This is a genomic window from Alkalihalobacillus sp. BA299 (assembly GCF_017745675.1).
Taxonomy (GTDB): Bacteria; Bacillota; Bacilli; order Bacillales; family Bacillaceae_F; genus Alkalihalobacterium.
In genome coordinates, this window is record NZ_JAFLJM010000023.1 from 1 (window position 1) to 57,671 (window position 57,671).

The following is a 57,671-nucleotide window of genomic DNA, read 5'->3' on the forward strand; positions in this document are numbered from 1 at the left end:
TCCGCCGCTAACCTCATAAGAGCAAGCTCTTAATTGGTCCGCTCGACTTGCATGTATTAGGCACGCCGCCAGCGTTCGTCCTGAGCCAGGATCAAACTCTCCATAAAAGTGTTTGATTAAGCTCATTTGTCACCTTAGTGACAACTTCATATTAAATGAAGTTTAATTGAAGAGATATCATGTATCTCTTTATTTCGCTTGGCTTTTTGTTCAGTTTTCAAAGAACTCTTTAATCGTTGTCTTCGTTAACGACAAGAATTTAATTATATCACCTAGTCAACAATTAGTCAACAACTTTTTTAAAGCATCACATGTTGTTATTTTCATCACTTCTCGAAAGCGACAGGTAATAATATATCATATTCATTCGAACTAGGCAATAGATTTTTTAAAAATATAATTAAATAAAAATTAATGTTTCTTCAAATCGCTTTTGGCGATAAAAAGTAATATATCAGATATAAGTACATTAAGCAATACTTTTTAAAAAAATATTATCAATTATCCACCTCTACTCTATTTATCTTCTATATAATAGTAACTTAATTATTAAAAAGAATGTTACGCTTAATTTTGTTGTAATAAAAGAACTCTTTTATAGCAAAATATAAACAAGTAATAGTATGATTAGTAGCGGGGAATTAAAGATCCGTTTTACAGAATGATAATAGTTCGGTATTATTTTTAATGTTGTCATGATTTTGGTGAACAAAGAAAGGATGTAAGAAGTAATGACAAAACAACAAATCGGTGTTTTAGGTGTCGGTGTTATGGGGAAAAGCTTAGCTTTAAACTTTGAAAGTAAAGGGTATTCTGTCTCCATTTTTGATATTTCGCCTGAAACGGTAAAAAACATCACTGCTGAACATGAAGATAAAAAGATAGTTGGAACATACAGTATTGAAGAATTTGTTCAGTCGCTCGAGGTACCACGTAAGATTTTATTAATGGTTCAAGCTGGGGCAGTAACAGATAAAGCCATAGAATCGCTTTTACCTCACCTGTCGGAAAAAGATATCTTAATCGATGGTGGAAATACATATTTTGTTGATACGATACGACGTAATCAATACCTTGCCGAAAAAGGCATCCATTTTATCGGAGCTGGCGTATCCGGCGGTGAAGAAGGAGCATTAAAAGGTCCTGCAATTATGCCTGGTGGTCAAAAAGAAGCATATGATTTAGTCCAATCGATGTTAGAAGGCATATCTGCTAAAGTAGATGGTGACCCTTGTTGTACATATATTGGACCAAATGGTGCAGGTCATTACGTCAAGATGGTTCATAACGGGATTGAATATGGTGACATGCAATTAATATGTGAAGCCTATTTCTTAATGAAACAAGGCTTGAACTTAAGTAATGAAGAATTGCATGAAATCTTTGCAGAATGGAATAAGGGTGAACTCGATAGTTATTTAATTGAAATTACTGCTGATATCTTTACAAAAAAAGATCCAGAAACAGGAGAAGCAATCGTTGATTTAATTTTAGATACGGCTGGTCAAAAAGGCACAGGTAAGTGGACGAGCCAAAGTTCATTAGACCTCGGAGTTCCGTTACCAATTATCACGGAATCTGTCTTTGCTCGTTTTATATCCGCAATGAAACAAGAGCGTGTGAAAGCAAGCCAAATCCTTTCAGGTCCAACTCAGCCTAAATTTAAAGGGAATAAAAAAGAAATTATCGAGTCCATTCGTCAAGCTCTATATTTTAGTAAAATTTGTTCGTACGCTCAAGGCTTTGCACAATTAAAAGCAGCTTCACAAGAATATGATTGGAACCTTCAATATGGAAAAATTGCAATGGTATTTAGAAACGGCTGCATTATCCGTGCTGGCTTTTTACAAAATATTATGGAAGCGTATGACCGTGATCCAAATTTAGAAAACCTATTATTAGATCCATACTTCAAGGAAATCTCGGATCAGTATCAAGGAGCTTTACGTGATGTAATTTCACTCGCTGTCCAAAGTGGTATTCCAGTGCCAGCTTTATCTGGAGCCCTCTCTTATTTTGACAGCTACCGAAGCGAACGACTTCCGGCTAACTTACTACAAGCGCAACGTGACTACTTTGGTGCTCATACGTATCAACGAATTGATAAAGATGGTACCTTCCATACAAAATGGCTAGAAAAATAAATACGTCGAAATGATAAAAAGAAGCATCAGGATCATAGCATCCTAATGCTTCTTTTCATTATATCTCTTCTCTTATCCGATATATCTCCTTTACTGATACTCCATCAAGTAATAATCACGTGCTGGCGACGCATATGTGCCACTTAATTTTAAAGGTGCAGCAATATCAATTACTTTTATTATTCAAAACCTCTTTCTATAATATGAATTACATTTTTGGACCACCAGTGGTTACCATCCTGTGCTAATAAATCGTCCGCAGCTTTTGGGCCCATTGAACCAGCTTCATACGTATGTATATCAATTTCTCGACTTTGCCAAGCTTTCGAAATCGCATCGATAAACGTCCAAGATAGATCTACTTCGTCCCAGTGAGCAAAGTTTGTTGCGTCTCCTAACATACAATCGTAAATAAGACGCTCATACGCTTCTGGTGTATTACCCGCATCAACACCGTCATTGCGATAATCGAGCTGAACAGGTACACTTTCCCCTGAAATCCCCATTTTTTTACCATTTAATACGAGAGAGATTCCTTCTTCAGGCTGAACATGAATGATTAATAAGTTCGGGTGAACCTTTTCCTCATTATTCAAGTAAAGATTCATGGGCAGATCTTTAAACTGAATAATCACTTCAGTTGATTTTACATGCATTCTTTTTCCAGTACGAATATAAAAAGGAACTCCAGCCCATCTGTGACTATCAATTAACAGCTTTCCAGCCACATACGTTTCTGTGAAAGAATTCGGATCAACATTTTTTTCACTTCGGTAACCAGCGACCTCTTCCCCATCCATTTGACCAGGTCCATATTGTCCTCTAACAAAATAATCACTGACTTTTTCGTGGGTAACTGGACGTAAAGCTCGCAGCACTTTGATCTTTTCACTCCGGATCTCTTCAGGTGTTAATCGAAGCGGCGGATCCATCGCAAGTAATGAGACCATTTGTAGCATATGATTTTGTACCATATCTCGTAGAGCACCAGACTTTTCATAATATCCGCCTCGGTCTTCTACCCCTAATGTTTCACTTGATGTAATTTGAATATTTTCAATGTAACGGTTACTCCATAAATGTTCGAATATGGCATTACCAAAACGAATTACTTCTATGTTTTGAACCATTTCTTTCCCTAAGTAATGGTCAATCCGATAAATTTCATCTTCTGAAAAAGCTTCACGTATTTCACGGTTTAATTGCTTTGCAGAAGGTAGATCATGGCCAAACGGCTTTTCAATAATAAGCCTTGTCCAACCCTCTGTATTTTTTAATCCTTCTGATTTTATATTTTCTGCAATCGTCCCGAAAAATTCAGGTGCCATCGCCATATAAAATATGCGATTGCCTGGTATTTGATGCTTCGTTTCTAGCTCGCTTAACAACGTGTTTAATTCGTGGTACGAATTTTTTTCTTGAACATCAAAAGGTAAATAATAAAAATGCTCGCAAAACTTTTCAACGGATTCATTACTTTCTTTATGTATTAGCGATTGGCTCACAGTTTCTCGAATCGTCTCATTTGTCCACGCTCTTCTACCTAGCCCAACCACAGCAAACTCTTCAGATAATTGATTTGCCTTAAACAAATTATAAATAGATGGGTAAAGCTTTCTTTTCGCTAAATCACCAGTAGCTCCAAATATTACTAACGTCGTTTTCGGTTTTGTGTTCATTTATAAAAGCCTCTCTTATCATAAGAACTATTTTTCTCTTTTTTTAAAAGGAATGTACTAAATTCCTAATTAAGTTTCTTTAGTTTGTACAAACACCTAATATACAAAGCATTTATGACATACTATTTTTATTTTTCCCTTCCTTTAATTAAATTATGACGTCTAATTAGAATCAGGCCATCACTAAAGGAACTTACAATAAGCAACATTTCAATTCTAGTCGAGTGGTATACTAAAATCAATCTATTTGCTTGTTTTTTTATTTATTCAGTTGTTTTATTTATATTTGAATGCAACTAAAATAAGAAAAGCGCAAGCGCCCGTTTACCGACGTACGGACTGGACTGAGCCGTATGAGATAAAGGAAACACGATGAAGCGATAACGAATCCGATGTTGACTTATCGTAAGGAGGAGAGCGAAGTCCATTAGACGCTGGGCGCTTGCGCTAGACATCTCAAAATTTATACTTTCATAGTTCTTCAAAAAAAGAAACTCCTCACTTCCGTCAATTCGGAAAAAGGAGTCTTTACTATACTAAAGGTGCCTAACACCCTAAGTGAGAAATGCGACGAGGAGGCATACAAATGCAACGCTATTTCCCATTTCTATTAGTCCTAAGGTAACGGGCTTTACTTTTTTATTTCTTGGCATCAGCCATGTTTTTAACGAACTTACCGCTAACGCAAGTGCAATCCATGGTAGCCCCAATAAGAGTGGAATGATAACTAAACCACTATGATAGATATTTGAAAGCTTTTGAAATTGTTTATTACCGTGTTCACGAATAAAAGTTTTAATATGAAAAACACTGCCAATAAAGAAACAAAAGTTTAAAAACATAATAAGGTAGGCTTGCGTTGGTATTTCACGATGCCCAATATAAAAAGCGATAAGCACAAGAAAAGATAAACCGAAAATTGCGATTACGTCATTTAAAAACATTCGTTCTTTCTTCTGTTTGGCAAACCATAAATTCATTATAAAAAAAGGACTAATTCCTAGTAATATTACAGCGATAAAAGGAAGCTGGGTTAGGACAGGTATCGTAAAAAGGCAGCCAGTTAAAATATATATCCACAAGGCAGGCACAACTGCTTTACCTAGTTTCGGTTGTCGAACATAAGCGAGAACAGGGCCTGTTGCAAAATAAAAGCTTAATATACCGATAAAGAAAAACAAATGAATCCAATTCGTTGAACTAAATAATGCGCCTAATACATACGGAATGATTAACATCGCCCATGCTCCATGCTCACGTGGAATAAATAGCTTCATCATCCATCTCTCCTTTCTGTCTTTATAAGTGGCTGTTGTTGTAGCGTTTGTTACTTTATAAAGCATTCATTGAAAAGGCTTGAACAACTCCATTTGCCACTATAAATAAGTTTATTATCTACTGGCGCTTAACCCATACGAAAAGCTGTTCAGCAAAGCTTACATGATGAGTCTAGCGCCAGTCATAGGGGAGGAAAGGGTCTGCACTATTTAGCAGCGCCTCTCTTCAATTAGTGTAACGGATTGTAATAGAATACGATGTGAAATACATCACACACAATACATTTTTTCGTGTGTGATTTTTCGCACTGTTACTTTGATTATTGTTTGCTAAAGTATAGCTAATACGTAAGCTTGAAAGGATGGTATTTATGTTATCGGTAACGATTTCTTATCAACAAATGGCTCCAATGAACGTTACGATTGATGGTTCGATAGTAAATCATTTGACAGAGGAGCTACAGATTAAACTACATCAATTATATGAATTAAAAATAATTCATAATCGAAAAGAAAAATACTGGGTTCTTTCATTTCCAGCTGAATCGAACTTAATCGAATTAGATAGAATACACCAACTGATAGAGCAGCTTCTAGATCACTGTGAAGGTCCATCCATCAATGATTCAAGTGCGTTTATTGGCTATTTACCAGACGGGGGAAAGGCTTATATTTATGACAGGTACAAAGAATGGCGAGAATTTATTTTAAAAGCAAAGCATCGCTCAATGGAAGGACAAAAAGTAGAAGTGTTTTCAGGAATTGAAAAATTAGCAGACGGGATTTTAATCGATTACGAGCTTGAAAATGACAAACCCTTTTTATTAAAAAATGTAACGTTACTCACTCGATTCGGTGAAAAAGTATTGACCGCTAGTGACCTGTCAATTACTGCGACCGGAGAGTTTTTCTAAGTGTAAAGAGCATTATGTACTTACTTAGTATAAAATGAAAAAAGACTGACTTGGTAGAGTGATTCATAAGTGTTGGCACTCCTCTTTTTTACACAAAATAGAGTTACTACTTCTTGTAAAAATAGCAGCTCTATTTTGGGGTTAAGCTGCCTGGCACTTTCTCATTTGACACATTCTCTTAAAGTCAACCTCTCATTTTCATCAGATCGTGCATATCTCTACTGGACAGTCTCCACAATGTAAATAATCTTTTAAAAATTGCATATTTTTAATAATGATAAAACCATCCTCTATTTGAATGACATCATCTTTTTTCAAGTCATTAAGCATTCGATTCACACTTTCTCTTGATGTTCCAATAAAATTGGCTAGATCTTGATTCGTTAAGCTCACATTAATTTTTATTCCTTTTTTATGTTCAACACCATACGAATTTGAAAACCGTATTAACGTCGAGTAGATTGCTCCTGTTTTTCCACATAATAATAGGTCACGGAACTTAGCTTGGGTGGACTGGGTATGTCTCGTAAACCATTTCATAAAAGCCATAGCAATTTCACCGTTTTGGCAAAATAAATGTTCTATTTGCGTGCGTTCAAATCGGACAAGCTCTGCTTCGCCAACTACTTTTGCCGTAACACTAATTGCCATTTCATTAAATAAACCAACTTCACCGACAAGTTCATCTTTCTGCTTTAAGTGCACTGAAAACTCTTTTCCGTCTATCGTCACTTTACTTAAGCTGACTTGACCAGAAAGGACGAGATACACAAATTCCGGTTGATCTCCTTCAACAAACAGCACTGTACCTTCATGCGCTTTCATCTTTGTACCAGATTTAAGAAGTATCTGTTGGTTATTATGAGACAATTCACTAAAAAACCTTTTCATTTCTACCGCTTTTTTTTCCAAATAGCCTCACTCCAACATTTTAAAGTAAACTCATTTTATTATATGCCATATATATCTTAGTTTAACATGATAGTCTCGATTTTGAATAATGATTAACCCATTTTCTATCTCAATAATATTCTTTTTCTTTAGCTCATTTACCATACGATTTACACTTTCTCTTGAAGTACTCATAAAACGCGCGATATCCTTGTTAGTCAAATGAAGATTTATTAGGATCCCTTTTTCATGTTTTTCTCCATAAGAATTACTTAAAGGAGCCAACAGCCGTGTTGACTCCTTTATAGTTTTTCATTTATTGATATTCATATTTCCGCCATTTTAAATAAGTAATAAAAGCAATGATGGATGACAAAACTCCAACAATGGTGTAGCTATAAATCTTCTCATACTCTAGTCCTAGATATGCCATAATCGTCCATTGAAGCATAACAACATTGATCCCGACCGTAACAAAAATAATGATCCAACACATTTTTTTAGCCATGGCGAACTTTCCTTCCAACAGCATAAACAACACCATTTGCAATTTCGATTTCTATTAGAGGCAACTCTCGCTGTGGCGGTCCAGCCATCGGCTGACCACTATGCAAGTTAAAATAGCCTTTATGGCACGGACAAACTAATTCTTCTTTTTCTGGTTCATAGAAAACAGGACACATTAAGTGTGGACACGCACTATTATAAGCTAACCACTCCCCGCTTTTCGAATGAATTAATAAAGCTGGATCTTCCTCTGTTGGATACTTAAACGTGACCGAGCTTCCTTTAGGTACATCTACCACTTTAGCAATTTCCGTTTTTTCAAAATCCTCTTCTGCCATACCTAGCATTGCGCGAACCGAAAATGGAACAGTTGCAAGCCCTAAGGCGACCGACGCCCCTACTGCCGTTTTTAAAAAGGCACGGCGATTATATTTCATATCATCGTCTCGACTTAGATTATCGACAAGGTTAACCATATCATCTTTACTGTTTCTTTTATTCCGTCCGAGTTTCTTTTGATCTGTCATCTTTCTCCCTCCTTTGGCCTTGAAGTCTATTAATCCGAATACACCCCGAAAAACTCAGGTACGTATTGCCATTTATCTTGTTCAGAAGGCTTTTTCCCTTCAATTAAATTCATCTGTGTACGACGTCTGCGTAAAGCTTGCATTTCGTCAAAGTCGATAAAGCGGATCGCATCACTCGGACAAACAGATGCACACATTGGAGCGATATCGTATTGTGTCCGGTCATAACACATATCACATTTGTACATCTTATTTTCTTCAAAATCGAATTTCGGAATACCGAATGGGCAACCAAACGTACAGTTTCTACAGCCAATACATTTTTCCTCCATCGCTGAAAGGACTACACCTTCTTCAGTAATTTGAATTGCATTCGCTGGACATACACGGGCACATGCAGGGTCTTTACATTGCATGCACAACATCGGAAACGTCTGTCTACTTTCCATGAAATCGACATATTCAACATAGTTCCGCTCCTTCGCATCATGGCCTCCACATTCGCGGCAAGCCGCTTGACATGAGCGACAACCGATACACCTTTCAAATTCTAGATACATGACTTTATTCATTGCAAACACTCCTTATTATCAATTAAGCCTTTTTCATTTTCACCGAGCAAACTTTAAATTCAGGCATTCTCGAAACTGGATCTAATGCTGGATTTGTTATTTGATTAATGGCAAGCTCTTTCCCCCAATGATATGGGACAAATACTGTATCTTCACGGATAGCCTTCGTTAATCGGACATCTAATTCCATTTCTGATCGTCTTGTCGTTAATTTCACTTTGTCCCCGTTCGCTAGTCTATATTGACTTGCTAGTGCAGGATGCATTTCCGCATAAGGGGTAGGACATTGCTCCATTAAAAATTTAGTTCTTCTTGTTTGGCTTCCTGATAAAAAGTGGAAAACAACTCGGCCCGTTGTTAAATATAAAGGATATTCACTATCAGGCACTTCACCTGAGGCTCGGTAATTCACGACTGGAAGGTTTGCTTTTCCATCAGGTGTTCCGAATTTATCGATAAACATCGTTGGTGTTCCTGGGTGATCCTCTGTCGGACATGGCCAAAATACACCATCTTCTTTATCAATTCTCTCGTACGTAATTCCGTAATAATCGGCTTTCCCGCCTTTTGATGCGAGACGGAACTCATCGAAAATTTCACGCGGATTGTCATAGTTAAATAAATGACCTCTACCCATCCGCTCTGCAATCACCTTCATAATTTGCCAATCTGGTTTTGATTCCCCAATTGGATCTTTTACTTTCCGAATACGAATGACACGGCCTTCAAGGTTCGTTGTTGTCCCTTCATCTTCTGCCCATGTCGTTGCTGGAAGGACTACATCTGCAAACTCAGCCGTTTCTGACATAAAGAAGTCACTGACGACTAAAAAGTCTAATTTCTTAAAACCATTCCAAATATGTTCGAGGTTTGGTGCGGAAACCGCTGGGTTACTACACATAACATGCATTCCGCGAATGCGGCCTTCCTTAATCTCATCAAACATTTCATAGGCAGAAACTCCTTCTCTTGGCATATCTGCAGGGTCAATTCCCCAAACACTAGAAACGTACTTTACAGCTTCAGGGTCAGAAATTTTACGGTAACCTGGTAGTGCATCTGCTTTCTGACCATGCTCACGACCACCTTGCCCGTTCGCTTGCCCTGTAAATGTTGCAACGCCTGAGGCAAATTTACCGATTTGTCCTCTAAGAAGTGCCATCGACGTGTAAAGGCGGACATTGTCAACACCTTTTGATTGTTGTTCTATTCCGCGAGCAAACATAACAACAGAACGAGGTGAACGGCCATAAATGTGAGCAGCTTTCACAATTTTATCAACATCAATGCCTGTAATATTGGAAGTGAATTCCGGTGTAAAATGTTCTACCGAATTTATTAATTCTTCGTAATTGTTGCAGCGCTCATTTACATACGCTTCATCTACATAACCTTCTTTTATGAGTAGGTGCAGCATTCCACTCGCTAATGTGTCATCTGTCCCCGGTCTTAAGTCAAGATGTACATCGGCTATGCGAGCTGTCGGGGTTTCACGTGGATCCACTACGATCATTTTCGCCCCTTTATCTCTTGCTTTCCATAACCATTGAATACTCGTCGGATGACATTCTGCTGTGTTCGAGCCAGCCATGAAAAAGCAATCGGCGTGCTCCAGTTCTGGCCAAGGTAATGTTGAACCCCGGTCTGTACCTAAGGTTGCCATGAAACCACCTGCAGCTGAACTCATGCAAAAGCGTCCGTTGTAATCGACGTAGCGGGTTCCTAGTACCGCTCGTGCATATTTACCAACGAGATAACATTTTTCATTTGTCATTGATACGCCACCAAATACTCCAAGCGCATCTTTACCGTGTTCACTTTGTAACTTTTTGAAGTTTTTCTCGATAAGGTCAAGCGCTTCAGCCCAAGTTGCTTCGATAAATTGTCCATTCTTTTTGATGAGAGGCTTTGTTATTCGCTCTTCATGATCAATCGTTTGATAAGCGGTCACTCCTTTTGGACACATCTTTCCTAAAGTAACCGGCCAATCATAGCGTGGTTCTACTCCAACCACTTTATTTGTTTTTTCATCTAAACGAATATGCATGCCGCATTGCATTCCACAGTAACAACAGTGTGTTGAAATTAATTTTTCGCCTTCATGCTGTAAATTTTGTACGCCTTCTTTTACAAGATATTGTGTCATTTATTTCTCCCCCTCGTTTGTACGGTGACTAACGTCTTTTCCTTGTCTCGATCATAAAACTCATCTGCTCGTTTACGACCAAAACCTGGTATATGAATACCGTTATTTGTTTCAATCGGTCCAAATGGATTACCTGACGTATTTTCTAAGTTTAATTGACTCATGACCCGTATTCTTCTTCGGCAAGACGGACAATAGTCCGCTAAATACGTACCATCCTTTAGTTGGAGGTCAAACGCTTGTGCACCTAAGATCCCTTTTACATCATCTATTTGATCGTCACTACTATACGTCGTGCCACACTTTTTACATGGTCTTGTATCCACTTGCACCTGTTCTTGGTAGTTCATTGGAACAGCCGCTGCTAACGGACGGATCGGTAAGTGGAAAAGCTTTCCGAATGGGAAATAAACGAGAAAGATAACGACCGTTACTTGATGAATGAGTGTTAAATACTGATGCAAAAAGCCACCTAAAAATTTGTAGGAAACCGTTAAGATTAATCCTGTAACTGTTACTGCTAACAGGATATATAAAGGAAACAAGTCAAATTCAAATCGTTGGGTTACTTGTACACCTTTGTCTCTTGCACGACGGATAAACATCATAATAACACCAGTTAAAACCATTAACGCGGTAATATTTAGCCCGTTGTATACTAGTTCAGCAATGAGGCCATCAGCTGCCATCTTGATCATCGGAATTCCCATGAAAACGAGTTGATAGGTTTGCGGATCTACGAGATTAAAGTGCATCCAACCGAATGTCAGTCCGAATGTAATAGCAAAAGACCCAATACAGCCCCAGGCGACAAGCCAGTGTTGAATACCGCGATAGATCCCGCGTTTGAAGATAAATTTTTGAAAAATAATATTTTCAACTAAAGTTTTTGTAATCGCCTTAATATTTCTTTTCTGTCTTTTTCCTGTTTTTAAGTTATGAATTGTTCGTTTTATTACTTGGTGTGTTGCTGGACGAATCGCCCAAGAGCAAATTCTAATAGTCATCCCGATCGCGAAAACAAACGATGCAATAAGATAACCAAACAACATCATATCTACGTGTGTAAACTGCTTTGTTCCTACCCACATCGAGAAAATGAGTAGTAAAACGACAATAAAAGCATACATGCTTGTTTTTGAATAAAAGGATTTTTCAAACTGCGTCATCCTTGTCACTCCCCTACGTTAAATCACAATTTGTTTTGTTATAATTATTGTAGATCCTATAAATTTTTGGCACTGTGAATTTTTTCACAGGAGGACAAAAAATATCGTGACAAAATAATGACAGATTGATTTTGCGATGGGTCATACTATGGGTGAAGTGTTGTATTTGCTGGCGTTAGACAGGTGTTTAGCAGAAATGTGAACGTTGTGATATTTTTAATCGATGTCTGAACAGACATCCTTATTGGCTGATCTCGACGCTCTTTATAAAAGCCACAAAAAGCCTCATTCCACAGAATGAAGCTCTTTGACTAAACTTTGGCCTTATTTAGTAAAAGCAGCCGGAATATATTCGCAGCTTGGGTCTCTTTCTAGGTAATCGCCATACACTGCGTAGGCACGCGCTCGTGAGCCCCCGCAAATTTCCTTGTACTCACAAAGACCGCATTTGCCTTTTAATAGTGATTTATCGCGTAATTCTTTCATGACAGGGGAATGTTGATAGATATCTAGCAGATATTGCTCGCGCACATTTCCGCACTTTACAGGTAAAAAGCCACTTGGGTACACATCACCAATATGACTGATAAAAACAAACCCGTCGCCATCATTGACGCCTTTTGGAGCTCGTCCAAGCACATCTACACGTTTTTCGGTTTTTGTCTCCTCTGATTTACTTGGTAAACTACGGATCTCGCCATTTTTAGGAGCCTTTTTATTTTGCAAAAACACCCTGCGGTAATGAGGAGCTTCTGTCGCTTTTACGTGATACGGCATTTTTTCCTGGACGGTTACTAACCACTGCATCACTTCCTCATGTTGTTTCGAAGATAGCATATCTTTTTGTTGAGCTCTACCAGTGGGAATCAGGAAAAATAAACTCCAAAGGACAGCACCCATTTCCATTACTTTTTCACTAATTCGCTCTAAATCATCAATGTTATAAGTTGAAACCGTTGTATTGATTTGTATAGGGATGTTTAATTCTTTTAAATATGAAATTCCTTTCATCGTCCGGTCAAATGAACCATTTGTGCCTCTAAAATAATCATGAATCTCCGCGTTCGATCCATCTAAACTAAAGGCCCACCTTGATAGTCCGACGTCTTTTGCTTGCTCTACGGCCGCTTGCGTCACTTTCGGTGTTGCACTTGGCGTCATTGACACTGCCAACTTCTTTTCATTTATCGCATATTGGGCTAGCTTAAATAAATCAGGACGCATGAGTGGGTCCCCTCCCGTAAAAACAAACAGAGGATTATTCATCTCAGCGATTTGATCAATTAACTTCTTTCCTTCTTCAAAAGATAACTGTCTAGGATCCGCATGATATTGAGCCTCTGCCCGGCAGTGAAGACATTTTAATGCACATGCTCTCGTTACTTCCCATATGACAATGAAAGGATATTCATTATAATTACGTTGTGTCGCTAATATATTCATAGCCAGTCTACTCCTTCTACAGCAAAATGCTTACGTCTACTTAACTATAAGAGAAATGACTTCATTTGACTGTGAACTCTATCACAATGAACAAACTTCCACTAAATTTTTGCCTAGTCATCATTTATCCTTTTAATTTAAAATGATCAATTTTCTTTTGAAGTCTTTCCGACATCATCGTTAGTTCATTCGAAGCCGCTCTAACTTCTTGCATTGCTGCTGTTTGTTGGTCGGTCGAGTCTACTACAAAATTGGTATGTTCGGCATGACGCAGAGAGATATCTACAATCATTTCTGTTAAGTCGACTATTTTTCCTATTTCACCATTCATTTCTTTTAACCTTTGACTAATTTGGTCTACATCACTCGTAATCACATTAATGGTTTCAGAAATATCATGAAATGATACACCTGCTTGATTCATCACATAAATACCATCTGTCACCGCTTTGTCACCTTCTGAAGAAGTTTTTACCGCTTCTGTTGTTTCTTCTTGAATCTGAGTAATTAAGTGACTAATCTCTTTAGTTGCAGATGAGGACTGCTCTGCCAATTTTCGAACTTCATCAGCCACCACTGCAAACCCTTTTCCGTGATCTCCTGCTCTTGCTGCCTCAATCGCTGCATTTAAAGCGAGTAAATTAGTTTGATCGGCTATGGCTTTAATCATTGAAATGATTTCGTTTATTTGTTCAGATTTTTGATCAAGTCCATTCATCGTTTCTTTCATAGAAACTGAATTTTGTTTGATCATTTCCATTTGTACAATTGCACGTTTAATAACGTCATCACCGGTGTCTGCCTTTTGATTAGCAAGCTCTGAAACATTGGTCGTTCGATTTATACGATCTAATACTTTTTTCATATCATTTGAGATGTGGGTCACCACTTCCTTGATATGATTAGATTGGCTTACTTGCTGTTGTGAATCTTTTTGTATACTTTTAATTCGTTCAGAATTATGCTCGGTTGCAGTCGTTATGTGCTCTGCTTGATCAGATAATTGATCAGACGTTGCGGCTACTTGATCCGTACTTTTTGAAACATCCCCAACGATTTCTTGTAATTGATCAACCATAAAATTAAAGTCACCCGCTAGTTCTCCTATTTCATCGTTTCGTTGAAGTGTTAATCGTGGAGCCGTTAAATCCCCTTGAGCAATTTTTCTTGCATAGACGATAAATTGCGAAATTGGTTTCATCGTTTTTCCAACCATCCAAATCGTCACTATTGTTGTTATGATTAAAGGAATGATCCCGATCAAAAATCCACCTTTCACCATATCCCACGTTCTTTCATGGACAATACTCGCATCAAAATCAATCGCACTTATGGCAATCATTTCTTTACTCGGATCATGATCTTTAAAAATCGGTGCATACCCCGTGAGACGTTTCATACCACCATACTCATAAATATCAGAATAATGGGGATGCCCCATTGTTTTCATCATCTGTAATGCCTCTTCATCTAAATAGAACCTATCCCCTGGTTGAAACCCTTGTTCCTGTAAATGAACATCTGCAGCTAAAATTTTTCCTTCTAGCGAAAGGATGTACTGCGTTTCAAAAATTGCTTTATGGTCGACGGTCCAGCTAATCAGCTGTCCGATTTCATCTGCTTTCGTTAAATCCCCTTGAGCAAGCTGTTCTATTTCATTCGGATTTAATAGACCCGTCGTTATACTTGCACATCCATACAATTCAACCGCTGCTGCTTCTTTTACCTTTTCATAAATGATCCGATAGTTTGAAATCGATATAATTGTCATTGAAATAAAGATCGTAGTAAATATGATCAATCCTAGCTTTAATGTCACACCATTTTTTTTCTTCATCTACTTCTCCCCCGTAGTCTAATTACTTTTACTAGCATTGTAATCTTATTTATCATTTCGCAGTGTGAGAAAAATCACATCTTAAATATTCGAGTGATACTAAAATAAAGTTGTACCTTCTTGTACATCAAAAGTTAGGAGTGAAAAACATGATTTCTGGAAATGTAATTGCGATTACTAGTGGTAAAGGTGGAGTGGGAAAATCAACAGTAGCTGTTAATCTAGCTCTCGCTTTATCTCGCTTAAATAAACGTGTGGCTATCATGGATTTAGATATTTATGGGTTTAGCGTTCCGAAAATGTTGAATATTACGGATCGCCCGAAAACGATTAATAATAAAATTATTCCCGTCGGTTCTCATGGGTTAAGTGTAATGTCTACAGGGTTTATGGTACCGGGAAATAGTCCGATTGTTTGGAGAGGACCAATGCTCGGCAGAATGGTTGAACATTTCTTTAAGGACGTCATTTGGGGGCAGCTCGATTATGTAATTTTAGATATGCCTCCAGGAACAGGTGATGTCGCTCTGGATTTAAATCATATGCTTCCTGAATGTAAAGAAATTATCGTTACAACCCCGCATCCAACAGCTACACATGTAGCAGAACGAGCTGGAACAATGGCACAGAATACGAACCATGATATTTTAGGAGTTATTGAAAATATGGCCTATTTTGAGCCGCCGATTGAAAATGCCGAGAAATATTATCTTTTTGGTAAAGGGGGAGGCGAAGCATTGGCTAAGACATTAGAAACAAACGTTTTAGCTTCACTACCAATGGCGGTCCCGAATGAAAACGGGGAAGTCCCGATCATTTATGATGAGACTTCAAACTTATTTCCCCACTATAATGATCTAGCAAGTCAAATCGATCGATTATTCATAAAGCAAGCAGCGATAAATTAATCAATTGGGAAAGTATATAGCGTAAGCCGTTGCCAGTTAGGTAATGGCTTTTTTATATTGATCAGCGATGTCCTTTAACAGAGCCTTTCTCAAAAAAAATTGAGGCTGTCTCAAATGAGTCAGCCTCCTAGTCTATATCTAACTATGAGGAATTAACGTAAAGTTCCCAGAGCTAACTCTTATTAAGCTAGGGTTCTTTACTGATTGTCTGTAGCGTTAGTTAAGTGAGCTAAAATTTAATGTTCAACATCAAAGCTATTAGTTTTTTTCGTCATCCTTACTATTGAACACCTAAAATTTGTTTCGCGCGCGCGACGGTTTCTGGTTCTGGTGGATTGACGTCACAAAGTGGGTATTTTAACCCGAGCTGCTCCCACTTATATACCCCCATTTGATGATAGGGTAGAACCTCTACTTTTTCCACATTCGCTAGAGTTTGAATAAAAGAAGCTAGGTTTCTTAAATCCTCTTCTGCATCTGTCTTTCCAGGAACAAGCACGTGGCGGATCCAAACCGGTTGTTGTTTCCGAGATAATAGTTGTGCAAACTGAAGGATATGTGTGTTTGGAACGGTTGTTAATTGTTTGTGTTTTTCGTTATCGATTTGTTTCAGGTCTAGTAAAAATAAATCAGTATATTGTAATAACTCTTCTAAGGATTGAATAAACGATTGGCTTTTTGAAAAGCAGCCTGCAGACGTATCAATCGTTGTATGAAGACCTAATTCTTTACATCGTTTAAATAAAGCAATGAGAAAGTCTATTTGTAAAAGCGGTTCACCACCACTGACGGTTACTCCTCCGTTTGAACGCTTTAAGTACGGGATATACGTTTCAATATCACGGATTAGATCTTCTACGTCAACAGGTTCACCTTTCTTTTGTTCCCATGTATCAGGATTATGACAAAATTGACAGCGTAATAAGCAGCCTTGCATAAAAATTACATATCGAATACCGGGCCCGTCTACCATACCTGATGTCTCAACTGAATGCACGTAACCTTTCATAATAAGAAGCCCCTTTTCATCTTCTTTAAACTGGTACGACTTTTTGTTTTCCTCCGATGGAATCATGGAATGTTCGATTAATGACATCTAACTGTTGTTCTCTCGTTAATTTGATAAAGTTTACCGCATACCCAGAAACACGGATTGTTAGTTGTGGATATAATTCTGGGTGGTCCATCGCATCAAGCAGTGTCTTGCGATCAAATACGTTAATGTTTAGATGATGTCCATTTTTTTCTGAATAACCATCTAAGATTGCTGCTAAATTAGTAATTCGATCTTCTGGCTCTTTACCTAATGCTTTCGGAATGATTGAAAATGTGTTCGATATTCCGTCTAATGAATGCTTATAAGATAATTTAGCTACTGAATTCAGCGAAGCGAGTGCTCCTTTTTTATCTCGACCATGAAGCGGATTAGCTCCTGGTGCGAAGGGCTCCCCATCTTTTCTACCGTCTGGGGTGTTCCCTGTTTTCTTTCCATAAACTACATTCGAAGTAATCGTTAAGATTGACATTGTCGTTGTTGAATGACGGTACGTATCATGCTTTTTCAGTTTTTTCATAAAGCGTTTCACGATATCTTTAGCTATTTCATCGACTCGATCATCGTTATTTCCATATTGAGGATATTCCCCTTCGACCACATAGTCGACAACAATACCACTTTCATCACGAACTGTCTTTACCTTTGCATGTTTAATTGCACTTAAAGAGTCAGCAACAACCGATAATCCGGCAATACCTGTAGCCATCGTCCGGAAGATTTCTTTATCATGTAACGCCATTTCAATGCGCTCGTAATTATACTTATCGTGCATATAATGAATAACATTTAATGTGTTAATATAAAGCTCAGCTAGCCACTCCATCACATGATCAAACTTGGCCATGATTTCATCATAATTTAAGTAATCGCTTTGAACGTTTTCAAACCTCGGTGTAACTTGGATTTTCGCCTTTTCATCGATACCGCCATTGATGGCATAGAGTAATGCTTTTGCTAAGTTTGCTCTAGCACCGAAAAATTGCATTTGTTTTCCAATACGCATTGCTGATACGCAGCAAGCAATCCCGTAATCATCGCCGAACTCTACTCGCATTAAATCATCATTTTCATACTGAAGTGAACTCGTTTGGATCGACATTTTTGCACAATATCGTTTAAAGTTTTCTGGGAGCTGCGTAGACCAAAGTACCGTTAAATTCGGTTCCGGCGCTGGCCCTAAGTTTGTTAACGTATGAATGAAACGGAATGACGTTTTTGTTACTAAAGGTCTGCCGTCTAAACCGACACCGCCGATTGATTCTGTCACCCAGGTCGGATCACCGCTAAATAGATCATTGTATTCTGGTGTTCTCGCAAACTTGACGAGTCGTAGTTTCATAATAAAATGATCAACTAATTCCTGTGCCTCTTCTTCAGTTATACGGCCTTCTTTTAAGTCATTTTCAATGTAAATATCTAAGAAAGTAGAGACACGACCTAAACTCATTGCTGCTCCGTTTTGCTCTTTGATCGCTGCCAAATAGCCGAAATACAACCATTGAAACGCTTCTTTTGCGGTTGTCGCTGGACCTGAAATATCAAATCCATAGGCAGCTGCAAGTGATTTCAATTCTTTGAGTGCTTTAATTTGCTCGGCAATCTCTTCTCTTAAACGAATAATCTCTTCTGACATTCTGCGGCCCATCTCTTGAAGCGAATGCTTCTTTTCAGCGATTAGAAAATCAACACCGTATAATGCCACTCTTCTATAATCACCAATGATTCTGCCGCGACCGTAAGCATCCGGTAAACCAGTAATAATCCCTACTTTTCTTGCAAGCTTCATTTCATCGGTATATACATCAAACACACCTTGATTATGTGTTTTTCGATAGTCGCTAAAAAAGCGATCAACTTCTTGATCAATTTTATATCCATAAGCATCACAAGCGGTTGCTGCCATACGAATTCCGCCATAAGGCTGTAATGAGCGCTTGAACGGTTGATCGGTTTGGAAGCCAACAACAGTTTCTTTATTTTTATCTAAATAAGCGGGGCCATGTGAAGTGATCGTTGAAACAATGGCGGTGTCTAAGTCGTACACACCACCGTTTTCTCGTTCTTTTTTCGTTAATTCCATCACTTGTTCCCACAATTTATGTGTGTTATTTGTTGCATGTACTAAAAAAGTGTCATCACCCATGTAAGGTGTATAATTTTTTTGAATAAAATCTCTCACATCAATTTCCTGATTCCAATTTCCTTTTATAAAACTTTTCGGCTGACTCATTATTTTCAACTCCCCTGAAAGTTAACAATAGGATAAAGACGTTAATAGAATGACGTAGCAAACGATACATATTAGGTAAATTCATTCCAATTACTAATGACGTCTTCTTTAATATTTCTATATTATCTATAAATAATAGTTTAACAAGACGATAATATTGACTACTGTGATAAAAATCACAATAACGTATCGTAACAGCTGTGTTCACTAAATGGTCGTTTTTTTAAACACTTACCTTTAGCTTCATTAAAATAAATCACGCTTGACTCCAGTTCAGATAATTGAATAATTACATTTGCTCAGCAAGCTCTCTCCTTAACATGTTTGAAGCTACCGCGTCTAGCTGTTTCTCCATTAAATGCTCTGGTAAATGAACGACATCCACTTCCATTCCTAGATGAAGAAGGCCTTTTGCTGCTTCAAGCCCGAGAAGTCCACCACCGATAACGACTGCTTTTTTATATTCCTTCGCCGTTTCCATTATCGTCACACAATCTTCAATATCTCTAAATCCAACCACTCCGTAAAGCTCTGCTCCAGGTATAGGTAAAATAAATGGCTTTGGGCCAGTTGCTATTATTAGTTCATCAAATTGTAAAACTTTCCCATTGTTTGAGTATACAAGCTTTAGATGAGGGTCAATTGAAGTAATCTCTTCCCCCGTAAATAACTGGATTTGATTGGCTTTGTACCAATCTAAATCGTTCAAAATCGTGTTTTCAAAGCTCGTTTCACCTTGGAGAATGTTAGAAAGTTGAATCCTGTTGTAATTAGGGTGTGGTTCTTTTCCAAAAATCGTAATCTCATATTGATGCGAATTGATTTTTAACAGTTCTTCGATAACTCTAACTCCCGCCATCCCATTCCCAATCATAATTAATTGCTGTTTTTCATTGTTATCCCTCCACTTGCTCACTATTTCACAATCATATTTACATGCGTTACCTTTGAAGTTTTCCTATGCATCTATAATAGACTCTCAACTCATTTTAAGTTGTGATAAAAATCACATTCAACTTTTTATTTTGATTGTATCATCGGTTTTGTAAAGAACATCGATGTTAACAAAATTAAACAATTGTATTTGGGGGAATAAATCATGGCGAGAATTACAAAATGGGAGCCAGAAAATAAGATTTTTTGGGAAAAAGAAGGAAAGCGACACGCAAAAAGAAATTTATGGATATCCGTACCAACATTAATGCTAGCATTTATCGTATGGCAAATTTGGTCTGTTGTCGCCGTTCGATTAAATGATATTGGGTTTCAATTTACATCGGAGCAATTATTTACATTAGCAGCTGTTCCTGGGTTGATTGGAGCAACGTTACGCTTTGTCTATACGTTTGCAGTTGGTAAATTTGGAGGTCGAAACTGGGTTGTATTTTCAACGGCAATCTTAGCCATCCCAGCAATCGGGATTGGTATTGCGGTTCAAAATCCAGATACACCTTACTGGATTATGCTCTTGTTAGCTGCACTTTGCGGACTAGGCGGCGGTAACTTTTCATCGGCATCAGCAAATATTAGCTTCTTTTTTCCAAAAAAAGAAAAAGGAACAGCGCTTGGTATTAATGGTGGTTTAGGAAACATGGGGGTTTCCGTCGTTCAATTCGTTACTCCTTTAGTTATTACACTAGGCACGTTTGCTTTTATTGGTGGTGAAGCTCAAGTATTGCCAGACGGTTCACAAATTTGGCTACAAAATGCGGCATTTTTCTGGGTACTTCCGATTATCATTATGACGATCGTTGCCTACTTTGGGATGGATAACCTACCGACAGCCCAACAATCGGTATCAGACCAGTTTGTTATTGTTAAAAGAAAGCATACTTGGATTATGACATGGTTATACGTAGCTACGTTTGGTTCGTTTATTGGCTATGCAGCAGCATTTCCACTTTTATTAAGATCTGAATTTCCAGAGTTTGTATCCCTTGCTTTTCTTGGCGCATTTTTAGCTGCGGCTTTCCGACCAATTGGTGGATGGCTTTCGGATAAATTAGGTGGTGCTAAAGTAACAACGTATGTTCTATTTGCTATGATTGTTGGTGCACTCGAGGTAATCTACTTTGCAGGTCAACAGCATTTTATAGGGTTCTTAATTGCATTCCTTGTGTTATTTATCGCAGCAGGAATGGGATCTGGTTCAACTTTCCAAATGATCCCAATCATCTTCCCAGTAAAAGAAGCTGCACCTGTTCTAGGCTTTACCGCAGCATTTGCAGCATACGGTTCCTTCTTTATTCCTAAATTATTTGGATGGTCTGTAGCGACTACCGGTACACCTGTTACTGCTTTATACTTCTTTATCGGATTTTATGTTATCTCAATTTTACTTAACATTTATTATTATCAACGAAAAAATGCTGAAGTAAAATGCTAAAGTAAAGACAATGACTGACAAATAAAAGCCAGGTTCTCTCCATTTCACCTATGAATGGGAAGAGCCTGTTTTTTGACTTTTTGGTCGTAACGAAGCAAATTAAGGCTATTCACATGTTTGTTTCTAAATGATTTGCTATTACAAAAAGGGAGTATATTAATAAAGTAATTCCAATAGCAAAATCAAATTAATTATGAAATAATCTAAGATAGTATAATGTCTGATTTAAAGGAGATATCATATGAATTCCTATCATGCTGTAGGAGTGTTATTAGCTGGCGGGGCATCACGCCGATTCGGGGAACCAAAGGCTCTTTACAAGCTAAATGGAAAACCTTTTTACCAATACAGTATCGAGGCTTTAAAAAATACAGTAGAAGATATAATAATTATAACTCAAACTCAGCTGATCGAACCACTTCGTAAACAAACACCCTATGAAGTTCTATTAGATGATGAAAAGTATCGAGGATTAGGTCCGTTAGCCGGCATTTATACCGCAATGAAAAGAGTACATTCTGAATGGTATATCCTCCTCCCCTGCGATACACCCTTTATCAAAGAAGACGTTATAAAACAACTCCTGTCTTTCATTGAAAAATATCCTAATAAGGATGCAGTAATACCAATCATTAATGGGAAAAATCAGCCACTAATTGCTGGATATCACCGCCGGTCTTTACCGACGATTGAAAAACATCTGAGTAATAACGAATTAAAGATGGGTATGCTATTCGAAGCGGTGAATACTCTATTTTTAGATGAAAGTCAGTTCGATAACCTAGAAGCGTTCCATAATATTAATACGAAAGCAGACATGATATAGTAGACTGCCTTTATGTTGTTGTAAGTGGACAGATGATCCGTTATATTCTAATATTCCCCTGCTTTCTGACACTGGTTCCGTTATTCTCTAAGAAGCCTTAAGCAGAGAGGCTCTTTTATCATAATAACGGAACCACGGTCCATTTCCATATCGAATGATGTGTCTTTGCATAATTAGTGGAATCATGATCCGCTTGCTTCCAGATTAATTGCTTTCTTGTATTAAAGCCATTTTTCCATTACCCACCACTTACTGGCGGAATGAGAGCAATGACATCATTTTCATTGATTACCGCATCATCTTTTACATACTCTTCATTGACGGCGATGATCGTATTGTCTAACGGTGGTAAATCCGGGTACTTTTCACGTAAAACATGCTTAAATTGTTTGACGGTTAACGGTGCACTGTTAATTTCAATTTCTCTGTCACCGACCACTTCTTCTAATTGGGCAAATAATAACACTTTCATCATTACACCTCTTTAATTTCTGGCTTTCCTGCTTCATACTTTTCTGTTTCGAGTTGGTTTCCTACCCATTCTTGCCCATCTTCCCAATGTTCTTTCTTCCATATCGGGACAATCTCTTTAATTCTTTCGATCGCATAGCGGCTCGCATCATAGGAATCGGCACGATGCGGCGTCGAAACAGCAATGACGACTGCAATATCCGTAATGTCTAGGTCGCCAATTCGATGAGTTATTGCCACTTTCGCCTTTGGCCACTTTTCCTGAATTTCATCACCAATCTGAGCCAGTTTTTTTACAGCCATCGTTTCGTATGCATCATAACGAAGATACACCGTTTTTTTCTCACCTGTCATCTCTCTAACCGTACCGATAAACGTATTGATTGCGCCAGCATTACGATCTACTACTTTATTAACGATGTTTTCGATGGAAATCGGTTCTTTTATTATTTCAAAAAGCTGTTCACTCATTTTTTTCCTCCAATATATTGTTCATCAACCAATCAAAAAAAAGATCAAAGTCATTGATATAAAAATGGGGTACATTTAGTTCTAATGGAAGAATGATTTTTTCCCAAAATAGAATCACATGAATATTTTCAAGTCGGTCAAGCAGCTGTAAGTCTTCTTCTCTTCTCACAATGACAACTTTCGGAAAAGGTTCCTTTTTAAAGCCTTCAATGATGACAATATCTGTATTAAAAAACTGCTGAAATTTTAGTGCATCTGCAAGCGACCAGTTCGCTTCGTTTTCAAAATGAACTTGAAGCTTGTTTCCCGCAACTACCGTCGTACCAGCAGCACCAGCTTCACGAAACCGTGCAGAATCTTTTCCGGTATCTAAGGCAAATAATCTGTTTTTATGCCCATGATGCTTAATCACTGAAACTTTCTTTCTTTGGTCTTTTAACCTTGCTACTAATTTTTCAATTAACGTTGTTTTTCCTGAATTGCTATAGCCTGCGACTTGAATCAGTTTCATTTCTGCTCCCAAGTTGTCTTACTTCCTTCTCCATTTAAAAGCAACACTTTGACGTCCATTCCACGTTCGAAACCTCTCGTACCACCGGGTAACATAAGTAGTGCGTTTGCAAAAGCAATCGAAGAAACAACACCCGATTTATCTAATCCAACAGGCGTTACGACAAGCTTTCCTTCTTTGATCGACACCTTACTTCGTACAAAGCGTGTAAACGGGTTCGGCTTTGGAAAGTCTTTTTCGAGTATAGCCTTTTCCTTTTGTAAATGAACCTGTTCTGTTTCAACTAGGCTAAGAATAGCAGGACGCGCAAACAATTCAAAACCGACAAAGCAGGCAGATGGGTTCCCAGAAAGACCGAACAAGAATTTTCCATCCTTTACAGCTACTGTTGTCACACTTCCTGGGCGCATCGCTACTTTATTAAACAAAACTTCGGCTTGAAGCTTCTTATAAATTTCAGGTAAGTGATCATAATCTCCAACAGAAACACCGCCTGTCGTAATCAAAACATCGACTTCAGTCAGTGACCTTTCAATTTTCTCGTAGCATGAATCAAAGTCATCTGCTAATTTCCCAAAAAACTTAGTCTCAGCACCGATTTTTCTAATTTGTGCAGCGATCATATAACCATTACTATTGCGGATTTTACCTGGCTCAAGTGGCTCACCTACATCTAGCAGCTCAGATCCTGTTGCAATAATGCCGACCACAGGCTTTTTAAATACAGGCACGTTTGCATAACCGAACGTTGCTAGTAATGCTACTGTTCCTTCATTAATTTTTGTTCCTTTTGCAAGTAAGATCGCACCATTTTGAACATCTTCACCTTGCCTAGATATATTGTCACCTGATACTACTTTTCGTTTCACTTTTATGTAGGACTTTCCGTTATCTTGCATTTCTTTGACGAGTTCAAGCATAATGACGGCATCTGCTCCAATTGGGATTTGAGCACCGGTCATAATTCGAATTGCTTGATTTTTTTGCAGTGTCGATTTAGCTACCGTTCCTGCACCAATTTCTTCAATGACTTCAAGCGTGACAGGCTGATCAGATGATGTATTCTGAGTGTCCTCACTTCGAATGGCAAACCCGTCATAGGGTGACCGATCAAATGGTGGGACGTCATGATCTGCTTTTAACGGTTCCCCTAAGTATCGTCCGAGACTTTCCTCAATCGGAACATACTCAACGTCTCCATTCATTTTCACATTTTCCATAATCTTATGTACAGCTTTTGAAACAGGTATCGGGGTTCTTCTTTCTACCAATTCATTTTCCTCCCTAATCCACCATGAATTCTTTATATATGGCTGTTTTCGTAAACTTTGTTGCTTTTGGACCGTTTTTTGAAAATAAAACCTTCACGCTATACGTGAAGAGCCAAGCATCCGCTTGGCTTACGGTCCAAAAGCTAAAAGCAACAACCTTTTAGAAAAGAGCCTTATATATTTATCATATAAAAAGACTAGCAAAACTACGTTAGAATATGTATTTTATCATGTATTATTATACACTAAACGTTAAACCATTAATAATATTATGATCATACGATTAGCATAAAAAATCAGTGAGGTTTTAGCTACATCCCCACTGATTGGAAGCACTAAAATCTTGTTTTTATCTTCCAAACAATTAATTTGATTCAACAACTTCAAGCTCCGATGCTTTAGCTAAAATGACATGAAAATAATCAATTTCTTTAATTTCGCAATACCCACTATCATAAACCCAAAAGACGGTATATAGCTTATTTTGGTACCTTACTTTTGTCCCAATGTTCATTAACTCCAACTCCCCTGTGTGATAAAGTGAAACTTCAATCAGTGGGAATTTTCCTTCATCCCTCACTGAATGTTAGTTGAACCAATCGGGTTGTTACTGACGCTTAACTCCCACTTAGTCTTTTTTGTTTCCTTAAAGCCTTGAAGTGGGAGTCTTAGCGTCAGTTAAACGGGATAGATGACATTCAAGCCGAGTCCCCCTCTATCAATATATGTCTAGTTTGATTGAATAGACTTGCAAGTTTCCCAATTTTTAAAATTAAAAAATTGGAAACTTCTCATTAAACGACAAATGACACTTTCTATGTAGAAAGCGTCATTGATTTCTGTAGATTCTCTATTAAATTTCTAATACTTTTAACGTCAATTCATCCTCACCGAGCTTTTTTAACTCGAGTAAAGGAAAATGATAATACATTTTTTGATTGGCATATTTAAACTGAATCACTGACTCAAAAAAGTCTTCACGACGTCCTGAAATGAGGCCGCGGTAGAAATAATGGAAGCCTTTAATAATATGAGGCATTTCATCAATTTCACACTCTATTTCGTGAAGTATATCTTTCGCTTTAACAAACTGTTGTTTTTGAATATAGTAAAAAGCTATCTCATGTCGATCATCTATTTCCTTTGATTTAAAATCTAAATACTCAGGCTCTCTTTTCCAATAATTTTGAAGAAAATTAATTGTCCTTTGTGTTCCCCTTATTTTGAGAGATTGCAATTCATTGTATATATTTAATGCCTTAGAGAGATAATTATACGCAACTTCATAACTTTCGATTATAGACAATATACCTAGAACTTGGTTTGCAGTAGCCTCAGTAAGTTGGCTTACTGCATTATTTATGACCATCTCTCCACTTAGTATCCCTTCTTCACGATTCCCTATATGCATATTAATAAGTCCAATTCGACATACTAACGATTTCTTTAGGTAAGGATATTTTTTAAGTTGAGAGAGTCCATCCTCTATTAAAGAAGCGACTTGTTGGCATCGATCTAACATTTTCAAATCATAATAATTATAGATCATAAAAACTTTTGCTATTACTTTCATTTCTATCGTTTTTAATTTTAGATCATTCAGTAGAATGTTAGCTTCAGTTGGTGAAATTTGACCATCCATTACTTGTTGATCAATTTCATACGTTTTTGCCCATTCTTTACTTTCAGCATTTGAACACATTTTTAATTTTCCCAACATGAATACTTTCAAATCATTTAAGCGATTAATCGTCGCATACTCAAGGCTAATTCTAGCCGTTTTCCCATTCGGGTTAACATTACGAAAGTAGGCGTCCATGATCTCAAATTCTTGTTTAGGAAAAAGATAACGAACCATCTTTAATAAGCCTTCAAAGTGATCCATTTCACGGTCTGGCTCATTAAGAAATTTATATAAAGAAGATTTACTCTTTAGTCCAGTTATGCTAATTAGTTTTATAGCTAAAACTTTTTCTTTTTCTAACTCATTTTTTATCATTTGCTTTAACATTTTATTAGGAACCCTTTCATTCAATAGCATAAGAAGTTAAATATAATGTGTAGTATTGAATAGATAGTTACCTTAATTATATCATAAAAAATAGCCGTGAAAATCATTTTTCATAGATAAAATGTACTATATAGCAATGTTATAATAGTGCATATATTAATAATTATTCCATTTCTCGAACCTATACAAAAAGTTCTAAACGATAATGCGTCTAGTCCTTTATCGGAAATGGTTAATTTAAATCTTTACGAATTTCACGTACAACGTGACCGATTTCAGGAATAATGATCCGATTCATCGCTAACTTTACTGCACCTGAAGACCCCGGCATAGAAAAGATCGCTTTCGAACCATAAACGCCTGCAACCGCACGACTTAATATCGCTGCTGTTCCGATATCTTCTGCATAGCTTAAGTACCGAAAAATCTCACCAAATCCAGGCATTTCCTTATGTAAAACATCCTTAACGGCTTCAAAGGTTGTATCGCGCAACGCAATTCCTGTCCCACCATTTAAAAGAACTACATCAATATCCGACCGAGTTTCTGCTTCCTTAAGCAAGCCTTGAATTCCTGCATATTCGTCTTTGACAATTTGATATTCGGTTACAACATGTCCATTCTCTTCAAGCAATGCTTTAATCAGTCCACCACTTTTATCAGTATCAAACGTTCGTGTATCCGAAACGGTAATAATCATACAATTGACTGATTTAGGTGCTTCTTTTTTATGCTCAACCGTTGACATTTCAACATCCCCTTTTTATTACACAAGTCTTCTTTTAATTATATCAAATCTAGCTTTGGATACATAATTTTTCCTTATAAATTTAGCATTTTGAAATCCGTTCGTGGTAAAATGGATGGAGCAAAAAAGGAGGAAGAACCATGAGTGAACTGACCCATTTTAATGAACAAGGCCGAGCAAAGATGGTCGACATCTCTGAAAAGGAAGTCACATCAAGAATTGCTGTTGCTCATTCAAGTATAAAAGTCAATCCAGAAATCTATACAAAGATTATCGAAGGATCATTTAAAAAAGGGGATGTTTTAGCTGTTGCCCAGGTGGCCGGTGTGATGGCAGCAAAAAACACATCAGACTGGATCCCAATGTGTCACCCTTTGCAGCTAACTGGGGTTGATATTACATTTCAATGGGAAACGAATGAACCCGATCATTATGAATTACATATCGAGGCAACTGTTAAAACAACGGGAAAAACTGGGGTTGAAATGGAAGCTTTAACGGCAGCATCCGCAACCGCATTAACGATTTATGATATGTGTAAAGCCGTAGATAAAGGTATGATCATCGGGCAAACCTTCCTCGTCCAAAAATCTGGGGGAAAAAGCGGCGATTTTTCGAGGTAAAACGTATTTTTCTTTTAGGAAGTCCTCATTTAATACGTACTTAATTGGATATACTGTCATTATTAAGATCCATTACGGTATTGTTGAATAGGAGGATAAAGTTGGAATACGTTATCTCTTTTGTAAAAGCACTTGGATTATTCACAGTCGGGTTAGTTGCCTTTCGTGTTATGGGAAGCCAAGCGGTAGGAAGATTAACAGATTTTGATTTAGTCGTCGCAATTGCAATTGGTGCATTAATCGCTAAGCCATTATCTGACCCTGAGTTAGATGTTTGGATTTCAATTGTAGCGATTGTAGCGCTAGTTTTGGCTCAAATTACACTAAGCTTGCTTTCTCTAAAAAATTCAACATTTGAAAAAATCGTCCAAGGCAGCCCGATTCAATTAGTAAAAAAAGGAAAACTTTTGATGAATGGATTACGTAAAGCGAGGATTAGTAAAAATGAACTTGACGAGGAATTACGAGCAAAAGGATTTCAGTCACTAAAAGAAGTAGAAACCGTTATTATTGAACCAAATGGGAAATTTAGTGTGTTTGGTAAAGAAAACGAACAATCATAAAGATAGAAAGAGACTAAATGAAAGTTTATCCTTTCATTTAGTTTCTTCTATTTTATAGAAACATTAACCTACGGTCGTTTCTAAGTCTTCGATTGGTTTTTCAAGGTATTTTCGATCTTTACGAGCATTGAAGCGGTCTGCTTTTTCAACTGACACCGCGATATTATAATCAGGAATCCGTGCAAACTTTTCATATCTCCCCCTTGGAAGGAGGAAGTTACCTTCAGGGAAGTGGACTTCAACGTTTCCACGAGCGATATTTACGAATTTAGCTCTTCCTTGGAAAACGCCAAATCCGTTATAGACAACTACTGCTTCACCTTCAGTTACTCTTAAATCTTTCGCATCATCTGCGTTCATTAATACATCGTACCGGCCCGCAGCATTGAAAGGATCCTTTTTACTGTAAACCATTGAGTTGAACTGCTTTCCACGGCGAGTCGTAAGAAGGAATTGGTCTTGTTTCTTTCCGAGATTAGGAATATCAACTGGGATCAAGTTTCCTTTTCCGTCTGGTGTCGGACAAATGCCACCTTCACATAACCAAGCGCCACCCCATTGGAATACATCTCCTTGCTTTTTCAAATGTTGTATACCATCATAACTCGGGTTCGTTTTCGCAATCTCTTCGCGAACTTCATACGCATCTTTGAAATCTACTAAATGTGCCATTTTAGGATTGACTCGTTTTGCTAAATCAATATAAATCTTCCATTCTGTCCGAGCTTCTTCAATTCTATTTTTATTTCCTTCAATTTCAGGAGAAAAATAGACCATCCGCTCTGTTGACGTTGATGTTCCGCCGCCTTCTTGCTCATAACGCGTTTTCGCCGGTAAGACGATGACTGCTTCCTTCGCATCTATTAACGTTGAAGTATTTAATATAATATCTTGATGCACGCGAATATCAAGTTCAGACAATGCTTTTTCAACAAAATGAGGATCTGGCATCGTTTCTAAAAAGTTACCACCAGACATGTAATATAGTTTTACCTTTCGTTCATGTCCTTCTGGTAGTACGATATTTTCTAACGTAATACCGACTGTATCTCCTTGCCATTCCGGAAGTTTAAAGCCCCATAACTTTTCAATCCGGTCAATATTTTCCCCGTAGAAATCGCCACCAGGAAGAACGAAAGGATCGGCACCCATTTCGCCACTTCCTTGAACACTCGAGTGACCACGGAACGGCATCAGACCTGCATGCTTACGACCTAAGTAACCACGTAATAGTGCAAGATTTGCGACTTGAGAAATATTATCCGTCGCAAACGAATGCATCGTTAATCCTAATGCCCAAGCAAAGACAGCATTCTTACTCTTCGCAAGTAATTCTGCTAACTCGATAATTCTTTCTTTTAAAATGCCTGAAGATTTTACAATATTATCCCAGTTTTGTGCTTCTACATTGACTTTTAGGTCTTCATAACCATTTACATGCTGTTCTACAAACTCATGATTAATCGCAGAACCGTACGATTTTTCCTCCATCTCAAACCAGTGCTTCATAATACCGTGCATGAAGGCAATATCACCACCGATATTCACTTGATAGAAATCATCCGCTAGTTTTGTACCAAATAGCGCAGATTCTACATTAGATGGAATCCAATATTTTTCCATTGCCGGCTCTTTATACGGATTAACGACAATAATTTTCGTTCCACGTTTCTTCGCTTCTAGCATATATTTGGATGAAACGGGTGAACTGTTTGATGCAACACTTCCCCAGAATAAAAGTACATCTGTACCGATCCAGTCTTGATAGTTGACCGTAGATGCTCCTACCCCAATTGAACGCTTTAGCGCTGTTTTACTTGGTGAATGACATATTCGTGATGCATTATCAATATTGTTTGCCCCTAAAAAGCGCGCAACTTTAGCGGCTACATAATACGATTCGTTAGTAATTCCTCTTGATGTTAAATAAAATGCATATTGTTTCGGATTAAGTTTCTTCATTTTATTTGCGATCATGTCCATCGCATCGTCCCAAGTCAAGCGTGAAAACCTTCTTTCTCCTTTTCTACGGATTAATGGGTATGGAATTCTACCTAACTGGCGTAGTTCTGTACTGTCATACTTTTTCAGCTCATCGATATCTGCATGTAAAATTTCTTCTTTAATTGCAGGCATTGTATTTAAACGAAGAACGTTTAAACGAGTAGTACACACATGTGGCCCAGTTAATGTTTGGTCATAAAGACCGGCTACACCTAGTGCACAGCCATCACATACACCTTGTGTAATAATTCTTGAAGCATAACCTAAATTATCTTTATTATCCCAAGCGATTTTAAACGAATCACGAATGTGCTTAGGCTTTAATTTACCTAATCCGAATGGCACAGGGCTAACCCAATGTTTCGGATCTGGCATTTTCGCTTTCTTAATCGGACCTGGATGCTTTGTTTTTCCCAATTTGAACACTCCTTCATTCTGACAAACCTTTTATTTATTACTTATTTAAGTGAACAGTCTTTTAGAAATAAAAAACCACCGAGATCTCTTATCTTAATGGAAAGGTCAGTCGGTGGTTAAGTCTTCGGCAGGATCGCTGCTAAGTGCCAAACCTAGCTATTCGGTTTACAAAATTTTTCTTCAATATTTTCATCAAATACAAAAATGGACATGCCTAAATCCTTTTCGATATTAATATCAACGAAGAGCTCAACAAATTTACACTGTAAAAACTCCTCCATTTCAGCAGGCGGATTCTTCCGGTACATTTCCTTGACCATCTCTGTTCTTGCTGCACGTAACATCTGTTTTCCTTCATCTGCCGTTGCCATAAACTTTTCGATCGGGGAAAGATTTCCTTCCATCTCACAAATCGCCCAGTTGTTGCAAAATTTCGTATAAATTTTACTAGGACCTTTCCCCATATGCTTTTTTCGGAACGAACGAACTAAGTTACTAAATTCCGCTTCATATTTATTCATTTAACGTCAACCCTTTTACTTTTTCTACCTAAAAGAGTAGTCATTCGTACATTGCTTGTCAACTAGCAAGCTTGTTTGCCGCATTTTGCTCTCTTAGTTTTTTAATATCCAATCGAATAACTAATGAAACTAGTAGAGCTACAATAAACATCGTAGCGAAAATGTACAGTGTTCCAGCATAGCTATTTGTCGTTTCACGGACCCAAGAGGCGATAATCGGGCCAGTTAAACCAGCTGCAGCCCATGCAGTTAAAATATACCCGTGAATCGCTCCAAGCTGTTTTGTTCCAAATAAATCACCAATATATGCTGGGATCGACGCAAAGCCTCCACCATAACACGTTAAAATTAAAAATAGTACTGCTTGGAACAGAAGCGCATGAGTAATGCTAGGTAATAAGAAAAATGTCACAATCTGAATAACAAAAAATGCTGTATACACATTCGGACGACCAATATAATCTGAAATCGATGCCCAACCTAAACGTCCAGCCCCATTAAATAACCCCATTAAACCTACCATTGTAGCTGCTGCGGCTGCAGATAGTCCCGCAATTTCTTGTGCCATCGGTGATGCTACAGAAAGAACCGCAATTCCACATGTAACGTTAATAAATAGCATCACCCATAAATAATAAAAGCGTTTCGTTTTAATCGCTTCATTAGCCGTTAATTGCGATAAATCAGCAGCAGGCTTTTTAGCCCCTGTTGCGACCTGCTGTTTAAATCCATCTGGTAGCCAATCCTCTGGCGGACGCTCAAGATACAAGGCAGACACTGTCATAATGACAAAATAAACCGCTCCTAAAATAAAGAATGTATTCGCTATCCCAAGGGATGAAATTAAATTGGCCATAATTGGACTAGCAATCATCGCAGCAAAACCAAATCCCATAATCGCAAGTCCTGTCGCTAGACCACGACGGTCTGGGAACCATTTAACTAGCGTTGAGACCGGTGTAATATAACCAACACCTAGTCCAATCCCACCTAACGCTCCATAAGTAATATAAAATAATGTTAAACTCCCCATATTAATAGCTATCCCAGAACCGATTAAACCAATTCCAAAAAATGCTGCTGAAAGGAGACCCGACTTACGAGGACCATGTTTTTCTACAAAATGTCCCATAAATGCCGCTGATAACCCTAAAAAGATAATCGCAATACTGAATGTCAATGAGATGGCACTTAAACTCCAGCCAAATTGTTCTTGCAACGGATTCGTAAATACACTCCACGCGTAAACCGATCCGATCGATATATGTATTCCTACTGCGGCTAGAGCAATTAACCAACGATTTTTTGTATTTTCCATACTCATCTTCCTTTCGTTCGTCGTTTCATTTTCATTTTGAACAATCATTCGAATCTTCCCTAGACAAAAGAAAACCGCCGCTGTAATCTTACCTTTCGATAGGAAACGTTTTCATTCAAAAACATCCTGATCTAAGTAAGTATACGGCGACGGTTAGTGTTAAGCAGGAACTCTACTTTATACCAACTTTTTTCGCATCTATCTAGTAAACATTTAAATCGACGACAGGTTCGCTATCTCGGATCTTAAATGTTACAGATTTATGAACAATAATAATATAACGCGATTTTTTTACAATTTCAATACTTTTACAAATAATTCTTAAAAAAATTAAATGAATTGTCAGGTGGCTTTTAGATAACACGTTTAACTTGTTTAATAGAATAAATTATGTTTATATTGATTTCATAATTAGGGAAGTTAGGAAAAATCATTAGGAGTGGACAGTGATGGAAGAGAAAATAAGTGCAAAATGGCCCATCGTAAAATACGAAAATGGCCAGCTCAGTCGTATCGAAGATGAAATCGTTAGTGAGTTTCCATTAACCATTTATGTGAATAATGAGGAATTTGCAACGATGGTCTGTAGCCCCACCTACTTTAACGAAATGGTCATCGGATTTTTAGCATCTGAAGGTGTCATTCGCACAAAAAATGATGTAAAAAGTTTAAAAATAGATGAAAGTAAAGGGTTTGCTTACATCGATTTGCATGCAAATCAAGTAACAAGTCAACAATACTATTCAAAACGATTTATTGGTTCCTGCTGTGGAAAAAGTAGACAATTTTACTTTCACAATGATGTAAGAACGGCGAAAACTTCAACATCAACTACTACCCTGACAGGAAAACAATGTATAAATCTCATGAGCAAGATGCAACAAAATAGTGTCGTGTTTCAATCAACAGGTGGCGTTCATAATGCCGCTATTGGTGACACTCATAACCTGATTGTTGAGCGTTCTGACATCGGACGCCATAATGCGTTAGATAAACTATACGGACATTGCTTATTAAACCAAATTCCAGTTCGGGATAAAGTCCTCGTTTTTAGTGGGAGAATCTCTTCAGAAGTTTTAACAAAGGCTACTAAAATCGGTGTCGGCATCGTACTTTCAAAGTCTGCTCCTACAGATTTGGCGATTAAACTCGCCCAAGATTTAAATATAACGGCAGTCGGTTTTATACGAGGTTCATCCTTTAATGTGTATTCTCACCCGCACCGAATTGTTGAAGATTAAATTCATTCATTAAGAAATTATAAACATTCGGAATATAACCAATTTCGACATATACTTAACGTTAGACACAAAATGCTTTATACTATATAAAACGAATACATTTTATTAAGAAAAGCGTAAGCGTCCGTTTACCGATGTACGGACTGGACTGAACCGCAGGAGATAAAGGAAACACGGAGAATCGCTAGCGATCCGATGTTGACTTATCGTACGGAGGTGAGGGAAGTCTCGCTAGTCGGTGGGCACTGCAGCTAGACATCCTCGAAATTCAAACTTTCTTATTCTTTTAAAAAGGAGGCAGGTATGGTGAGCAAAAGTCAAACTGTCTATGACAAATTCAATCGACCACTTCGTGATTTACGAATATCCGTAACAGACAAATGCAACTTTCGCTGTACGTATTGTATGCCTGCTGAACTGTTCGGACCCGACTATCCTTTTTTAGAACGGCATGAAATTTTATCATTTGAAGAAATTGAACGGCTAACTAGACTTTTCGTGCATTCTCTAGGTGTTAAGAAAATTCGCATCACAGGCGGAGAACCTTTGATGCGTAAAGATTTACCAGACCTCATAGAAAAAATCAACGCGATCGAAGGCGTTAAGGATATTGCGATGACAACAAATGGTGTACTCCTTCCGAAGCATGCTAAAGCTTTAAAAGCAGCCGGGTTAATGCGGGTTTCCGTTAGCTTAGACTCCCTTGACGACGAATTATTTGGCAAAATTAATGGCAGAGGTGTCTCCGTAAAAGCAGTACTTGAAGGGATTGAAGCAGCAAAAGACGCTGGCCTACAGGTTAAAATTAACATGGTTGTTAAGCGCGGGATGAATGAAAAAGAAGTCGTACCAATGGCAAAATTTTTCCGTGAAAAAGGTCATATTCTCCGATTTATAGAGTTTATGGACGTTGGAAATACGAATGAATGGCGCCTTGATGATGTATATTCAAAGCAACAAATAATCGCTGATATTCACGAGGTTATGCCACTTGAGCCGATTGAACCTAATTATGTTGGAGAAGTCGCAACACGATACCGTTATGTCGATTCTGAAGAGGAGATCGGCGTAATATCATCGGTCACTGATGCATTTTGCAAAAGCTGTAACCGTGCTCGCATTTCAGCAGAAGGGAAACTCTATACATGTCTCTTCTCATCTGTCGGCCATGACTTGCGGGATGTTGTCCGTTCTTCGCTATCTGACGAAGAAGTGTCAACACATATTCAACACATTTGGGAAGGACGAAAAGACCAATATTCCGTTGACCGCAGTCGCCTAAAACACAAACGTAAAAAAGTCGAAATGTCCCACATCGGCGGATAAAGTGAAACTTCATTAAATGGGGGGTTCCTTCATCCCCCACTTAATGTTAGTTGAACCAATCGGGTTGTTACTGGTGCTTATCTCCCACTTAGCTTTTCATGTTTCCTCAAAACCTTGAAGTGGGATCTTAGCGCCAGTTAAACGGGATAAAACACAATGCTGATGACAGGCACCTTTAACGCTGAATTGTGTTAAAGGTGCCTGCCATCAGATACATAAGGAGTGAAAAAATTGAGTTCATGTAAATTGGACCATCCATTAGAGGATGTACGAAAGAAATTAGCCGACCAACAAGCATTTTTGCCTACTGAGCTTTACGAAGCAACTAAGCGCCTATTGGATAAACCTCTTAGCCAAGCTCAGCTCAATGAATTGTTTCACTTACTCAAAAAGTATGATTTAGCAACGAAAGAAGAGCAAGAAGGCCGTAATGAAAAATTACAGCTTCTTGTGAAGTGAAATGAAAAGGGTGACCTGAGCTATTGCTATGGTCACCCTTTTTCCATCTAATACAATTTCTGTTCAATAAAACATAAATTAAGTTCTTCGATTTTTCTTACTATTATCATTTAATTTATAACCGCTTCTGCAGTGTTTCTCTCCAGCTGTCTGACAATTCGTCTACGGCCAGGATCGCTTTAATACCTTCCACATTTTCTTTTTCTTTAAACATAATGGTGTTAGCATAGGAGACACTTATTTTGTTAGGATGACGTTTCATTAACTCAATCGTGTCATTCACCTCTATAAACCCTTCTTCTAATACGCGAAAATAATAACCTGTATATCCTGTGTTTTGTACATGAGCAACGAGGTCGTCAGCCCCATTTCTTTTCGCTAGTTTAAAACAAGGCTGCCGTGGTTGACTAACTTGAACGATGACATCGCCAATCTTATATGTATCCCCAATACAAACCTCTTTTTCCAACATGCCTTTTACCGTCAAATTTTCACCAAACGAGCCATTGCTCATCGTTCGATTTAGGTCGTTTTGCCAATACTCATAGTGTTCTAAAGGGTACACACAAACCGCTTTATCTTTTCCTCCGTGATTGATTAAATCTGCTTGTCCATCGCCTTCAATGTTTAGTTTTCCTATAAAAACAGGCCCCTTAACTTGAGCTTTATAAATACCCGTCTTTATTTCTTTCCCGTTATGCTCTATTGATTTTGGCTTACCTATTTGTATGGAAGTACAACTCATCATCGACATTTGAACCGCTCCTTACTTATTTTTTTCATTATTTTACCATAATGGACAAAGGGGTGTTAGGCACCTTTAGCGAAATAAAGATGCGACCACTTACACTCTTCTTTACAAAAACTCCTTTTTACTTTATTATTGCTTTAATTATAAGTTGTAGTTTTCTAGGGTTCCGCAGCGGTATCTGGTCTGGTCCGAGAGAAAACGCACAGCTCTGCTGTGTTCACGGAGGGATAAAAGCCCGGGAGGATATTGTTCATCATATCTTCTCTGGCTTTTTTGATGATTTTAAAAAGGTATTAAGACAAGAGGTGTTTTCTATGAATAAAGTTTGGATCAGTGTCTTTATTGCAGCTTTTTTTGAAGTCCTATGGGTCATGGGCTTAAAATATTCCGATAATCTTTGGACGTGGATTGCTACAGCGATAGCCATCTTCATCAGCTTTTACTTAATGATCATGGCAGGACAAAAGCTCCCCGTTGGCACGGTTTATGCTGTATTTGTCGGACTAGGCACTGTTGGAACCCTGTTAGCCGAAATTGTTCTATTCAACGAAGCGATTCAAACCGTTAAACTACTACTTATTTTATTTTTATTAATCGGTGTTCTTGGGTTAAAGCTTGTAACCCCTGAAGAATCAGGAGATAAAGGAGTTGAATCTTAATGGCGTGGATATATCTGATATTCGCTAGCGTCTTTGAGATGATGGGTGTAGCCTTGATTAATAAACTTCATAGTGACCGGAATTGGCAAGCCCTTTTGTATGTAGTTAGTTCATTTACTGCTAGCTTTTTATTTTTGGCGAAAGCAATGGAAACTCTTCCAATGTCGACTGCCTATGCTATTTGGACTGGAGTTGGAGCTGCTGGAGGAGCTATTCTTGCTATTGTTTTTTACGGTGAACCAAAGAACATGTATCGCCTATTATTTATTTTTATCATTATATCCGCTACGATTGGGTTGAAATTAGTTTCATAATATGAGCAGAGTAGACTGTCCTACTGAACTATGTATGGATTACGAGCTTCTAGATCAAAATAAATCTTATTCGAATCAGCTTTTTATGACAAACTATAGATCTTTTTGGCTTGGAGGATTTACTGATGTGGAAAGAAATAAAAATTGAAAGCTGGCATGAATTCAACGATGTCATTTCACATTTACATTACAATGAATGGATATTTAGAGGGCAACGAAATTCAGTTTGGGATTTACAGTCCTCTCTGTATCGGGAAATTCAAAAAGTGATACATCAACCGACAAATACGGAATGTGTTACGATCGAAAATAAGATGGTTAACGAATTTTATTCATCCTCACACCTTTATTCATCTTTAGAATTTCAAGCCCCTACCAATGGAAATGAAAAGGATTGGATCAACTTCCGTTTAGAGCCTTTATCCGTTATGCAAGATTACGGAACACCTACTCGATTATTAGATTGGACATGTTCTCCGTACATTGCCGCTTTTTTCGCATTAGATGGTGCCGAGGATGACTTTAGTATTTATGCTTTAAACGTAAAGGAAATTGAAGAATACGATAACAATCGATATGGAGATTATTTCTTTCACTATAAACAAGCAATCTTTTCACCAGAAACGATATCCGAATTATTTATTTTCAGTTATGATCCGTACCAAAAAAATGAACGACTCCGGATTCAACAAGGCGTTTTTCTTGTGCCGAGCGTTATCAATAAAACGATGGATGATATATTAAAAATGTACAACATTAGAGGCAACAAAATGAATGGCAATGACGTAACGTATAAGCTCATTTTCAATAAAGAAAATCTCCAAGATTATTGGTATAAGCTGAAGCAAATGAATATTACCCATGAGACGATTTATCCCGGTCTCGAAGGTTTTTGCCGATCCCTTAAACTTCATATCCTGTTATAAAAATGGTTTTATAATGGTGACGGACCTTTAATGTAATAAAGTGTTAAAGGAGCTGTCACCATTCAGTCTTCACCACATCACCTTCGTGCACCGCTCACGAAGCAGTTTCCTTTTATGAAAAATCGCCAAGGGTAATGCTTCGCTTCACCGCTATTCTCTATTCCAATCCTAGGTCCAATGGCAATTTCTTCAGATTTTACTGCTTTTCCTTCAGCAATAAATAAAGGGTGCTCGAAAAACGGACGACCGTAATCTTCTTTAACAATGCCCAGTGCTTTCGTTAATTTCCCTGGGCCACTTGTAAGGTCTCGGTCAGTTTTAGCTTTTTCACGGCGCTCGTACATAAGCTCTATTCCCATATATGGCTCTACAGCTCGAATTAATACTGCTTCAGGGTGGCCGACCTCCCCACTCACCACATTTACGAGACAATGGGTATGCATTACATATGTGTAAACATATCCAGGAGGTCCAAACATCACCTCGGTTCGCTTCGTGCGCCGATTATTGAAGCTGTGTGCAGCCTTGTCATCTGGTCCAATATAAGCTTCCGTTTCTACAATCCACCCTGAAGCGACGCCTCGATCCGTTTCTTTCACTAATAACTTTCCAAGCAATGACTTGGCCACCTCTAGCGTAGCCTGATCGAAAAAAGAAGCTTGTACAGGTACATATATCATATTTTAACTCCTTTACAATCCCTATTAATTACGCTTAACACTCTCTTTCATCGCCTTCCAATTCATCAAATGATGGACTGCCACCCCATGATACGACGGATCATTTTGATAATGTCTATGAACGATCCTTAATTCCTCATCCATTTCATCTAAACCAAGGTCATGAAAAGTCGTATTAATTTCCAACAAAGGCACCGTTTCAACAGCGATAAATACAGCTAGGTTATACAACGAATATTCTCTTTATTTTACCGCAATTCTCTGTTCCTCTGAGCGTTTCCGACTTTGAGGTGCCCGTTGCCAAATAATCACTAAAACAACACCCACAACGCCGATAACTCCTCCAAAATAAAATCCAGCCGACAAACCAAACATCGAATTTAAAATCCCAGCGACAAATGGCCCAGCAAACATTCCTACCGCATATACCGCTTGATAGAAGCCCATTGCCGTTGCTCGCTTCTGATCATCAACCGATTCAATGGACATTCCTAGAAGCAGTGGCATAACAAGCCCTAACGCAAATCCATTGAACGCTTGGGTAATGAGTAATACACTAAATGAATGAATAAGAGGTATTGTCCCTGTAAATAAAGCGCTTACTATAAAGCCTACAAGCAAGGTCGGCCATTTTCCAAAACGCGGCGTGAGCCACTTCCCTACCATTATAGCGGCAAAAGCATGAGGAACGATAAAAACTATGACCAAATAACTTAACCCAGCCGTTGTCGCTCCTAGCTCAAGTGCATAATTAGGAGTGAAGCCAAAGATTGTAATAAAAATAATCGCATAGGCAAAAACGGAAAGTAACGTAACTTTAAGCAGTAGGGGCTCCTTAATAATACTGACTATATCTTTTACCTCAATCGGTTCATGAGTAGAATTCTCTTTCTCCTCTTTAAGCCACAAACATAAGATTAACCCTACTATTCCAGCAAAACCACCGAGCCAAAACGGAAACAACCAACCGAACCACTCAACAAATACACCACTAAATATCATACTTGCTAATTGACCTAACACCATCGTGACACTGATCCAACCCATCGCTTTCGTAATGTCTTCTTTAGAAAAATAACTCGCATATAACACCGTAAAAGCGACCCATGTTGCAGCACTCACTCCAGCCATTGCTCTAAAAACTAACAACCAGCCTAGTTGATCTGTCAAGATAAACCCAAAGCTACTTATACTTCCAATCACTATCCCTAAAATAATAAACGGGCGCCGACGTTTAATAACATCAGAATAAATTCCAAGCGGAAGTCGAACGACCATTTGCATTAATCCATAACTTCCAACGACAACACCAATGAACAAATATGTAGCACCTAAAAAATCTAAATAGGCTGTTAAAATAGGAACATAACTATATATCGTAAACCAATACATAACCGTTACTAGTACAAAAATAACATGATCTATTTTTGTAACCGTCGAAGGCTTCTCCACTCTCACTACATTCCCTCCATTCCTACGTAAAAATAAACAAAACGATTGAAAGATTTAATTCGAGATTAATAATACAAACTGAGTCATATTAATTTTGGACTTGCATTTTTTTGCAACTTTATTGATTTTTAAAAGCCAAACGCAAAGCATTAGTTAAAGAAAGCCTTACTTGTTGTAAAAAAATGGTGATCTCTTCTATAATTTTATGCTACCTGAATACGAAGTATTTTTAAATAGCTTCAAGCAAAAAAACGAATTTAATGTTGTTCCACGTCAATCATTTCATACAGCTATATCCCAAAATTGGTCAAAATGGAATAAGTTTTATTTTTTAGGGAATAAAAATGGATATCATGATTTTTACTTTTGCATACAAACTAAATGGAAAATTAATATCTAATTCGAAGGTGAGAAAATGGTAATTGAAACACTAAAATTAGGTATCTTATTTATATTGGTTTTTATTGTTATGCGCATGCTTGGCAAAACATTATTGTCACAGTGGACAGCTTATGATCTTGTTACCATAATTTTTCTATCTTATGCTGCTTTAGCGGCTGTGAAAGTTCACAGCTTTTTTCATGCGGTAATTTGTATCGTTCTTATTGGATTTTTGTATTTAACTTTATCAAAATTAAGTTTATATGGTATCTTTTCTCGATTTATTATTGGAGAGCCTACCATCATTATTAAACACGGAAAAATTAGTCAGAAAAATTTAAAGAAAGTTCGTTATTCTTTAACTGAGCTATTATCTACTGTCCGAGCGTTTGGATATCCAGATGTTCAAGATATTGAGTACGCTATTTTAGAACCCAATGGTAAAATTAGTATTATTCCCAGAAAAGAATTGAAGCCGTTAACACCCAAACTTATGAAGATCGATGTAGAATATACAGGATTACCCCTAGCTATCATTGTCGATGGTAGCGTTCAACTTGAAAATTTAACACTCATTGAAAAATCGGAAGAGTGGTTAAAAAACGAGTTAGAAAACAATGGATACCATCATTACAGAGACATATTTTATGCTTATATCAAAGATAATGACAAGTCAATATCGATCGTTCCTTATCAATCTTAAATTGAAACAATTAAGGCTCACCCCTTCCTCCATGCCTTTAAACAAACCGTATATCAATATAAGCAAAACCGTATTAAATCTAGCTTTATGCAGTATTACTACGATACCTTAACAGGGATGCTGATCGTAAAAAAACGAAAAATGATAGCTGCAAATAATACATGGGGTCAGTGGTTGAAAGGATAATGGAGGAATGAGATAACTAACCAAATGATATTGTAGACGATTGTAAACACTTTTTAATATTCATGTTTGTGCCACACCATTAAATAGTAAAGATCAAATTTGGCCCATAAATTTTGTACAAAAAATTTTGAATTTCCAACAATAAATCCTAGATTCCCGACAAAAAAGGTGAAACAATTAATATGTCTCACCTCATCATTGGATAATATCACCTCATTCAACCTTTATCTCTAAACATACTCTACTAACCTTTGGCAAGGGAGAGCTTGCTCTAAGTTTCGGCAAGCACGGAGAACCACGTCATCTTCAAGGTGGCGTCCGATAATTTGTAATCCAATTGGGAGACCATCCTTTGAAAACCCACATGGAACTGAAGCTGCAGGGTTACCGGTTAAATTAAAAGGATACGTTAGAAACCAACCGATCAATGAGTTAATTTCCTTACCATTAATTGAGCTCGGTGGTCCTTGATCAATAGAAAAAGCTGGTACAGCAGTTGTTGGACTAATTAGTAAGTCATAATTTTTATGGATTTCTAATAACTTATGCCAAACTACTTCTCTAGCAAGATTTGCTTTATAGAAATCGACAGCACTCAATTTCTTTCCTTCAAGGATTATCTCTTGAACTTTAGGTTCGAGTAAAGTAAATTCTTCATCTGACAAATCACTATACATACCAGCTGTTTTACCATACCACAATGTTAAAAACTGGTGTTCCACCTCTATACCAAAACCGGGATCTACTTCATCAACCTGACAGCCTAAATCACGAAAAATATTTGCTGCTCGCCTGCACACTTCACCAACTTCAGGATTCACTTCAAAATAACCTAAATTTGGACTATACGCCACCCTTAACCCACGAATAGAGTCATTAATGGCTGTACGAATACCTCCTGATTCCGGCATCGAAAAAGGATCTGATAAGTGTGGCCCTGATATTACATTATACAGAAGAGCTGCATCAGTCACTGTACGAGCTATCGGTCCATTATGAAAAAACGGGGAGTGACTAGAAAAAGCACCAAGTACATCAGGAACTCGGCCATAAGTCGGTTTAAATCCAAATACACCACACATACTTGCTGGAATACGAATCGAACCTGCACCATCACTTCCTTCAGCAATTGGAACTAAGCCAGCTGCTACCGCTGCACCTGATCCACCACTCGAACCACCGACTACTCTTTCTACATTCCACGGATTTCGGGTAGCTCCAAATATTTGATTATCAGTCACTCCTTTATGGCCAAACTCTGGTGTATTTGTCTTACCAATAATAATGCCACCAGCACTTTTCATTCGTTTAACTAGTACCGCATCCTCATTAGGAATGAAGTTCTCAAACAGTCTAGACCCCCGTGTTGTTCGTACTCCTTTTGTTAGTGTTAAGTCTTTTAATGCTATCGGTATGCCATGAAGGGGGCCTAAAGTAGCCCCCTTCATCATCGCCTTATCTGCTGCTTTCGCTGCTGAAATCGCCTCATCGTGCACCACTGTACAAAATGCATTAATTTTAGGGTTGATTTCATCGATCCGACTCAAATGGGCTTCCACAACTTCTACAGAAGATACTTGACGACTTTTAATTAAAGAGCTTAATTCTACTGCAGTCATTTTCGTTAATCCTTTAAAATGCGTATGAGTCATTCGCTTTTCATTCCCCTTTCTAATTTTTTCAAGCAACCAACTGACTTGCCACTAAAGGATAAGTAGTCCGAGACTAAGGACAATTCCACTAATAATTAATACCACCGCTGTATAGCCCATGATGTGTCTAATTCCTAGTCCTGCTATCGCTAACAAAGGGAGCGTCCAAAATGGCTGAATCATATTTGTCCATGCGTCTCCCCAAGCCACTGCCATAACGACCTTTGCCATATCGGCACCGAGTTGACTAGCTGCATCTACCATAATTGGGCCTTGAACTGCCCATTGGCCGCCACCTGACGGAACAAACATATTAACAACCCCCGCACTGATAAAGCCTAGTACAGGTAACGTCTTCTCATTAGCTACCGAAACGAATGCACTTGCAATATCGGCTGCAAGTCCTGTAGAAACCATAATTCCCATAATTCCTGCATAAAATGGAAACTGCATGATAATTCCATACGATGATTTGGCTCCACCTGTAAACGAATTAATATATTTATTTACACTTGGTGTTAAAAACAACCCAAGAGCAAAGAACGTCATAATTACTATATTAATGGTTACTGCCCCACCTGCGCCGAAGTAACTAACTAACCATAGCAACCCTAAAGCACCTAAAACAATCGGAACTAGGCGACTATTTTCAATACGCTCAGCTGGAGTCATGTCTTTTATGGACAGCTCTTCTGTTGCACTAGCCACCTCTTCTTTAATGATCTCAGATTCTGGAAGACTGACACGTGGTTCATTTGCTTTTGGCCTCATCATCACCATGGCTATCGGGATAACGATCATTAATACAACGACCATAATTAGAGTGGCAGGAGCAAAAATCGTTTCTGTTACAGAAATGACTCCAATTTGCTCTTCAAGAAAATGCCCCGGTGTTGCTATTAATGTTGGGATGGCTCCACCATAACCTGCATGCCAAACAAGAAACCCTGCATACGAGGAAGCTACGACTAACGGATAATGAATTTTTCCACGATGTACGATTCCCATCTCTCGAGCAACGATTGCACCCGCTATTAAACCAAATCCCCATGAAAGCCAGCTACATACCATCATGACTAACGTTGTTGCAATAATAACTTGAATTTCATTTTTCGGTATCCTCGCAAACGCTTTCAACCCTTTGTTTATTAAAGGTGTATGAGCAAGTGCAAACCCTGTCACTAAAATTAAAATCGCTTGTGTAGTAAATGCTAAAAGATCAAAAAAACCATTTCCCCAGAAATCCAACACTTCTCTTGGACTAAACCCTTTCAACAAACCAAGAATATATACAACGAGAGTAAGTGCAAATACGAAAATAAATGCATCAGGTAAATATCGTTCAGCTACACGAGTAAAGAGTTTTGTAATAAATCTCACATCGAATCCCCCTTAATCAATTATGAAAATCTAATTTTCAACACCACTAAATTTATACAATTGTAAATTTTCAGATAATAAAAGTTGGAGTTGTCTTTTTCTATCAATAAAAAAAATAGAGTTAGATAAATAAATCTCGATGACACGAAAGTAATTAAAATACACTCATATCAATTCATATATTTTTTACTAGTTTTAACTTATATTGTAGTTAAAAGAGGTTGATTACAAGGGATTATAGTGGAGTTAGTTTCTAAACTTTTATTACATTTTGAAATCGCTTCCAAAACAAGAGATAGAAAAAGAATTACAGAGAAACTCTATTATATCGAACTAAAAAGTAAATAGAATCCTGTAACTCCAAGAATAACATATGTTATAAGCTGAAATACCTTTTGATTAATAAATTTAAATAGCCATTGTCCCAAAATCATCCCACATATCGACACTGGAACTAGTATTAATGAAGTAAACCAAATTTCTTTATTCGTAGAGCCAAATGTAATTTGCATCCCAAGAGCTACAACATAAATAAATAAGTAGAAAGCTAATGTAGTACTTCGTAAAACTGCTTTTTCAATTTTGACTCCAGAAAAATACAACAATAATGGTGGTCCCGGCATACCTATACTCGTCGTTAGCATACCTGATAACCCGCCTGAAATATGATCTTTAGCAGACGTCTGTTTGACTGAAAATTGTAAAATAAGTAAGCATGTTAAAAACAAAATAAGTAAACTAATAACAATCTTCAAAAATTGAACATCGAGAAATAAAAATATACCAATACCAAATGGAGCCCCAATAATACTTCCTTTTACAAGTTTAATTAATAGTTTCTTATCCACATCTTTAATAATTTTGGGTAGAATAAACACCGAAATTAATATTGATAAAATGATATTGATTTGGATTGCTACATGTGGGGCATATACGAATAGTAAAAACGGCGTAGCCATGATTGAAAAACCAAATCCGGTACATGCTTGTAATACTGAAGCAAATAAAACAATCATCGCAGATATGACTATACCTTCCATACGGATCACTACCTCATTCGTTAATTTGTCGTCTCTTTCTTCACAGCCCTCCTTTTATATTAAACCTTTGAATCTTATCCTCCTCCTTTTCTCCTATAATGATGTTGAATATATTGATTAGTTACATATTATTGCATATTTTAATTAGTTACCATGTCCGTAAATAGACCTTTAAATAATTTGAAAATTTTTACTATTATAGGTATACTTAAATAAATGAACTTACACTCTCTACGAATATTTGAAATGGATTTACAAATGTCGAACCTTCTGAGGAGGATTTTTGTGATAATTAAAGTTGCAGCACTAGTTACACCCGACATGGTTCATTTAACAAAGGAATTAGGAAAGCAAATCAATGAACTATCTATAGTTATTGATACTTACAATGATCCAAACGAAGCCATCGACTTGTTTAACAAATATGTAGAGGATAATGATATATTATTATACGGAGGTCCCATTCCCTATTTAATTACACATCATTACCTCATGAAAAACGAATTAGAGATTAATAAACCGATGATCTATGTTCCATATAATGAAATTTCTATATATCGTGGTTTATTTCAAATGTTAAAACAAATGAAGACGGATACAACGTTACCACTTACTTTTAGTGTCGATTATCCAGCAGAATCCGAAATTCGTGAGTGTTTAGAAGAATTAGATATAAATACGGATTATACATTTACTAAAGAGTGTGGACATAATGAAGACCTTAACGAGCTTGTCTCATTTCATTACAATCTGTGGCAATCTAAAAAGGTACAGGCTGTCATTACAAGTGTATATTCTGTCTATAAACAATTAAAAACACTCGGCTTACCTACTTACCGTATCTCTCCTGCTAAATCATCTATTCGAAATACTCTTCAACGAGTCGTATTAGAAGGAAAAAATATGTATCAAGCCGCAAGTCAAATTGCCATCGGTATTATAGGCTTCAAGGAAGAAATCGACTTTAGCCCAAGGGCTTTATCAGATTACCAAACACAGCGAAAAAAATTAAAGCTTCAACAAATCCTTATTGATTTTGGTGAGGAAACTGGGGCCCTAATCGATTGGTCTGATCGAGGAGAATTACGATTTATCACAACTCGTGGACAAATCGTAAGTAATACAAAAAACTTCCAACAAATACCCGTTTTACTAGAGATCCAAAAAGAATTAAAGCTCTCCCCCTATTTAGGAATTGGTTTTGGTAGTACGGCTCATGAGGCTGAAACAAAAGCATATGAAGGATTTACAAAAGCAAAATCTGTTGGGGATGGAAGCTGTTTTATTGTAGAACTAGACGGCAATGTACACGGTCCTGTTGGAGAAGCCGTTCAATTAAAATACTCAGTTCGAAGTGAGGACCCAAACTTAATTGCCTTAGCTAAAAATGCAAGTTTAAGTATAGGAACGATTAATAAGCTACTGGCATTTAGCAACTATTCTAGTGATAAAAAATTTACAGCCCTTGAATTAGCTAGTAGTTTTGGTATCACACTACGAAGTGCGAGGAGAATTTTAAGCAAACTTGAAGAAAACGATTACGTTAAAATTATCGGTGAAGAACAACCAATAAGTCGAGGTCGCCCAAGACAAATTTATCAACTCAATTTACAACTCCCCCCATTAATACCTAACCTCACGTGACAGGCACCGTTAATGCTTTAATGGATTAACGGTGCCTGTCACCTATTTCTACGCACTTATCCCTATATCATACGTTACAGCTACTTCATAAAAAGCACCATAAATACATTTTTTTGTAAATTAAATCCTCCTAATTTACGACAATATCATTTCTTATGTAACAATTTTATTACATTCTAACAAAATTCGTTGTTATTAGACAGGAAACATATTAAAATTTGAGAGGACTAATAAATGCACAATCTTCCATTGAAGGTAATGGTATATATAAAAGGAGAGTAATACAATGAAAAGGAAGTTAACCCATGTAGTTATTGCTACGGCATTAGCTGCTACCCTTCTTCATGCGGTTCCTGCAACAACCTATGCTAATCCTCCTACGAATTATTCCGCACAAATCGAAGAACTGGAAACTAAAATACTTACATACGACAACAAGATTATCGAAGCCATCGCTAAAGTTGAAGATTTAACGAAAGAAATTGAGCAAGGTCAACAACAAATTGAACAAAACCAAAAGGATCTTGAGGAAGCTCAACAGAAATTTGATAGTTTAAAAGAAATTTATTTTGAGAGACTACGTGCCATACAACAAAATGGCCAAAGCCCGATGCTAACCTACATTGATGTCATTTTAACTTCAAATGGACTTGGTGACCTCATTGAACGAGTCACCCTCATCTCCCAAGTGATTGAACAAGATCAAAAATTGCTTGAAAATATACAGAATGCCGAGTTAGAACTGACTACTTTACAGGAAGAATTAGTAAAAGAAGTTGAACATTTAGAAAGTAACAAACAAACGGTAAAGAATGAACAGGCAGCAATGAAAAAAGACAAAGATATCGTTATGAAAGAATTAGATCGGTTCAAGGAACTACAGCGTCAGGAAGAAATTCGCTTAGCCGAAGAAGAACGGCAGGCTACCTTAGCTGAAGAAGAACAGCAACCACAACAGACAGAACTAGAAAATGGACCTAGCCAAACATCACAAAATCAATCATCTGTAAACAATTCGAATACCAAAACACCTGCACCTACGAGTTCAAATAGTAATAAAAATACAAGTACGAATAGTAACCCTGCTCCATCTGTTAGCTCTGGAAATCAGGATCAAGTTACTCAACTAATTAATTACAGTAAACAGTTTTTAGGGACACCTTACGTTTGGGGTGGTACAACACCTAGTGGATTTGACTGCTCTGGGTTCACTTCATATGTCTTCCGCTCTATCGGTGTAAACCTACCACGAGTATCAAGACAACAAGCACAAGTTGGTGTTGCTGTCCCGCTGAACCAAGTGCAACCAGGAGATTTAATTTTTAGAGGGAACCCGATCCACCATGTCGGTATTTACATTGGAAACGGACAATACATCCACTCTCCACAAACGGGAGATGTCGTGAAGATTTCAAGTTATAACCCTTCGAAGCACACGCAAGCACGTAGAGTATTAAATTAATACTTATCGAATATAGAAAGAAGGTGGCTCTCTGCTAGAGCCACCTTCTTTACCGTTGTTACGTTATTGTTGTTGATTTTGTTGTTGCTGGGCTTGTTGAAGTTGTTGTGTTGCCTGCTGTAATTGTTGTTGGGCTTGCTGGAACTGCTGCTGTTGAGCAGGTTGAGCACTATTTTGAGCTTGCTGCAGTTGCTGTGACGCTTGTTGAAGTTGTTGCTGGGCTTGTTGAATTGCTTGAGGATTAGCCTGTTGAGTAGCTTGCTGAACCGCTTGCTGGGCTTGTTGGATGGCTTGTTGCGCTTGCTGTGCTGCTTGTTGTGATTGTTGATTTTGTTGCATGTAGAATTCCCCCTTGGAAAAGTAATTTTTGTTACTCGTATATGATGCCTTAAATAGGAGCTCAACATACGAATTTCTTATCATTTTTTTTACCCATTTTAATTCAGTATTTCCACCTTAAGAGCTTTCTTGAGAATTAGACCCCAACACAGACTTGATTGCTTCCTCGATTTCTTGATAGCCTGTACAGCGACATATGTTAGATTCTAGCCAGTCCTTGATCATCGTATCATCAGCATTGGGGTATTTTTGAAGTAATGAATTACAGCTCATAATAAAACCAGGAGTACAATAGCCACATTGAAAGGCAAATTTTTCAATAAACTCTGATTGGATCGGTGCATTTATAAGTCCTTCCACTGTCGTTACTTTTTTTCCAACAGCCTCTATCGCAAGCATTAAACACGCTTTCATTGGGTCCCCATCTACATCGATCGTACAAGCCCCACAATCTCCATTTAAACAACCTGGTTTTGCTCCAGTTAATCCTAATTCTTCACGCAATACAAATAATAATGTATCCGCATTTCGAACGAATACTGTGCGATCTTCTCCATTAATCGTTAAAGTGAGTTCAGCTTTATACATATCAAGCTTCCTCCAACGTTTCCATTACATCAAGTAATGTATTTTTTAATACAAACGAACGATATGCAGCTGAACCGTGAACATCATCGAGAATCGGTGTTGATATCAGCCGAATGGCTTCAGTTGCTTTCTTTTCTTTAGATAAGCTTGGATCATTTAAACATTGTTCTATGAGTTGATCTCGAAACGGATACGAACATAAACCACTGAATCCAACTTTAATACTATCGTTCTTTTTTAGGGCAGCTGTCGTTATTAATGGATATCCCACATCCCATTGTCTTCGTTTTTTTATACTGAGAGAAGGACTATTTATTTCACTTTGTTCAGTAATAACTTGAACAAGCAATTCTCCTCTTTCTAATTTTAGAGTTTGGTTGAACACTTCCTTCAGCGGGCGCATTTTTACACCAGAAGGGCCAGCAATAACTACTTGACTTTCTGTTAATAAAAAGGGTAAAACCGTTTCTCGATAGATAATATTAGCACAAAGGTTTCCACCTAATGTAATTTTGTTTCGAGCTGTATGGTCCGCAATTTCAACGATAACTTTACTTAGAAAAGGGAACAGTTGACTCTCCCGAATTTTTGTTAACGTTTGTGCAACGCCTAATGTCAATTGCTGTTCGTCTTTTCTCATTACTAAGCACTCTGGAATTCCCTTTATATCTATAACAGCACCTGTTTGAATTTTATTTACTCTTCCTAATGTAATGATTTCTGTCCCACCTGAAAAATAGATCGGGTTCTTCCCTTGCTCATCTAAAGATTGGTGTAATTGAACCGCCTCCTTAATTGTTGTTGGTCGGTAATATTCAAAGTCAAACGAAATCATGAATCTACCTCCTGCTTTTTTGCCCAAATGAATTCAGGAGTAAGTGGCAATTCATTTAGATCCACGCCAGCTGCTTTTGAAAGGGAATTAGCTAAAGCGGCAGGCATTCCAATTAAGCCGAGTTCACCAACACCTCTTGCGCCATATGGGCCATCAATATGTGGTGTTTCAAGAAAGTGTACTATATATTTAGGGTGATCTCCGTATCGAAACGGGGTATAAGTTCGTAGTCTGTGGTTAAGTACTTTTCCCTCTTGATTAAATACAAAGGTTTCACTACTAGCAAAATTCAACCCCATACTCATCGCACCCATTACTTGCCCTCGAGCTGCTTTATTATTTAGGACTTTGCCAACATCAATAACCGAATAAGCGTTTAAAATTTTATAAGTATAGTCTCGTGTATCGAACTCTACTTCTACACCTTGAGCACCGACTGTATATTCTGGACCAGGTTTTCCAGATCCTGTATCATGATCAATATGAGTTAAATGTCTTAACGTATAATTACCTCTTGCAATGATCTGGCCACCTATGGAATACCCACTTGGATATTTATAACCCAAACAAATGTCTTTCACATTGATAAACGTATCTGGCTCATCACGAACATAGACCATTTCATTTCCTACCTCTAAATCATCTGGTGAACACATAAGTACACGTGAAGCAATGTTTTTTAACTGCTCTATTGCATCATCCGCAGCTTTTAATAAAGCTCTTCCAGCCATTAACGTACCTCGACTTGCAACCGTCTTCCAATGCTCAGGTGTCGTTTGTGTATTGATTTCCATTTTGACATGAATTTTATTGATATCCATTTTTAATTTTTCAGCTAACAACTGAGCGAGTATCGTTTTGGTCCCCGTTCCGATTTCAACAACACCTGACAGGATGTTAACACTTCCATCTGCATTAAAAGTTAACACGACTCCAGAGCTTGCTTCTGAGTCAATCGTTGAAGTCTTCCAAATACAACTTAGTCCTTTCACTCGTATTTTCCGATCGCTTACTTGTGTTACTAACCCCTCATCCCAGTTCATCAATTGTTTTAAGCGGTCGATACATTGTGGTAAGTTTCCAACCGTACTTTCATTAAGTTGGATTTGAGTTGGTGTTGTATGTCCAGGTAAAAAAGCATTTTGCTTTCGTAATTCAATTGGATCCATTTCCAATTTTTTGGCAAGTATATCCATAGCTCGTTCAAACACAAATAAAATCTCAGCATGACTGAATCCCCTATAAGCTGTAGCATATGGATGGTTCGTATACACACAAAGTGAGTCACACCAGACATTTTCAATGTGGTAAGGTCCTGTACAAGTGACAGCTGCCGCACGACTCACTGTCGCCCCTTTATCTGAATAAGCTCCACTATCAAATATATACAATATTTCTGCAGCTGTTAATTTCCCGTCTTTTGTCGCCCCAAGCTTGATGTTTGCATCTAAACCTATATGTACAGGTGAAGTGATCATGTCTTCTTCTCTTGTATTTAAAAGTTTAACCGGTCGTCCACCAACAGCAAGTGTTGCCATATATGCAATAAGCTCTAACTGCACTGCTACTTTACCGCCGTATCCCCCACCAACTAACGGGGTATTGACAACAACTTTTCCTTCTTCAAGACCAAAATAACTACCCATTAATTTTTTGATCATATAAGGAGATTGTGTTGCAGATGAAAATACAACCACCCCATCAGGACGAATTTCTGCGGTCACACATCTCGTTTCCATCGCGATATGGTCAGATGGGGAAAATGAAAAACTAGCTTCTACCGTTACATCACTCTCAGCCCAACCTTGCTCCATATTCCCTTTTCTTATTTTCGTTCGATCGGCAATATTTGTATTCGGTTCTGGATAGACGTGTTCAATCCGTTCATAAGTTGCTAAATTTTCATGGACAAGAACAGCACCCGGCAGTAGTGCTTCCTTCGGTGAATTTACAACCGGAAGTGGTTCATAGCTTACTTCTATTTGTTCAGCTGCTTTTTTGGCTTGAAGCGGATCATCAGCAACGACTACGGCTACGGGTTCACCGTAATACCGAACTTTTTCAAATGCGATTGGTGGTCGATCATTAATTTCTTCGCCCGTCAGTGGATACGGTTGCCCAAGGACAATAGCTCGAACTCCAGAGACCGCACGAGCTTTTGTCGTGTCAATAGCTGTTATTTTGGCATGAGCATAAGAGCTCACGACTAGCTTTACATGCAACATCCCTTTTGTGGAATAATCATCCGTGTATTTAGCTTTTCCCGTCACCTTTTCGTATGCTTCTTTTCGGTAAATACTTTTTCCGATACTCCAACTCATGAATTCAAGCCACCTCTAAAAAATATCTTGTTCTAGGTTAAATTTTATTTAAAAGATTTGCTTAACCGTTCTATTTTCAACTTTTGCGGTTTTATTTTCAACTTCAGTCCTTTTATTTTTAACTTCTGCCATTTTATTTTCAAGTTCGGCTCATTTATTTTCAAGTTTAGGCCATTTATCGATTTCTCGACAACATTAGACATACTTCTACATCTTTTATACTCACTCATTTAGTCACTAGCTCTCTTGATTAAGTACGAATACCTTTAGACCCTTCAGTTCTATTCGACTCCTCCAATGCTTTTTTACTTTTCTATCCAATATATAAAAGTTACATTTTCCTATTATTGGTTTTCTAGGTGTAATTCATTCGTTTTCACTAGAATATTTCCAAGTTTGTACAATTCGTTGTCTAATTGTATAAAAATGTTCATCTAACAAATTCTATGAATGGAAATTTCTAAACAAGGAGGCATTAAGGATGCCTAATAACAACGATGTCATATCACCCGAAATGCTAATACTTATTATTACAGCAACTGTAATTGGAACCTTGGTTCGCTTCCTTTCTATCAAACTGGATTACAGGCAGTATCCTAATTACCCAAATGGCTATTTAATTCACCTTGTAACGGGTGCACTTGCTGCTGCTATAGGAGCCTTTATCATTCCTACGCTAATGACCAAAAACTTTACGGCCGTTACATTTCTAGCTTTAGCTGCCCAACATTTTCGTGATGTTCGAAAAATAGAGAGGGAAAGTCTTTTAGACCTTGAGGGAGATGAATTTACAAGACGCGGGGATGCTTACATTGATGGCATTTCAAAAATATTCGAGGCGAGAAACTACATCACGCTCATCGTTTCTTTCTCCACGGCTCTTACGATTCAACTAATACAAGAATTGTTAGATGTTGCAGCATGGGGACAAATCGTATTCGGTTCACTCGTAGGACTCATTATCTTTTATTTACTAAAACGATTTACAGCACGACAAAAGGTAAGAGATATCGCAACTGTAACAGAAGGAAAGATCGAAATTAAAGGTTCAGATTTATACGTCAATGATATGTTTGTATACAATTTAGCGGGAAGAGAAGAAGCAAAGCAGTGGTTCTTAGATGACGGACTAGCTGCAGTCATTAAGCCTAATAAAGATCATTTTCAAATACCGCTTTTCAATGGGGGACAACGACAAGCGATTTTATTTGAAACCACCCGCAGACTCGGCCAAAAAAAGTTATATAGTGTAGAAAACCCTGGAGCAGGAGTTATCATCATTGTTTTAGTTCCGATTATCAAAAATATTGAACTTTTAAAAGAAACAATTTTACTTACTCCTTTATTAGAAACGGTGAAAAAAAATCCTGAATTACTAAACATTCAAAAAGGAGGACAAAGTTAATGGGGAATAACGGTGGACAAATTAAAGGAATTCTTGCTTTTATTACAACAGATAAAAACCGTTATTTAGGTGGGGATCCTCTTTCATTATTAGCAAAAGATCAAGCGGAATTAGTTGACATCTCAAATAGTCTTGCTGAAGTATTTTTAGCAGATATTCTTGAACTAAAAAATGGAGACCATATCATTATAAAGAAATAATAAACTCACCCAAACGAAAATGACCACCGTTCATCGACCGTGGTCATTTTCGTTTTACTAATATATTTTTTGTGTAAGTTTCTATTATTTATCCGTATATGAAAATAATCGTCCCTGTAACAACGGATCATTACTAAAGTCAATACCAGGAACAACGTGACCAGGATGGAATGCGGCTTGTTCTGTCTCCGCAAAAAAGTTATCTTGATTACGATTTAACGTCATTTTTCCGAGTCGTGAATTTTGTAGTTAAGTAACTAAAAAAAAAAGCGATCCGATTAGAGCCTTGTGTTCCCAACTAATATTTAATAATACATTCTAAATTCTAATCGCATCACCAGACATTAAGGAAAATACTTTAAGTTGATGTTGTTCTTTTAAAAATTGTGCGACTTGATCATTTTCTTCTTTCTTGTTGTGCATTACTATGATTGTTTTAGGATCAACGAAACCAATTATTTTTCTCGTTTCACGAAAGCCTGGATGGACTTTAAACCGACTGACATCTATTTGAACCTGATAAGGATTTTTTTCTAATAGTTGTTGCCCTAATGAATGTTTAGATTGATATCCCGTTAAGAGGATTAGATTTTTACTATCATCTTTCAATTCTTGTAAGTAAGCATTTGCGACTGTTGACTGTAACATACCATCTGGAGAAAAAATGAGTTTTGGACGGTCCCGTTTTAGCGCCTTCTCCCTTTCTGTTTGATTCGTTACAACAACGATATTCTCTTCATTAAGTGCACTGCTAATGGTTGTCGCAATCCCACTTTTTAACCAGCTTATATCTTTTATATAATTTTGCAAAGGTAAAAGAATAGAAGCCTCTACAACAATTAAGGGTCTCAAAATATCCCTTGAAAAGTAATTTAAAGCTAATAAAAGTAACTCTTGTCCACGTCCATATTTAGGGACAGGCAGAAAAACACTTCCATCATTTTTAATCGTAGTATTTATTTTATTAAATAGTAAACTGGTATACTCTTGTTGATCTCTTTCATCTAACCCATATGCCGTGTCTAAAATAGCAACATCCACATTTGTAACGTCAGGCTTTAAAAAAGAAAATAAAGGAGATTCCATATGGTAATCACCGGAGAAAAAAATCTTTTTACCACCGAGAAAAAGAATATACCATACAGCTCCATAGATATGCCCGCTGCTCCCCCATTGAATTTTCACACCTAAGTCTAGAAAGTCAATAATACCTGTTATACCTTCTAATTCTTTAATGTTTATTTTGCGTTCATCATCCCTACTATAAGGTAGCTGATAGCCCTTTTCTTCACAGTTTTTTCTCCAGTTCTCTAAATAATATGGAATTTGCCTTGCTGTGTGATTGGTACAATAAACCGGACCATCATAACCAAGCGCATATAAATACCCTAGGGCAGAACAGTGATCTTCATGAGAATGAGAAATAAATACGGCATCAATGGAAGCTGCGATTTCTTCGGACAATAATGGATATTGTTCTTCCGTAGTCGCCCCGCTTTTATTCGTACCACAATCAAATAAGAACCTACCTTTTTCGTTCGTTATCAGTACCGAAGTTCTACCGTATTCACCTGCACCACCTAATACTTTTATTTGCATAGTTCCATACACTGGCTCAGCCATTGGTAGTTTTCCTTCACCGTTTCTAATTCCTTCCCATGGACATACCCTTCAATAATTAAAGGTCCCTGATATTTTTTTATTAACTCAGGAAGAACCTCATCGAAGTTGATCGTATCTTCGGTTTGCGCTGAAAACGGCAAGTGCATTTTACCCGGTGCAGCTTGACTAATATGCACATTCATAATCGGCAAATCTACTTGCTGCACAAATGTTTTCACATCGCCAATACTATGGTAATGTGCCAAATCCATAGTTAAACCTAAATGAGAACTGTTTACTCCCCGAATTAATTTCGTCACATCGTTTAGTGTTACAACAAACTCTTTTGAGCGTTTCTCCATATTTTCAACTCCTACATTTACACCGTATTTCTCGGCATGACTTGCAATTTTTGAAAACATATCCAGTTGTAATTCCCAAAAGTCGTCCGGTAAATCTTTAGAAGATGACATTCTTCCTGGATGTAATGTTACAACTGGCGCTTCCATTTCACTAGCAAGTTCAATCGTCTCTAACATTTGCTTTAACGATTCGTCTCGAATTCCTTGATTGGTTGAAGTCAGATTTACATCTCGAACATCGGCATGAATCTGAAAATCAAGATTATTATTTTTCATTAATGATTTAATTTCTGTTGCTTTAAGATTACTTTTATAAAAGTG

Annotated in this window: 55 protein-coding genes, 1 rRNA gene, 1 pseudogene and 1 riboswitch (1 of these 58 running past the window's edge); of the genes and pseudogenes, 18 read left to right on the plus strand and 39 right to left on the minus strand. The window is 37.6% G+C overall.

What is annotated here, in order from left to right; all coding sequences use genetic code 11:
- Window positions 1-107: ribosomal RNA gene (locus tag J0N78_RS21810) — 16S ribosomal RNA — on the minus strand; the annotation flags it as partial.
- A 624-nt stretch (window positions 108-731) separates the two neighbouring features.
- On the opposite strand from J0N78_RS21810, the gene gndA reads away from it, so the two are divergent.
- On the plus strand, window positions 732-2,144 hold the full coding sequence (gene gndA, locus J0N78_RS21815; RefSeq protein WP_209125232.1) for an NADP-dependent phosphogluconate dehydrogenase: 1,413 nt from the start codon (window positions 732-734) through the stop codon (window positions 2,142-2,144).
- Window positions 2,145-2,323: 179 nt separating this feature from the next.
- Here gndA and zwf read toward each other — a convergent pair whose 3' ends face one another.
- Both zwf and J0N78_RS21825 read right to left on the minus strand, forming a co-directional pair.
- Window positions 2,324-3,823: a glucose-6-phosphate dehydrogenase gene (zwf, locus tag J0N78_RS21820; RefSeq protein WP_209125233.1), complete on the minus strand. Its 1,500-nt coding sequence runs from the start codon at window positions 3,821-3,823 to the stop codon at window positions 2,324-2,326.
- A gap of 554 nt (window positions 3,824-4,377) precedes the next feature.
- Window positions 4,378-5,100 (minus strand): YwiC-like family protein, encoded by a 723-nt coding sequence (locus J0N78_RS21825; protein ID WP_209125234.1) that lies wholly within the window; start codon window positions 5,098-5,100, stop codon window positions 4,378-4,380.
- Window positions 5,101-5,471: 371 nt separating this feature from the next.
- On the opposite strand from J0N78_RS21825, the gene J0N78_RS21830 reads away from it, so the two are divergent.
- Complete coding sequence (locus J0N78_RS21830) at window positions 5,472-6,014, plus strand: hypothetical protein (protein ID WP_209125235.1); 543 nt, start codon at window positions 5,472-5,474, stop codon at window positions 6,012-6,014.
- Between the two features lie 201 nt (window positions 6,015-6,215).
- Here J0N78_RS21830 and J0N78_RS21835 read toward each other — a convergent pair whose 3' ends face one another.
- From J0N78_RS21835 to J0N78_RS21875, 9 genes are all read right to left on the minus strand, one after another.
- The gene (locus tag J0N78_RS21835; RefSeq protein WP_209125236.1) at window positions 6,216-6,926 is read right to left on the minus strand and encodes a Crp/Fnr family transcriptional regulator; all 711 of its coding nucleotides are present in this window, start codon (window positions 6,924-6,926) and stop codon (window positions 6,216-6,218) included.
- Window positions 6,927-6,956: 30 nt separating this feature from the next.
- Window positions 6,957-7,190, minus strand: coding sequence for a helix-turn-helix domain-containing protein (locus J0N78_RS26275; protein WP_280637267.1), 234 nt, complete (start codon window positions 7,188-7,190; stop codon window positions 6,957-6,959).
- Window positions 7,191-7,221: 31 nt separating this feature from the next.
- Window positions 7,222-7,413 (minus strand): hypothetical protein, encoded by a 192-nt coding sequence (locus tag J0N78_RS21845; protein WP_209125237.1) that lies wholly within the window; start codon window positions 7,411-7,413, stop codon window positions 7,222-7,224.
- Window positions 7,406-7,939, minus strand: a complete 534-nt coding sequence (locus J0N78_RS21850; RefSeq protein ID WP_209125238.1) for a QcrA and Rieske domain-containing protein — start codon at window positions 7,937-7,939, stop codon at window positions 7,406-7,408. Before J0N78_RS21850 ends, J0N78_RS21845 begins: the two co-directional genes overlap by 8 nt.
- A 29-nt stretch (window positions 7,940-7,968) precedes the next feature.
- On the minus strand, window positions 7,969-8,511 hold the full coding sequence (locus tag J0N78_RS21855) for a 4Fe-4S dicluster domain-containing protein (RefSeq protein WP_209125239.1): 543 nt from the start codon (window positions 8,509-8,511) through the stop codon (window positions 7,969-7,971).
- 22 nt (window positions 8,512-8,533) lie between these two features.
- Window positions 8,534-10,657, minus strand: a complete 2,124-nt coding sequence (gene fdhF, locus J0N78_RS21860; protein ID WP_209125240.1) for a formate dehydrogenase subunit alpha — start codon at window positions 10,655-10,657, stop codon at window positions 8,534-8,536.
- A complete protein-coding gene (locus J0N78_RS21865) occupies window positions 10,654-11,826 on the minus strand; it encodes an MFS transporter (protein ID WP_209125241.1) in 1,173 nt (390 codons plus the stop codon). The genes fdhF and J0N78_RS21865 overlap by 4 nt, the downstream gene beginning before the upstream one ends.
- 324 nt (window positions 11,827-12,150) lie before the next feature.
- A complete protein-coding gene (locus J0N78_RS21870) occupies window positions 12,151-13,269 on the minus strand; it encodes a TIGR04053 family radical SAM/SPASM domain-containing protein (RefSeq protein ID WP_209125242.1) in 1,119 nt (372 codons plus the stop codon).
- Window positions 13,270-13,393: 124 nt separating this feature from the next.
- Window positions 13,394-15,106, minus strand: coding sequence for a methyl-accepting chemotaxis protein (locus J0N78_RS21875; protein ID WP_209125243.1), 1,713 nt, complete (start codon window positions 15,104-15,106; stop codon window positions 13,394-13,396).
- 149 nt (window positions 15,107-15,255) lie between these two features.
- Here J0N78_RS21875 and J0N78_RS21880 point away from each other — a divergent pair, with 149 nt between their 5' ends.
- Entirely contained in the window at window positions 15,256-16,014 is a 759-nt protein-coding gene (locus tag J0N78_RS21880; protein WP_209125244.1) for an Mrp/NBP35 family ATP-binding protein, read from the plus strand.
- 280 nt (window positions 16,015-16,294) lie between these two features.
- Here J0N78_RS21880 and pflA read toward each other — a convergent pair whose 3' ends face one another.
- The 3 genes from pflA to J0N78_RS21895 form a co-directional block, all read right to left on the minus strand.
- Window positions 16,295-17,026 (minus strand): pyruvate formate-lyase-activating protein, encoded by a 732-nt coding sequence (gene pflA, locus J0N78_RS21885; protein ID WP_209125287.1) that lies wholly within the window; start codon window positions 17,024-17,026, stop codon window positions 16,295-16,297.
- 22 nt (window positions 17,027-17,048) lie between these two features.
- Window positions 17,049-19,301 carry a formate C-acetyltransferase gene (gene pflB, locus J0N78_RS21890; RefSeq protein ID WP_209125245.1) on the minus strand — a complete coding sequence of 751 codons (2,253 nt, stop codon included), beginning with the start codon at window positions 19,299-19,301 and terminating at the stop codon, window positions 17,049-17,051.
- 289 nt (window positions 19,302-19,590) lie between these two features.
- Window positions 19,591-20,217 carry an NAD(P)/FAD-dependent oxidoreductase gene (locus tag J0N78_RS21895; protein ID WP_307794988.1) on the minus strand — a complete coding sequence of 209 codons (627 nt, stop codon included), beginning with the start codon at window positions 20,215-20,217 and terminating at the stop codon, window positions 19,591-19,593.
- 183 nt (window positions 20,218-20,400) lie between these two features.
- On the opposite strand from J0N78_RS21895, the gene J0N78_RS21900 reads away from it, so the two are divergent.
- Both J0N78_RS21900 and J0N78_RS21905 read left to right on the plus strand, forming a co-directional pair.
- Entirely contained in the window at window positions 20,401-21,687 is a 1,287-nt protein-coding gene (locus J0N78_RS21900) for an MFS transporter (RefSeq protein ID WP_209125246.1), read from the plus strand.
- 241 nt (window positions 21,688-21,928) lie between these two features.
- Window positions 21,929-22,513, plus strand: coding sequence for a molybdenum cofactor guanylyltransferase (locus J0N78_RS21905; RefSeq protein WP_209125247.1), 585 nt, complete (start codon window positions 21,929-21,931; stop codon window positions 22,511-22,513).
- 238 nt (window positions 22,514-22,751) lie between these two features.
- Here J0N78_RS21905 and moaD read toward each other — a convergent pair whose 3' ends face one another.
- From moaD to J0N78_RS21940, 7 genes are all read right to left on the minus strand, one after another.
- Complete coding sequence (gene moaD / locus J0N78_RS21910; RefSeq protein ID WP_247747486.1) at window positions 22,752-22,985, minus strand: molybdopterin converting factor subunit 1; 234 nt, start codon at window positions 22,983-22,985, stop codon at window positions 22,752-22,754.
- Between the two features lie 2 nt (window positions 22,986-22,987).
- Complete coding sequence (locus J0N78_RS21915; protein ID WP_209125249.1) at window positions 22,988-23,455, minus strand: molybdenum cofactor biosynthesis protein MoaE; 468 nt, start codon at window positions 23,453-23,455, stop codon at window positions 22,988-22,990.
- Complete coding sequence (gene mobB / locus J0N78_RS21920; protein WP_209125250.1) at window positions 23,448-23,978, minus strand: molybdopterin-guanine dinucleotide biosynthesis protein B; 531 nt, start codon at window positions 23,976-23,978, stop codon at window positions 23,448-23,450. The genes J0N78_RS21915 and mobB overlap by 8 nt, the downstream gene beginning before the upstream one ends.
- Window positions 23,963-25,237, minus strand: a complete 1,275-nt coding sequence (locus J0N78_RS21925) for a molybdopterin molybdotransferase MoeA (RefSeq protein WP_209125251.1) — start codon at window positions 25,235-25,237, stop codon at window positions 23,963-23,965. The genes mobB and J0N78_RS21925 overlap by 16 nt, the downstream gene beginning before the upstream one ends.
- A gap of 364 nt (window positions 25,238-25,601) precedes the next feature.
- The gene (locus J0N78_RS21930; protein WP_209125252.1) at window positions 25,602-25,751 is read right to left on the minus strand and encodes a hypothetical protein; all 150 of its coding nucleotides are present in this window, start codon (window positions 25,749-25,751) and stop codon (window positions 25,602-25,604) included.
- Between the two features lie 339 nt (window positions 25,752-26,090).
- Window positions 26,091-27,248: an AimR family lysis-lysogeny pheromone receptor gene (locus J0N78_RS21935; protein ID WP_209125253.1), complete on the minus strand. Its 1,158-nt coding sequence runs from the start codon at window positions 27,246-27,248 to the stop codon at window positions 26,091-26,093.
- A gap of 232 nt (window positions 27,249-27,480) precedes the next feature.
- Complete coding sequence (locus J0N78_RS21940) at window positions 27,481-27,996, minus strand: MogA/MoaB family molybdenum cofactor biosynthesis protein (RefSeq protein ID WP_209125254.1); 516 nt, start codon at window positions 27,994-27,996, stop codon at window positions 27,481-27,483.
- 140 nt (window positions 27,997-28,136) lie between these two features.
- On the opposite strand from J0N78_RS21940, the gene moaC reads away from it, so the two are divergent.
- Window positions 28,137-28,619 (plus strand): cyclic pyranopterin monophosphate synthase MoaC, encoded by a 483-nt coding sequence (gene moaC / locus J0N78_RS21945; RefSeq protein ID WP_209125255.1) that lies wholly within the window; start codon window positions 28,137-28,139, stop codon window positions 28,617-28,619.
- Between the two features lie 101 nt (window positions 28,620-28,720).
- Window positions 28,721-29,182, plus strand: coding sequence for a DUF421 domain-containing protein (locus J0N78_RS21950; RefSeq protein WP_209125256.1), 462 nt, complete (start codon window positions 28,721-28,723; stop codon window positions 29,180-29,182).
- Between the two features lie 63 nt (window positions 29,183-29,245).
- On the opposite strand, the gene J0N78_RS21955 is transcribed toward J0N78_RS21950, so the two are convergent.
- The 3 genes from J0N78_RS21955 to J0N78_RS21965 all read right to left on the minus strand — a co-directional run bounded on the left by J0N78_RS21955 (window position 29,246) and on the right by J0N78_RS21965 (window position 33,442).
- Complete coding sequence (locus J0N78_RS21955) at window positions 29,246-31,603, minus strand: FdhF/YdeP family oxidoreductase (protein ID WP_209125257.1); 2,358 nt, start codon at window positions 31,601-31,603, stop codon at window positions 29,246-29,248.
- A 152-nt stretch (window positions 31,604-31,755) separates the two neighbouring features.
- Window positions 31,756-32,124 (minus strand): Na-translocating system protein MpsC family protein, encoded by a 369-nt coding sequence (locus J0N78_RS21960; protein ID WP_209125258.1) that lies wholly within the window; start codon window positions 32,122-32,124, stop codon window positions 31,756-31,758.
- A 58-nt stretch (window positions 32,125-32,182) separates the two neighbouring features.
- Complete coding sequence (locus J0N78_RS21965) at window positions 32,183-33,442, minus strand: L-lactate MFS transporter (protein WP_209125289.1); 1,260 nt, start codon at window positions 33,440-33,442, stop codon at window positions 32,183-32,185.
- Window positions 33,443-33,891: 449 nt separating this feature from the next.
- Here J0N78_RS21965 and fdhD point away from each other — a divergent pair, with 449 nt between their 5' ends.
- The 3 genes from fdhD to J0N78_RS21980 all read left to right on the plus strand — a co-directional run bounded on the left by fdhD (window position 33,892) and on the right by J0N78_RS21980 (window position 36,468).
- Window positions 33,892-34,683 (plus strand): formate dehydrogenase accessory sulfurtransferase FdhD, encoded by a 792-nt coding sequence (gene fdhD, locus J0N78_RS21970; RefSeq protein WP_209125259.1) that lies wholly within the window; start codon window positions 33,892-33,894, stop codon window positions 34,681-34,683.
- Window positions 34,684-34,986: 303 nt separating this feature from the next.
- Window positions 34,987-36,009 (plus strand): GTP 3',8-cyclase MoaA, encoded by a 1,023-nt coding sequence (moaA, locus tag J0N78_RS21975; protein ID WP_209125260.1) that lies wholly within the window; start codon window positions 34,987-34,989, stop codon window positions 36,007-36,009.
- Between the two features lie 222 nt (window positions 36,010-36,231).
- A complete protein-coding gene (locus tag J0N78_RS21980) occupies window positions 36,232-36,468 on the plus strand; it encodes a hypothetical protein (protein WP_307794989.1) in 237 nt (78 codons plus the stop codon).
- Between the two features lie 115 nt (window positions 36,469-36,583).
- Here J0N78_RS21980 and J0N78_RS21985 read toward each other — a convergent pair whose 3' ends face one another.
- On the minus strand, window positions 36,584-37,222 hold the full coding sequence (locus J0N78_RS21985) for an MOSC domain-containing protein (RefSeq protein ID WP_209125262.1): 639 nt from the start codon (window positions 37,220-37,222) through the stop codon (window positions 36,584-36,586).
- A 144-nt stretch (window positions 37,223-37,366) separates the two neighbouring features.
- Window positions 37,367-37,463: riboswitch (guanidine-I (ykkC/yxkD leader) on the plus strand.
- 70 nt (window positions 37,464-37,533) lie between these two features.
- On the opposite strand from J0N78_RS21985, the gene J0N78_RS21990 reads away from it, so the two are divergent.
- The 3 genes from J0N78_RS21990 (at window position 37,534) to J0N78_RS22000 (ending at window position 39,118) form a co-directional block, all read left to right on the plus strand.
- Window positions 37,534-37,878 (plus strand): DMT family transporter, encoded by a 345-nt coding sequence (locus tag J0N78_RS21990; protein WP_209125263.1) that lies wholly within the window; start codon window positions 37,534-37,536, stop codon window positions 37,876-37,878.
- Window positions 37,878-38,192 (plus strand): DMT family transporter, encoded by a 315-nt coding sequence (locus J0N78_RS21995; protein ID WP_209125264.1) that lies wholly within the window; start codon window positions 37,878-37,880, stop codon window positions 38,190-38,192. The genes J0N78_RS21990 and J0N78_RS21995 overlap by 1 nt, the downstream gene beginning before the upstream one ends.
- 125 nt (window positions 38,193-38,317) lie before the next feature.
- Window positions 38,318-39,118 carry an FRG domain-containing protein gene (locus J0N78_RS22000; protein WP_209125265.1) on the plus strand — a complete coding sequence of 267 codons (801 nt, stop codon included), beginning with the start codon at window positions 38,318-38,320 and terminating at the stop codon, window positions 39,116-39,118.
- A gap of 77 nt (window positions 39,119-39,195) precedes the next feature.
- Here J0N78_RS22000 and J0N78_RS22005 read toward each other — a convergent pair whose 3' ends face one another.
- Genes J0N78_RS22005 through J0N78_RS22015 form a run of 3 tightly spaced genes read right to left on the minus strand, consistent with a single transcriptional unit; the run spans window position 39,196 to window position 41,256 of the window.
- Window positions 39,196-39,798: a DNA-3-methyladenine glycosylase gene (locus J0N78_RS22005; protein WP_209125266.1), complete on the minus strand. Its 603-nt coding sequence runs from the start codon at window positions 39,796-39,798 to the stop codon at window positions 39,196-39,198.
- 24 nt (window positions 39,799-39,822) lie between these two features.
- Window positions 39,823-40,029 (minus strand): hypothetical protein, encoded by a 207-nt coding sequence (locus J0N78_RS22010; protein ID WP_209125267.1) that lies wholly within the window; start codon window positions 40,027-40,029, stop codon window positions 39,823-39,825.
- A gap of 12 nt (window positions 40,030-40,041) precedes the next feature.
- Entirely contained in the window at window positions 40,042-41,256 is a 1,215-nt protein-coding gene (locus J0N78_RS22015; protein ID WP_307794990.1) for an MFS transporter, read from the minus strand.
- A 409-nt stretch (window positions 41,257-41,665) separates the two neighbouring features.
- On the opposite strand from J0N78_RS22015, the gene J0N78_RS22020 reads away from it, so the two are divergent.
- The gene (locus J0N78_RS22020) at window positions 41,666-42,334 is read left to right on the plus strand and encodes a DUF421 domain-containing protein (protein ID WP_209125268.1); all 669 of its coding nucleotides are present in this window, start codon (window positions 41,666-41,668) and stop codon (window positions 42,332-42,334) included.
- Between the two features lie 416 nt (window positions 42,335-42,750).
- Here J0N78_RS22020 and J0N78_RS22025 read toward each other — a convergent pair whose 3' ends face one another.
- From J0N78_RS22025 to J0N78_RS22035, 3 genes are all read right to left on the minus strand, one after another.
- Window positions 42,751-44,172: an amidase gene (locus J0N78_RS22025; protein ID WP_209125269.1), complete on the minus strand. Its 1,422-nt coding sequence runs from the start codon at window positions 44,170-44,172 to the stop codon at window positions 42,751-42,753.
- Between the two features lie 51 nt (window positions 44,173-44,223).
- Window positions 44,224-45,552: a short-chain fatty acid transporter gene (locus J0N78_RS22030; protein WP_209125270.1), complete on the minus strand. Its 1,329-nt coding sequence runs from the start codon at window positions 45,550-45,552 to the stop codon at window positions 44,224-44,226.
- 323 nt (window positions 45,553-45,875) lie between these two features.
- Window positions 45,876-46,592 (minus strand): sulfite exporter TauE/SafE family protein, encoded by a 717-nt coding sequence (locus tag J0N78_RS22035; RefSeq protein WP_209125271.1) that lies wholly within the window; start codon window positions 46,590-46,592, stop codon window positions 45,876-45,878.
- Between the two features lie 285 nt (window positions 46,593-46,877).
- On the opposite strand from J0N78_RS22035, the gene J0N78_RS22040 reads away from it, so the two are divergent.
- Window positions 46,878-48,236 carry a helix-turn-helix domain-containing protein gene (locus J0N78_RS22040; RefSeq protein WP_209125272.1) on the plus strand — a complete coding sequence of 453 codons (1,359 nt, stop codon included), beginning with the start codon at window positions 46,878-46,880 and terminating at the stop codon, window positions 48,234-48,236.
- Window positions 48,237-48,522: 286 nt separating this feature from the next.
- Complete coding sequence (locus J0N78_RS22045) at window positions 48,523-49,698, plus strand: C40 family peptidase (RefSeq protein WP_209125273.1); 1,176 nt, start codon at window positions 48,523-48,525, stop codon at window positions 49,696-49,698.
- Window positions 49,699-49,761: 63 nt separating this feature from the next.
- On the opposite strand, the gene J0N78_RS22050 is transcribed toward J0N78_RS22045, so the two are convergent.
- The 4 genes from J0N78_RS22050 to J0N78_RS22065 all read right to left on the minus strand — a co-directional run bounded on the left by J0N78_RS22050 (window position 49,762) and on the right by J0N78_RS22065 (window position 53,781).
- The gene (locus tag J0N78_RS22050) at window positions 49,762-50,037 is read right to left on the minus strand and encodes a hypothetical protein (RefSeq protein WP_209125274.1); all 276 of its coding nucleotides are present in this window, start codon (window positions 50,035-50,037) and stop codon (window positions 49,762-49,764) included.
- A gap of 117 nt (window positions 50,038-50,154) precedes the next feature.
- On the minus strand, window positions 50,155-50,625 hold the full coding sequence (locus J0N78_RS22055) for a (2Fe-2S)-binding protein (protein ID WP_209125275.1): 471 nt from the start codon (window positions 50,623-50,625) through the stop codon (window positions 50,155-50,157).
- 1 nt (window position 50,626) lies between these two features.
- Window positions 50,627-51,460 carry an FAD binding domain-containing protein gene (locus J0N78_RS22060; protein ID WP_209125276.1) on the minus strand — a complete coding sequence of 278 codons (834 nt, stop codon included), beginning with the start codon at window positions 51,458-51,460 and terminating at the stop codon, window positions 50,627-50,629.
- A complete protein-coding gene (locus J0N78_RS22065) occupies window positions 51,457-53,781 on the minus strand; it encodes a xanthine dehydrogenase family protein molybdopterin-binding subunit (protein ID WP_209125277.1) in 2,325 nt (774 codons plus the stop codon). Before J0N78_RS22065 ends, J0N78_RS22060 begins: the two co-directional genes overlap by 4 nt.
- A 481-nt stretch (window positions 53,782-54,262) precedes the next feature.
- Between J0N78_RS22065 and J0N78_RS22070 the strand changes: the two genes are divergently transcribed.
- Together J0N78_RS22070 and J0N78_RS22075 are read left to right on the plus strand one after the other, a co-directional pair.
- Window positions 54,263-55,186 (plus strand): YIEGIA domain-containing protein, encoded by a 924-nt coding sequence (locus J0N78_RS22070; protein ID WP_209125278.1) that lies wholly within the window; start codon window positions 54,263-54,265, stop codon window positions 55,184-55,186.
- Window positions 55,186-55,386, plus strand: a complete 201-nt coding sequence (locus J0N78_RS22075; RefSeq protein WP_209125279.1) for a capping complex subunit for YIEGIA — start codon at window positions 55,186-55,188, stop codon at window positions 55,384-55,386. Before J0N78_RS22070 ends, J0N78_RS22075 begins: the two co-directional genes overlap by 1 nt.
- A gap of 90 nt (window positions 55,387-55,476) precedes the next feature.
- Here J0N78_RS22075 and J0N78_RS22080 read toward each other — a convergent pair.
- From J0N78_RS22080 to J0N78_RS22090, 3 genes and pseudogenes are all read right to left on the minus strand, one after another.
- Window positions 55,477-55,620, minus strand: a pseudogene (locus J0N78_RS22080) (catalase); the annotation flags it as partial.
- 84 nt (window positions 55,621-55,704) lie between these two features.
- Entirely contained in the window at window positions 55,705-57,009 is a 1,305-nt protein-coding gene (locus J0N78_RS22085) for an MBL fold metallo-hydrolase (RefSeq protein ID WP_209125280.1), read from the minus strand.
- Window positions 56,976-57,671, minus strand: partial view of a sugar phosphate isomerase/epimerase family protein gene (locus tag J0N78_RS22090; RefSeq protein ID WP_209125281.1) — the 3' portion only. The gene runs 108 nt beyond the window's last position; 696 of the gene's 804 nt are visible here — the last part of the coding sequence; its start codon lies off the right edge, out of view — the gene reads right to left on this strand; it ends in the stop codon at window positions 56,976-56,978. Before J0N78_RS22090 ends, J0N78_RS22085 begins: the two co-directional genes overlap by 34 nt.

Bases quoted from the DNA above. Each gene is read 5' to 3' on its own strand.
- J0N78_RS21855 (WP_209125239.1), bottom strand. From the start codon at position 8,511: ATGAATAAAGTCATGTATCTAGAATTTGAAAGGTGTATCGGTTGTCGC.
- J0N78_RS22045 (WP_209125273.1), top strand. From the start codon at position 48,523: ATGAAAAGGAAGTTAACCCATGTAGTTATTGCTACGGCATTAGCTGCT.
- J0N78_RS22075 (WP_209125279.1), top strand. From the start codon at position 55,186: ATGGGGAATAACGGTGGACAAATTAAAGGAATTCTTGCTTTTATTACA.
- J0N78_RS21825 (WP_209125234.1), bottom strand. From the start codon at position 5,100: ATGAAGCTATTTATTCCACGTGAGCATGGAGCATGGGCGATGTTAATC.
- pflB (WP_209125245.1), bottom strand. From the start codon at position 19,301: ATGAGTCAGCCGAAAAGTTTTATAAAAGGAAATTGGAATCAGGAAATT.
- J0N78_RS21985 (WP_209125262.1), bottom strand. From the start codon at position 37,222: ATGTCGATGATGAGTTGTACTTCCATACAAATAGGTAAGCCAAAATCA.
- zwf (WP_209125233.1), bottom strand. From the start codon at position 3,823: ATGAACACAAAACCGAAAACGACGTTAGTAATATTTGGAGCTACTGGT.
- J0N78_RS21865 (WP_209125241.1), bottom strand. From the start codon at position 11,826: ATGACGCAGTTTGAAAAATCCTTTTATTCAAAAACAAGCATGTATGCT.
- J0N78_RS22020 (WP_209125268.1), top strand. From the start codon at position 41,666: ATGGTAATTGAAACACTAAAATTAGGTATCTTATTTATATTGGTTTTT.
- J0N78_RS22060 (WP_209125276.1), bottom strand. From the start codon at position 51,460: ATGATTTCGTTTGACTTTGAATATTACCGACCAACAACAATTAAGGAG.
- J0N78_RS22025 (WP_209125269.1), bottom strand. From the start codon at position 44,172: ATGACTCATACGCATTTTAAAGGATTAACGAAAATGACTGCAGTAGAA.
- fdhF (WP_209125240.1), bottom strand. From the start codon at position 10,657: ATGACACAATATCTTGTAAAAGAAGGCGTACAAAATTTACAGCATGAA.
- J0N78_RS21845 (WP_209125237.1), bottom strand. From the start codon at position 7,413: ATGGCTAAAAAAATGTGTTGGATCATTATTTTTGTTACGGTCGGGATC.
- J0N78_RS21850 (WP_209125238.1), bottom strand. From the start codon at position 7,939: ATGACAGATCAAAAGAAACTCGGACGGAATAAAAGAAACAGTAAAGAT.
- J0N78_RS22065 (WP_209125277.1), bottom strand. From the start codon at position 53,781: ATGAGTTGGAGTATCGGAAAAAGTATTTACCGAAAAGAAGCATACGAA.
- J0N78_RS21960 (WP_209125258.1), bottom strand. From the start codon at position 32,124: ATGAATAAATATGAAGCGGAATTTAGTAACTTAGTTCGTTCGTTCCGA.
- J0N78_RS21940 (WP_209125254.1), bottom strand. From the start codon at position 27,996: ATGTCAACGGTTGAGCATAAAAAAGAAGCACCTAAATCAGTCAATTGT.
- J0N78_RS22085 (WP_209125280.1), bottom strand. From the start codon at position 57,009: ATGGCTGAGCCAGTGTATGGAACTATGCAAATAAAAGTATTAGGTGGT.
- J0N78_RS22055 (WP_209125275.1), bottom strand. From the start codon at position 50,625: ATGTATAAAGCTGAACTCACTTTAACGATTAATGGAGAAGATCGCACA.
- J0N78_RS21935 (WP_209125253.1), bottom strand. From the start codon at position 27,248: ATGTTAAAGCAAATGATAAAAAATGAGTTAGAAAAAGAAAAAGTTTTA.
- J0N78_RS22050 (WP_209125274.1), bottom strand. From the start codon at position 50,037: ATGCAACAAAATCAACAATCACAACAAGCAGCACAGCAAGCGCAACAA.
- J0N78_RS21915 (WP_209125249.1), bottom strand. From the start codon at position 23,455: ATGAGTGAACAGCTTTTTGAAATAATAAAAGAACCGATTTCCATCGAA.
- moaC (WP_209125255.1), top strand. From the start codon at position 28,137: ATGAGTGAACTGACCCATTTTAATGAACAAGGCCGAGCAAAGATGGTC.
- J0N78_RS21830 (WP_209125235.1), top strand. From the start codon at position 5,472: ATGTTATCGGTAACGATTTCTTATCAACAAATGGCTCCAATGAACGTT.
- J0N78_RS22035 (WP_209125271.1), bottom strand. From the start codon at position 46,592: ATGGAAGGTATAGTCATATCTGCGATGATTGTTTTATTTGCTTCAGTA.
- J0N78_RS21905 (WP_209125247.1), top strand. From the start codon at position 21,929: ATGAATTCCTATCATGCTGTAGGAGTGTTATTAGCTGGCGGGGCATCA.
- J0N78_RS21870 (WP_209125242.1), bottom strand. From the start codon at position 13,269: ATGAATATATTAGCGACACAACGTAATTATAATGAATATCCTTTCATT.
- J0N78_RS21995 (WP_209125264.1), top strand. From the start codon at position 37,878: ATGGCGTGGATATATCTGATATTCGCTAGCGTCTTTGAGATGATGGGT.
- J0N78_RS21900 (WP_209125246.1), top strand. From the start codon at position 20,401: ATGGCGAGAATTACAAAATGGGAGCCAGAAAATAAGATTTTTTGGGAA.
- J0N78_RS22000 (WP_209125265.1), top strand. From the start codon at position 38,318: ATGTGGAAAGAAATAAAAATTGAAAGCTGGCATGAATTCAACGATGTC.
- J0N78_RS21875 (WP_209125243.1), bottom strand. From the start codon at position 15,106: ATGAAGAAAAAAAATGGTGTGACATTAAAGCTAGGATTGATCATATTT.
- J0N78_RS21965 (WP_209125289.1), bottom strand. From the start codon at position 33,442: ATGGAAAATACAAAAAATCGTTGGTTAATTGCTCTAGCCGCAGTAGGA.
- J0N78_RS21930 (WP_209125252.1), bottom strand. From the start codon at position 25,751: ATGAACATTGGGACAAAAGTAAGGTACCAAAATAAGCTATATACCGTC.
- moaA (WP_209125260.1), top strand. From the start codon at position 34,987: ATGGTGAGCAAAAGTCAAACTGTCTATGACAAATTCAATCGACCACTT.
- moaD (WP_247747486.1), bottom strand. From the start codon at position 22,985: ATGAAAGTGTTATTATTTGCCCAATTAGAAGAAGTGGTCGGTGACAGA.
- J0N78_RS22070 (WP_209125278.1), top strand. From the start codon at position 54,263: ATGCCTAATAACAACGATGTCATATCACCCGAAATGCTAATACTTATT.
- J0N78_RS21990 (WP_209125263.1), top strand. From the start codon at position 37,534: ATGAATAAAGTTTGGATCAGTGTCTTTATTGCAGCTTTTTTTGAAGTC.
- J0N78_RS21880 (WP_209125244.1), top strand. From the start codon at position 15,256: ATGATTTCTGGAAATGTAATTGCGATTACTAGTGGTAAAGGTGGAGTG.
- gndA (WP_209125232.1), top strand. From the start codon at position 732: ATGACAAAACAACAAATCGGTGTTTTAGGTGTCGGTGTTATGGGGAAA.
- J0N78_RS22005 (WP_209125266.1), bottom strand. From the start codon at position 39,798: ATGATATATGTACCTGTACAAGCTTCTTTTTTCGATCAGGCTACGCTA.
- fdhD (WP_209125259.1), top strand. From the start codon at position 33,892: ATGGAAGAGAAAATAAGTGCAAAATGGCCCATCGTAAAATACGAAAAT.